The following is a 57671-nucleotide window of genomic DNA, read 5'->3' on the forward strand; positions in this document are numbered from 1 at the left end:
TTGGTTCTTTTGCTTTTACAATGAATACGTTTTTAAGTGGGTTATCTTGTTCAAATAACTCAAACGTTTTTCCACTATCACCTAAGCTTTTAATTAAGCGTTTTAGCTCTTCTTCTTTAGAAGAATATTTAATAGACTCTACTTTTGCAATCTTACTCATATCATCTTCTAATTTCTTTTGATCAGCTTCTTTTGCTGCTGGATCAATGTGTACACGAATTTCTACATCTTGCTCTACTTTCGTCGCAAAATGGTTCATATTCATAATCGCTGTTAAAAAGACACCTACAAGTAATAATGTAACTGTTACTGCGCTAACAGAAGCAAACGTCATCCATCCATTACGTGATAGATTCTTTACACCTTCTCGCAAATGTCGACTAAGGGTCTTAGCCTTCATATCCGTATCCTCCCTCAATCTCATCTCGAACAATTTTTCCGCCTTCAATCGCGATTACACGATGACGGATTGTATTTACGATATCTGAGTTATGTGTCGCCATAACAATCGTTGTACCACGCTCGTTAATACGCGTAAAGATCTTCATAATATCAAGAGCTGTTTCAATATCTAAGTTACCTGTTGGTTCATCGGCAATTACAACCTTTGGTCTATTAACAATTGCTCTCGCAATCGCAACACGTTGCTGCTCTCCGCCCGAAAGTTCACTTGGTAGTGCGTCTGCACGATCCTCAAGACCTACAAGACCTAAAACTTCTGTTACACGCTCACGAATGGCTTCTTTTTCTTCTTCAATTACTTCTAAGGCAAACGCAACATTCTCATATACCGTTAACTTAGGTAGTAATTTAAAATCTTGGAAAATTACGCCTAATTGACGACGGAAATATGGAACATCTCTTTCTGCTAATGTTTCAATAACAAGTCCATTTACATTAATTGATCCTGTAGATGGCTTCTCTTCACGATACATCATTTTAATAAATGTAGATTTCCCGGCTCCACTCGGTCCAACTACGTATACAAACTCACCTTGTTTAATGTTAACTGTGAGACCAGCAATGGCTTTCATACCATTCGGGTACTCCTTATAAACATTCGTCATTTTTATCATTATTTATCACCCAATACTTAATGATTTTTTTCGAAATACTTTTCTGTACATCTGAAAATAAAAGATAACCTTTTATTCTCGCTTAACCACTCTTGTTGAAGGTAGTCTACTTACAATCTTTTTATAAGCAATACTACTATGTAATATATTTCAGCAAAATTCTACAAACCTCATTGTAACATCAAACGGTTTCCAGTTCGGATACAATTTTGTTACAGTTATGTTACACTCAAAAAAAAGGAAACGAGTCGTCATAGTTCTTACCCAAAATCATTTTGGAATAAGATTATATAACCAACTCGTCCACTTTACCTTTTTTATTTATGTTCAGCTAACCACTCAGCTACTTTTTTCGCATCCTCACCTTGAATGATTCCTGGTGACATGGAACCGCGACCTTTTTCAATAATCTTTTCAATCTCTGCTGCATCATATTTCTGTCCCACTTTTCGTAAATCCGGCCCAGTTGCTCCCGATAAATCTTTCGCGTGACAGCCTATACAACTTTTTTGGTAAATTTGCTCTGCGCTATCTGTGCTTGCAGATTGTTTCGAAGGCTTACTCTCTTCTTTATTTCCACATGCTCCTAAAGCAAAAACGACTGATGTTCCTAACGCAATAGCCAACAATTTCTTTTTCACTTCTATCGCTCCTCATTGTTGATATTCTTTTCATTCCTAACACACTCATTTTCATTATAAGCATTATCTTTATATAGAAAAACTAAGGTATATTTTATATTTTTCAAAAATACAGTAAGAACCCTGATAATATAAAGCTTTCATAAGTTGTTTCAATTCTGTGAACAACGTAAAAACTTCTATAAAGAATTCTTGTTGAACAGAAAATCAGAAAAGTTCTGTTAAAGTCTTACTCTATTGCCGCTCTGTTTTACTATTCTCTACTTTTTACAATACAATATACAACATTGTATGCTACATATAATCCCATCAAAAAGAGAAGTTGTCGTTTCCAACTTCTCTTCCTCTTTACTTCGTCTATAGAAATAAAATCAAATTCTTTATATCCTCGACTATCCTCAGCATACGCCGACAACTTTGTTGGCTTTTTTTTGCTTATTAGATGCGAGAACGTAAGTAAGCATCAATAAATGGATCAATTTCTCCATCCATAACTGCTTGTACGTTACCAACCTCTGTATTTGTACGGTGGTCTTTCACAAGAGAATACGGGTGGAATACGTAAGAACGAATTTGGCTACCCCATCCGATTTCTTTTTGTTCACCGCGAATTTCATCTAACTCCGCTTGTTGCTCTTCTAATTTCTTTTGGTATAATTTCGCTTTTAACATTTTCATCGCGTGCTCACGGTTTTTAATTTGTGAACGCTCTGACTGACATGTTACAACTGTGTTTGTTGGTGTATGTGTAATACGAACTGCTGAGTCTGTCGTATTAATATGTTGTCCACCTGCACCACTTGCACGGTACGTATCAACTTTTAAGTCTTCTGAACGTATTTCGATTTCAACTTCATCATTGAACTCAGGTACAACTTCACAAGATACGAACGATGTATGACGACGGCCTGAAGAATCGAATGGCGAAATACGTACAAGACGATGTACACCTTTCTCTGCCTTTAAATAACCGTAAGCATTATGACCTTTAATTAATAAAGTAACACTCTTAATACCAGCTTCATCACCTGGTAAGTAGTCAACCGTTTCTACTTTAAACCCACGTTTTTCAGCCCAACGTGTGTACATACGTAATAACATAGAACCCCAGTCTTGTGACTCTGTTCCACCAGCACCTGGGTGTAATTCTAAAATAGCGTTATTTTTATCATAAGGATCGCTTAGTAGTAACTGAAGCTCATACTCATTCATTTCTTGAATTAAGCCTTTCACTTCAGATTCAAGTTCCTCATGTAAATCTTCATCATACTCTTCTTTTAAAAGCTCATGCGTGATTTCTAAATTTTCGAATGTCTCATCTAACTGACGGAACTTTCCAACCATCTCTTTCAGTGCATTAGCTTCGTTAATTACAGCTTGTGCGCCTTGTTGGTCATCCCAAAATCCTGCACCCATCATCGTCTCTTCTAACTCTGCAATTTGTTTCTCCTTAGTAGGAAGGTCAAAGAGACCCCCTAAAAGCCGCTAATCTCTTAGCCATTTTCTCTAATTCTTGTCTAATTTCTACTAATTCCATTTCCTTCACCTCTATGTAATTGCTGTTACTTTCTTATCAAAACAAGGGAAACTCTCTCCACTTATGACGGAGAGAGTTTAATCTTTCTTAATTATACATTTTTGATGTAAAATTTTGCAAAGCAATCTGGGCTACCGCCCTGTATTACTTCCCGATACCACAGCAGTTTTTATATTTTTTACCGCTACCACATTTACATACATCGTTGCGGCCTACTTGGTCTCCTTTTACAACTGGTTTTTTCTTTGCTTCTTCGCCATCACTAGATGGATGAACAGCTTCACCTTGAACAACTTCTTGACGCTCTAAGTTTTGTTCAATTTCAGCCTTCATAATGTAACGAGAAATTTCCTCTTCAATAGAAGCAATCATCGATTCGAACATTGCGAATCCTTCCATTTGATACTCACGAAGTGGATCAATTTGACCGTAGGCACGTAAATGAATACCTTCACGAAGGTGATCCATCGCATCAATATGCTCTGTCCATTTCGTATCTACAACTCGGAATACAACAACTTTTTCAAACTCACGCATTTGCTCTTCTGGCAGAAGCTTTTCTTTGTCGTTGTAACGCTCTATTAATTTCGCGATAATTGGCTCGCTCATTTCCTCTGGAGCAAGACGACGTAACTCTTCTTCCTTTATATCGTCTTCTTGCAGAAGGTTTGTATTTAAGTAGTCAACAAGACCTTTAATGTTCCAATCTTCTTCAATTTCCTCTTGTGTATGAAGCGCAACAGCACGTTCTACTGTAGATTTCATCATACCTTCAATAATACTGCGTAAGTTCTCAGAATCCATTACTTCTTGACGCTGTTTGTAAATAACTTCACGTTGCTGACGAAGTACATCATCGTACTGCAGTAACTGCTTACGTGCGTCATAGTTATTTCCTTCTACACGTTTTTGTGCAGATTCTACCGCACGAGATACCATTTTACTTTCAATTGGCTGTGAATCATCCATACCAAGACGATCCATCATCGCTTTCATATTGTCAGAACCGAAGCGGCGCATTAGTTCATCTTCCATAGACAAGTAGAACTGCGTTACACCAGGGTCCCCTTGACGACCAGCACGACCACGTAACTGATTATCAATACGACGGCTTTCGTGACGCTCTGTACCGATAACTGCTAGACCAACGTTTTTAATATCGTCTCCAAGCTTAATATCCGTACCACGACCAGCCATGTTCGTCGCAATCGTTACAGCACCTTTCATACCAGCTTCTGCAATGATATCTGCTTCACGCGCATGGTTTTTCGCGTTTAAAATGTTATGGCGTACACCTTTACGTGTTAACATTTTTGAAATAAGCTCTGACGTTTCAATTGCAACTGTACCAACAAGAATAGGTTGCCCTTGTTTATGACGATTTACAATATCCTCAACAACTGCATTGAATTTGCCTTCCATTGATTTGAAGATTAAATCAGCACGGTCATCACGAATAATATCTTTGTTCGTTGGAATTACGATAACATTCATATTGTAAATACTACGGAACTCTTCTTCTTCCGTTTTCGCTGTACCAGTCATACCAGATAACTTTTCATACATACGGAAATAGTTCTGGAACGTAATTGTTGCGAGTGTCATACTTTCATTTTGAATTTCTACGCCTTCTTTTGCTTCAATAGCTTGGTGTAAACCTTCGCTATAACGACGACCTTTCATAAGACGACCAGTGAATTGGTCTACAATTACGATTTCGCCTTCTTGTACAACATAATCTGTATCAAGATGCATAACAACGTGTGCACGAAGCGCCTGATTAATATGGTGAAGAAGTGCTACATGTTTTAAATCGAATAAGTTTTCAATATGGAAAGCTTTCTCAGCTTTCGTAATACCATCTTCTGTTAACATTACATTTTTCGTTTTCACATCAAATGAATATTCTTTTTCATTTTCTAATGTACGAACGAATGCATTTGCAAACATATATAGCTCTGTTGATTTTTGTGCTTGTCCTGAAATAATAAGCGGCGTACGCGCTTCATCGACTAAGATAGAATCGACTTCATCGATAATAGCAAAATGAAGTGGACGCTGAACGCACTGTTCTCTATATAAAACCATGTTGTCACGTAAGTAATCGAATCCAAGCTCATTATTTGTGCTATACGTAATATCAGCAGCATAAGCCTCTTGTTTCTCTTCGCGTGACATACTGTTTAAGTTAATTCCTACTGTTAAGCCAAGGAACTCATGGAGTTGTCCCATTTCGCTCGCATCACGTTGTGCTAAGTATTCATTGACTGTAACAACGTGAACACCTTTTCCTGTTAAGGCATTTAAATATACAGGTAATGTAGATGTTAACGTTTTACCTTCACCCGTTTTCATCTCAGAGATATTCCCTTCATGTAAGGCAATACCACCCATTAACTGCACGCCATACGGACGCATTCCAAGAACACGAGTCGCAGCTTCGCGAACAACTGCAAAAGCTTCAGGAAGTAGATCATCTACTGTCTCACCTTTTGTTAAACGTTCTTTAAATTCAAGCGTCTTTCCTTTTAATTGCTCATCTGTTAGTGGCTTAATAGATGATTCTAATGCATCAATTTGCTCAACTGTCTTCTGCATACGTTTAATTTGGCGTTGATTTACATCAAATACCTTTTTTAAAATACCGATCATAGGAAATACGCTCCTCTTTTTTATTAAAATAAAACTTCCGATTGTTTTTTCTTTTTCTATTACAATCAGTCGTTATAAAAATCAAATGTATGTTATGCCAATTTTTCTCCTAATTAAAAAAACTAAAATGTATATACCTAATGATAATTGTAACACTTGTCTTATAACTATGACAACAATCGGCGGAATGTCTCGTTCTAAATTAAGAAAACTTTTTTTCAAAATCTATTTTCAGCAAAAAAAGCGCAGCCATTTCGGCTGCGCTTTTGAATTATTATTTAGTTTCGATTAAACCATATTTCCCATCTTTACGGCCATATACAACATTAGTTTCATTTGTATCAGCATTTGTGAAGACGAAGAAATTATGTCCTAGCATATCCATTTGTAGGATCGCTTCTTCAACGTCCATCGGTTTTAAATCAAATCGTTTTGTACGTACAAGTTCTAATTCATCCTCTTCTACCGCATCCAAAACAGCTACTGCTTCTGGAAGGATAAAGTTCGTTTTCACAGAACCTTTCTCACGTAACTTACGATTTACCTTTGTTTTATGTTTACGAATTTGTCGCTCAAGTTTATCAACTACTAAATCGATAGCAGCGTACATATCGCTATTAGTTTCTTCTGCACGAAGTAATAAATCAGTAAATGGAATTGTTACCTCGACACGTTGCTTGTCAGAGTATACTTTTAAATTAACTTTAATCTCTGGGAATGTATCAAAATAACGCTCTAACTTACTTAGTTTTTTCTCTACATATTCCTTTAATGCTGGAGTTACTTCAATATTTTCACCACGAATGTTGAATTTCATAGATGAATTCCTCCTTTCAAGCCTATGTACTATAATTTCGACACTGGCTTAAAAACTCCTTCTAACTTTTTAAAAAAAATTAGTGGAATTGCGATTTTTTTATCGTTTTTTGTTGAAATGAAAAGATGCATCGTTTCTATCTTTATTTTATCCTATTAACATCGTGAATAACGAATATAACTGTGGACAATTCGTTACAGAAAAGAAACAACTTTTTGACAACTTGATTCATAACAAAAACCCCTTGCAAAAAACAAGAGGTTCTACCACATATATATAACGTTGCCACAAACGCAGCTTTCTCTTCCCAAAAACAATATCCCTACAGTTTTACAACATTAGCTGCTTGTGGTCCACGTGCTCCATCTACAATGTCAAACTTAACTTGTTGCCCTTCTTCTAATGACTTATATCCATCTTGTTGAATAGCAGAAAAATGCACAAATACATCATCACCATCTTCACGCTCAATAAACCCAAATCCCTTTTCTGCATTGAACCATTTCACTCTTCCTTGCATGTTCATTCCATTCCCTTCACTCTAAAAATCAGGGCATTCGCCCTATAATTTGACTATAACGAATGACAACTTACGAAGTCAAAGAAGACTTATCGTCTTTTTATTATCCCTTTCGACAGTTACAGATCAACTTCTACAGAGCGTCAAACTAGAAACTTCTCTTGCTCCTCTATCGTATAAAAGACTTCCAATTTGTCTAACTGTAATTCCTGTCGTATATACATCATCAATGAGTAAAATGTGTTGACCATGAAACATCTCTTCTCCCTGAAAATAAAAAGGATTACTTCCCGAAAGCCTTTCTTTACGTGTCTTCTTACTTTGTTTTTCTGTTTCCTTTCTTCTTAATGATGAATAGAAAGTTTTGACAGGCAAACAAGTTGCTAATAACTCTGCCTGATTAAAACCACGTTCATATTCCCGTTCCCTACTAAGTGGAACAGCAATAACACTTGAAACGTTCGTAAAATGTTTTTGAAATAGCTCCCGAAAGGATCGATGAAAAATATGAACTAACTCTGCATCCCCCCGAAACTTAAACTGCGCTAATATTTTTTTCATCTCATCATCGTACACGTGCAAAGAACGATTTTTAAAAGGACGATACTTCTCCTCATTTATCCACCTTACGCAATCCATACAAATATCATTTTCTTTATATTCGGAAGGAAAGTCCTCTAAAGGTCGCCCACACTCAATGCAAATCTCTCCTATAATATAGGAAAGTTTCCGCTCACATCTGTCACATATATATTTTTTATGAGGCTTTATAAAAAAGGTGTACCAACTAACTGTTTCCAACATATACTCATCACAAAGTAGACAATGCATTAATCGATTAACCCTTGTTCTTTTGCCTTTTTGTTCATACTTTGAATATGTTTTTTCGCGCGTACCATCGCCTCTGTCTTACCGTAATGAAAATAAATAACCTCACCATAAGGTTCTTCAAAACTACGACCTGCTCGACCTGCAATTTGTACGAGCGCGCTTTCTGAAAATATTTCTTCTTCTGCTCCTAACACCGCAACTTGTAAATTCTTCACCGTTACTCCTCTCTCTAAAATTGTCGTTGTAACTAATAACGGAATTTCTCCCTTTCTGAAAGCTGCTACTTTTTCTTTTCTCATCGGATCTTCTGCATGTACACCATCGATTCTATGATCCAACGTTTTCAATATCAGGCTCAATTCTTCTATATATCGCACATGAGGAACAAATAAAAAAATGGGATGTTTTTTGTTTACGTACATTTCTAACCATTGTAGTAAAACTCGAGGGATTTTTTTATGATGAAGGCTTTTCTTCCAATTTCCGCACCAGCAAAATAGAGGAACTGGTAACGGGTGACGATGGTATCGCCCTGAGACAATAATACCTTTTTGTTTCCCGCTTCTGAAATTACGCTTCCACTTTTCATCGGGAGTTGCCGTTAAATAAATACGCGCCGCTTTCTCTTTCATTGCTTGTTGCACTGCATACTGTAACATTTGATCCGCATGATACGGGAAGGCATCTATCTCATCTACAATCATGACATGAAACGCTCTATAGTAACGTAACAATTGATGAGTCGTTGCAACTACTAACGCTGCATCTTTGTCCCTATCTTCACTTCCTCCGTATAAGGAAGCTACATTTACATTTGGAAACACTTTTTGTAATCTCGGCGCTAATTCCAGTACAACGTCTGTTCTGGGCGTTGCGATACAAACTCTTTCTCCTTTTCGCAATGCCTCTTCCATACCGTAAAATAACATTTCTGTCTTTCCAGCCCCGCACACAGCCCAAATAAAAAAAGAGTCTTTCTGCTTAATAGCTTCTATAACACCTTGCGCCGCCAACTCCTGACCGGTAGACAAAGTCCCGTTCCACTGTAATGGATTTAAACTTTTTTCTCCTTTTCTTTCAGCAATCCAACGAACGAGTACAGCACATTCACTTACCCTCCCCATCGTTATACACTTCCGGCAATACGTACATACTTTACTGCACCTCTTACATAAAAATGACGCAAATAGTCGCTGCTCTATATTACCGCAGCGCTGACATATATATTTAGAAGCCTTCTTTATTACACCTTGTACACATACGACCTCCCTCTTCTTTTTCAACTCTTGTAATGTATCCCGTAAATCTGAAGAGAGTTCCTCTAATAGTAACTGTTTCCCTGCTAACATCAGCAACCACCTCCAGCACTACTATAAACCCTTCTCATAATCTCGTAAAAACTCAAAAAAGCCGATAACCTACTTATAAAATAGTAAGCTATCGACTTTATACACATGTTTTATTCTTTTATAAATCCTAGAATCGACCGTATCCTAAGAAATGTTTTTGGTTGTAGCTACTGCTTAAGCTAGCGTAAGCAATCCCTTTATCACCAGCATGAATCATTTGGCCATTCCCAACGTAAATACCGATGTGAGATGGACCTGGTTTATAAGTACCTTGGAAGAATACTAAATCTCCAGGTTGTGGGCTACTTACTTTAGAAACTGAATTCCAGTAACCTGCAACGTCTTGACGTCCTACACCGAAGATGTAAGAAATGAATCCACTACAGTCAAAACCACCGTTTGATGGAGATGCACTTCCCCAAACATATGGTAAACCTAAGTAGCTCTGCGCTTTACCAATTACACCACCCGCATTTGAAGCTGGTGCTGGCTCTGCTTGTTTCTTTTCTTGCTTAGGTGCTTCTGTTTTAGGTTCCTCTTTTTGAGCTTGTCCACCGTTGTTTGCTGGCGCAGCTTGCTGAGCAGGTGCAGCTTGTGCTGTAGGCGCTTGCGCATCTTTAGCAGCTTGTTCTGCTTGTTTTTGAGCAGCAGCTTCTTGTGCAGCTTTTTCTTGTGCTTCTTGTTCAGCAATACGTTGTAATTGCAATGCTTGTTTTTCAAGATCTTTCAATTGACTTTCCGTACTTGTCATTGAAGTTACAACTGTATCCATTTTGCCGCTTAAATCATTTACTGCTGTTGATTTTTTCGCTTTTTCAGCGTCAAGTTCTTTCTTAGCAGTTTCAATTTGAGCTTGTGCTTCTTTTAATTCTTTTTGCTTTGTTTTTACCGTTTCAACATCTTTTTTCACGTTCGCTTGATCTTCTTGTTGTGTTTTCATGATATCTTCGTCAGACTCAAGAATTTTAGAAACAGAAGCTAAACGATCAACTAGATCTGCAACGTTTTTAGAGTTTACAAGAACTTCTGTTACAACATTTGTATTTGGTTGTTCTTGAAGTGCAACTAAACGTTTTCTTAATAACTCTTCACGTTTTGCAATTTTCGTTTGTAGTTCTGCAATATCTTTATTTTTATTTTCAATTAATTGCTCAGTATCAGCAACTTTTTTAGTTGTTTCATCAAGCTTTGAAGCATTCTCTTGAACAGACTTATCCAAACCTTGAATTGTTTTATTTAAGTCATTCATTTGTTTTTGTAATTCGTCACGTTCTTGTTGTTGTTTATGTAAAGTGTCATTTTGTGTATTAATTTGTGATTTCACGTCAGAAATCTTATCTTCTGCAAATACATTTGGTGTTAGTCCTGAAAACATTAACCCTGCAACTAATGCGCAAGATGCCATTTTTAGCTTTTTCATTTTATTTTTTACACCGCTTTCTTTTGTCTTTTTTCCGTATATAACCTATAAAATTTATACCATAATTCGGGATTTTTTTTGCTAATGTTACGCTATTGTAAAACAAATGTAATATTATATGTAACTCTATCGCAAAATATGCATATTTTTGTATGTATGTGTAGAATTTCAAAAGATTTTTATAAGCAAAGAAAAAACGCAAGGTTTCCCTTACGTTTTGTTAAATACACTAATCCAAATGAAATCAAAACGTTATTTCATCCATTTCTCAGCCCAATTTTGGACTTCATCCATAACACTTTCTAACGCTTTCCCTTTGTCAGTTAAGCCGTACTCGATTCGAACTGGTACTTCTGGGTAAACATTACGAACTACAATGCCTTCGCTTTCCAATTCCTTTAAACGCTCTGACAACATACGATCGCTCATATTTGGTATAATATCTGCGATTTCTCTAAAACGTTTTGACTCTTCAAGCAAAGATTTAATAATTAAGCCAGTCCATTTTTTACTAAGCAAAGTAAAAGCTGACTCAAACTTTGGACATAAACAAGAATTATGCTCCATATCTTTCACCTCTCTTTCATTATAATATAGTTTCTTGTAAAAAGTAAGTTATAAAACTTTCCTCATTATTTTATTTTACCATTTCCAAATATTAACTTGTCAACTACAGGCAAAATACCCGTAAAAAAACCCTCTTCAAAAAGAGAGCTTTTGATATCTTTATTACTTCGTATACCATCCAAGACCTAATGCACCTTCACCCAAATGCGTACCAATTACAGCACCAAAATAACCTGTTCGGATTGTGACATGAGGATATTTTGCTTCTAATTCTGCCTTCCATTCATTCGCTTCCTCTTCACGTTGTGCATGAATGATAACTGCTTCCATAGGTAAACCTTGACTTGCTTGCTCATCAAAAATTTCAACAATTCGTTTTAACGCTTTTTTACGTGTACGAATCTTTTCAAATGGAATAATGATTTTATCTCTAAAATATAAAACGGGCTTCACTTGTAACAAACTACCAATGAAGGCTTGTGCACTATTTAATCGTCCGCCACGTTGTAAATGATGTAAATCATCCACTACAAAATAAGCGTCCATCGTTTGCTTCATTTCATCAAAACGGGCAACGATCTCTTTCGGATCTTTTCCTTCGCTTGCTAATTTTGCCCCTTCACGTACATAGAATCCTTGTACTTCACAACTAATTTCAGAGTCGTACGTATATACATCAATACCCTCTACCATTTGCCCGGCTGTCGTGGCCGTTTGATATGTACCACTAATCCCACTTGAAAGATGAATGCTAATAACCGCATCGTAATCCTTAGATAGTTCTTCAAATAACTCAACAAACTTTCCGATTGCTGGCTGAGAAGTTTTCGGAAGTTCTTCTTGCTCACGTACTTTTACATAGAAATCATCTACTGAAATTTCAGCTTCTTCTTGATAAGATTCCGTTCCAAACACAACGTTTAATGGAATCATATATATATTGAGTTCATCACGAATATGCTTCGGTATATATGCTGTACTATCAGTAACAATAGCTGTTTTCATTTGCGTACCTGCCTTATAAAAAAGTTTTTATTCCCTAAGTTTACACGAAAACTAAAAATGGTGCATCCATACATGAAAATGCCGATTTGGAATTATACTCACCATCTCGACAAATTACAACAAAAAGGGGAAATACTCACCAAAAATTTCAACTTATTTATAAAAAATGTTTGAATATAAAAACGCTCGCTTTTAAAATGTAAAGTACTAGTCATTTTGGTAGATAGGGGCGTATACGAGTGTTATTACAATATTTAACAATCAAAGACTACGGTGAGCATGAAATTGTCATTCAAAAATCAAGATTTATTTGTTATGTTAGCAGAGCTACAACCGAAGAAGAAGCTCAAGAGTTTATACAAAAAATAAAAAAACAAAATTGGAATGCCACACATAATTGTTCTGCGTATTTGATTGGCGAACAAGATCAAATCCAAAAAGCAAATGATGATGGAGAACCTAGCGGTACAGCTGGCGTACCTATGTTAGAGGTACTAAAAAAACGCGGTTTAAAAGATACCGTCGTTGTCGTTACACGCTATTTTGGTGGCATTAAACTTGGCGCAGGTGGATTAATTCGCGCATATGGAAAATGTACAAGTGAGGGTATTAATCATGTTGGTGTCGTTCAGCGAAAACTAATGCGTGTTATGCAGACCGAAATTGATTACACATTACTTGGCAAAATTGAAAATGAATTACGTAATTCGAAATATGCCATTAAAGATATACATTATCTCGAAAATGTCACATTTGATACGTATGTAGAAGAAGACGGAAAACAAGCATTCACAGATTGGATGATTGAGTTAACAAATGGGAAATGTACAATTACAGAAGGAGATATGTTGTACTTAGAACAAGATGTTATCTAAGAATAGCTATATTATCACCTTTAAAGATTAATGTAGTGAATTACTTTCCTACAAATGAACTAAGGAGATTATATATGGAAGAACGTTATTATCATCTCCAAAATAGCAGAATAAAAAAGAAACGAAGAAGAAAGTTTTTCTACTTCCTTATTTTCGTATTTTTATTTGGTGGTGTAGGACTTTATATATTAAATTCCTACTCTTCTCTCATGGGGATGTATAGTGGTTTTACTCGTCAAAAATCGGACTTGAGAACCGAAGATGTAGAAATTACAAAGGAGCCTTTTACACTCCTCATTATGGGTATAGAAGATTATGCAACGGACGGTCAAAACGGTCGTACAGATTCATTAATGTTTGCGACCGTCAATCCGAAAACTAAAAAGATTTCGCTTATGAGTATCCCTCGTGATAGTCGCGTTCCAATTGTTGGTAAGAACAAAGAGGACAAAATTAACGCTGCGCACGCTTACGGCGGAGAAGAAATGGCAATCAAAACGGTCGAAGGTTTTCTAAAAGTTCCTGTAGACCATTATATTAAAATTGATTTCCAAGGCTTTAAAGGTATTGTTGATGCTGTTGGCGGTGTTACTGTTGATGTCCCATTCGATTTTTGGGAGCGTTCGGACGTGGATTACTACAAAAAAATCGAATTTAAGCAAGGACAACAAGACTTAAATGGGGAAGAAGCACTCGCATACGTACGTATGCGAAAGCAGGATCCAAACGGCGATTATGGTCGGGCTGCTAGACAAAGACAATTACTAGCCGCTGTTGCTCAAAAACTAAATTCAGCCTCTACCGTATTTAAAATTAAAGATTTAACAGCAGTCGTTGGAAAATATATAAAAACTGACATTCCTATTTCTGACGGACTTGCACTTTACAATAAACTATCTGGGTTTGATCCTTCTACAATACAAACGCTCAAACTTGAAGGAGAAGACAAAAAAATAGGTGGTATTTATTACTTCCTTCCAGATCCAATCGGTGTAGAGACAGTACGTAACGAAATTAAAAAAGAATTAGGAGAAACAGCAAACACTCAAGAAAATCCAACTAAAAAAACCGAATCAAATCCTTCTTCCAATTCTAACTCTGACGAAAAAGCAAAGAAAGAAACGAATCAGAATCAGAACAAAACACCAACTGAGCCACCTCCTTCTACGAATGCTCATGCAGAGTGGATTATGAGAAATCAGCAATAACAAAAAGAGCCAAATCACATATGATTTGGCTCTTTTTCATTTACTTATTAAAGTGTTGTAAAATTGCTTCTACAATACGCTCTGATGCACGGCCATCACCGTAAGGATTAGATGCTTTTGACATCTTATCATGAGCTTCTTTATTTGATAACAACTCATCCGCAAGACCAAAGATTGTCTCTTCGTCTGTTCCTGCTAATTTCAATGTACCTGCTTCAATACCTTCTGGGCGCTCTGTTGTATCACGAAGAACAAGAACCGGTACACCTAGTGACGGCGCTTCCTCTTGTACACCACCAGAATCAGTTAACATTAAGTATGAACGAGCTGCAACATTGTGGAAATCAATTACATCTAGCGGCTCAATTAAATGAATGCGGCTATGATCGCCTAAAATATCATTCGCTGTTTCACGAACAACAGGGTTCATATGAACAGGATACACAACTTGTACGTCCTCATGCTTATCAACAAGACGTTTAATTGCTCGGAACATATTACGCATTGGCTCTCCTAAGTTTTCACGACGGTGAGCTGTCATAAGTACAAGACGATCATTTCCAAGTTTCTCTAGTACAGGATGACTATATGTTTCTTTTACAGTCGTTTTTAGTGCGTCAATCGCTGTATTTCCTGTTATGAAAATGCGTGACTCATCTTTATTTTCTTTTTGTAAGTTCGTTGCCGATTTTGCTGTAGGCGAGAAATGAAGATCTGCCATTACGCCTGTTAATTGGCGATTCATCTCTTCTGGGTATGGAGAATATTTATCCCATGTACGAAGTCCTGCTTCGACATGACCTACTGGAATTTGATTATAGAAAGCAGCTAAACTTGCAATAAATGTTGTCGTTGTATCACCATGTACAAGTACAATATCCGGCTTTGCTTCTTTCATTACTTTATCCAAACCTTCTAAACCACGCGTTGTAATATCAATTAAAGTTTGGCGATCTTTCATAATATTCAAATCGAAATCTGGTGTAATTCCAAAGATACTTAACACTTGGTCTAACATTTGACGATGTTGCGCTGTTACAGTCACAATTGATTCAATTTTGTCTGTATGCTTCTGCAACTCTAACACAAGAGGTGCCATTTTAATTGCTTCTGGACGTGTCCCGAAAATTGTCATTACTTTTAAACGTTCAGTCATTTCATTGCCTCTTTTCTTTCACTAGTTACAAATTCTATTATGACATATAAGAATATTCATGAATACATGCCTTTTTAACGAATAACGGAAAATTCCCTCTTACAAATACTTTCTCTTCCAACAGAATAATAATCTATTCCTTGCTTCTTGACATCCTCAATAGTATAACAATTTCTTCCATCAAATAAAATAGGCTCTCTCATAAGTTGTGCGTACTTTTCTAACGGATAAGTTCGAATAGATTCCCATTCTGTCATGATAAAAGCCGCACTCGCTCCTCTAATCGATTCATCTATACATTCGCTATATTGTATAGTCTCTCCAAAGATATTTTTCATATTTTGAATTGCCTTCGGGTCATATAGAACTACATCCGCACCTATATGAATTAATTCTTGTATCATAATAAGAGACGGTGCGTCTCTTATATCATCAGTATTCGGTTTAAATGCCGCTCCCAGCACCGCAACCCGCTTCTTGTTCATATTTAATACTTTCTTCGCTTTCTCAATCAATAACAACTGTTGTTTATTATTCACTTCAATGACTGCTTTTAACAAGCGAAAATCATGCGCCACATTCCCTGCAATTTGCACAAGGGCTTTCGTATCTTTTGGAAAACACGATCCCCCATAACCAATGCCCGCATTTAAAAAAGAAGCCCCGATTCTCTTATCCATTCCCATCCCTTGTGCAACGTCTAATACATCGGCTCCTACCTTCTCACATATATTTGAAATTTCATTGATAAAACTAATTTTTGTCGCTAAAAAAGCATTCGATGCATATTTAATCATCTCTGCACTTTTTATATCTGTAACATACGTTTTTAAGCGTAATTCACTATACAAATTCTCCACTTTTCGTGCCGCTTCCTCATTATCTGCTCCAATTACAATACGATCTCCCTGAAAAAAATCGTAAATCCCTGAACCTTCCCGTAAAAACTCTGGATTCGATACGATATGTAATTCATATCTATTTTGTAATTTCTTCTCAATCCATCCCCTCATAACATCATTTGTACCTACAGGAACCGTACTTTTCGTAACGACAATAATATCGTTCGTCGCATATGTCCCGATGTCGTCACAAGCACTTCGAATATATGTTAAATCCGCTGTCCCATCTAATAAAGATGGCGTTCCAACTGCAATAAATATAAATTCTGCATCGTAAAATGCTTTTACTCTACTTGTTGTAAAAGTTAAACGATCATTCTCACATGCATCATTTATTAATTCATATAAACCCGCTTCATAAATAGGTAGATCTCCTTGCTTTATCCGTTCAATTTTTTCATCATTTATATCAAAACATGTGACTGAATGGCCTAACATTGCCAACCCTACTCCTGTAATCAATCCAACGTATCCGGTACCTATTATCGTAATTTTCATTTCCTTTTCGCACAGGAATATACAATAGAAAATATACGAATACATAGAATTCTCCCTGTGCTTCCCCCTCTCACATTAAAAATGAGAAAACTCTTTTACTTCTTTATTATATGAATTACTTTTTCCATTCTTTTTTAAGTTTTTGTAAAATTACATGCAAGAATATAAAATGAAACTTTATTCAGTGAGGGGCATCCATCCTCCACTAATTATTAATTAAACCAATCGAGATTTTACAGGAATTAAGGTTCCCACATAACGTCTTCTCTCCAACTGATTTTTGAGGTAAAAGCCTTACTGCCCGTTCCTGTGGATGAATTCCCATATTTTAACACGGAACTTACTCATTTCTACGTGTAACACTTATAATACTGAAATAAAAGTATTCACTATCGAAGAAAAAGAGAAAATGTCATATTCCAAAGTCCAATACGATTAACCTTCTCAAATGATTCAACATTCTATATACAATTGTCATATATTCTATCTGCTTCCATTTACCGTAAACAGAAAAAAAGATTGAATTCTAATCTTTTTGTGATACCATATGTTATGAGCCTGTAAATAAACATCATAATTTTCAGATAAATACATTAAAAAAAATTACGTTAGACTATAAAAGGGTGGGGTATTAATGGACTCACAAGTGATTTATGCCATTTTGGCATCTTTCATCACTGTACTCATCGTTACTCCTTTAGTTATTAAGTTAGCTTTTAAAATAGGAGCAACAGATAAGCCAAACGCTCGTAAAGTACACCAAAAGATTATGCCTCGTCTTGGCGGATTAGCGATATTTATTGGTGTAGCTGTAGGATTTGTTGTCGGCGGCTTATATGAACAAAGAATGTTATCGATAACGCTAGGTGCGATTATCATTGTAATCATCGGTATTTTAGATGATATGTACGAGTTATCTGCGAAGGTAAAATTCGGTGGACAACTATTAGTTGCCATGATGATTGTAAAAAGTGGATTATTAGTGCAAGTATTATATATTCCAATCCTCGGGGATACTGAACTCGGATGGCTTGCTTATCCAATTACAGTATTTTGGATTGTAGGTATTACAAATGCAATCAACTTAATTGATGGCTTAGATGGGTTATCTGCTGGTATTTCATCTATCGTACTTGCAACGCTAGCATATATGGCCTTCACTAGCCCATGGGGCACTGGAGCCGCTATTATTTTACCACTAGCATTAATTACATTAGCAAGTACAATTGGATTTTTATTCTACAACTTCCATCCAGCAAAAATTTTCATGGGAGATACAGGTGCACTATTTTTAGGATACTGTATTTCTGTTATATCGTTACTCGGATTATACAAAAGTGTAACGTTATTCAGCTTTATCGTTCCAGTTATCATTTTAGGCGTACCCGTATTTGATACGACATTTGCAATTATCCGCCGTATCGTAAATAAAAAACCTATTTCAGCACCAGATAAATCGCATTTACATCACCGTTTACTTGCAATGGGCTTCTCTCATCGTAAAACGGTACTAATTATATACGCATTCGGTATTTTCTTTAGTGTAAATGCAATCATTTTCTCTAGTGCGACATTATGGTTATCCATTATTCTTCTTTTCGTTTTAATCTTCTTTACAGAAATTATTGCTGAAGTAATTGGGCTTGTACATGAACGTTACAAACCACTTATTTCCTTTTATAAAAAAGTGAAAAAACGCGAAGACTAATTGTAGTATAGCCTTTACAATTATGAAATATTCAAATAGCATCCTCTTTCTTATAAGAGGATGCTATTTTTTATTTTTTACTCCTCATTTCATATTTCCAAAATATAGTTTGTTTGAGAGTCCCACTATTGGAGAAAGATATACATAATAAGAAAAGGATTATATTTTCTTTTTTACATCTTGATTGTCAAACTGAGGGTGAATGTTATGATCAAGCGAGTATTTCAATACATTATTTTATTTTTAACGATTACTATGTACGCGTCATCTCATGCAGGAGCAACTACAATGATCCCTGCTGAACATCATTCAAATACTGAAACTACCTCTCCTATCCAAAAAATCGCGTACTTAACATTTGATGACGGACCAAACAAATATACTACGCAAATTTTAAACATCTTAAAAGAAAAGAACGGAAAAGCAACTTTCTTTGTTATTGGTGGAAAAGTGCCACATTATAAAAAAACAATGCAACGATTAATTAAAGAGGGGCATTATATCGGACTTCACAGTATGTCACACGATGTAAAACGCCTTTACACTGGTGATCCATCCACTTTAATTACAGAAATGGAACAAACACAAAATATTGTTCAGCAAGTTACAAAATTAAATACACATCTCGTTCGTGTCCCGTATGGTAGCATGCCTTACTTAAAAAAGAATTACCGTGATGCACTTGTATCCGCCCAGTATAAAATGTGGGATTGGACAATCGATACATATGACTGGAAAAGCTATGACAATCCTTCTGCCATACTAGAAAGAGTACGTAATCAGAGCGATGAACAAGTCGAAGTGATTTTAATGCATGATTCGAGTGTAACCGTACAAATATTGCCCAAAGTAATTGATTACTTACAGTCACAAGGATACAAACTTCTTCCCTATAATCCATCTTCTCACCTCGAAGTGAACTTTTGGAAAGACACAAGATTGTAACAGCTTTAGTGCCTATGTGCTAAAGCTGTTTTATTTTTCTCTTCCCACCCTTCCCATTTTTGTGTAAAATTTTAAATAGTGATGAAGTTTCGAGGTGAATAGAAATGAAACGAATAGATCTCATTTTTAACGCAATACAAGAAGGCAATTATATAGAAGGTGTAACCGCATCAGAACTCGCTACCCTGTTGCAACTAGATCGCGCTAATGTAAGTAGCGACTTAAACAAACTTGTAAAAGATAAACGTTTATTAAAAACAAATACGCGTCCTGTTCGTTTTTATATAGAAACGAACGCTTCGTTGGAAACGCATTCAAAGGAAATGACTTCATTAGATACATTTGCAATTGAAAATACAAGCCTTAAAATCGCAATCGAAAAAGCGAAAGCTTCGATTCTCTACCCTCCAAACGGCATGCATACTTTACTGCTAGGAGAAACAGGAGTCGGAAAATCTATGTTCGCTTCTTTAATGCACGAATATGCAATTGAAGTTGAACAGCTTCCTAAAAATGCACCATTTATCGTCTTTAACTGTGCTGATTACGCAAATAATCCACAGCTACTACTGGGGCAATTATTTGGGATTAAAAAAGGAGCTTATACAGGGGCAAGTGATCAAAAAGGGTTAATTGAAAAAGCACATGAAGGAATCCTTTTCTTAGATGAAGTACATCGCCTTCCTCCAGAGGGACAAGAAATGCTTTTCACCTTTATTGACCGCGGGGTATACCGCCGCCTTGGAGAAACAGAAAACGAGCGTAAAGCACACGTATTGATCATTACTGCAACAACAGAAGAACCAAATTCATTTTTATTAAAAACATTTACAAGACGTATACCGATGACTGTCACGCTGCCACCACTTCGTGAACGTACACATAAAGAACGATTTGCTTTACTGCAACTATTTTTCACAAATGAAGCAATCCGCCTGCGAAAAGAAATTCACGTTAGTCCGAATACAATGCGTGCTTTCGTCTTTTACAATTGTCCCAATAACATCGGTCAATTAAAAACGGATGTACAAATTGCCTGTGCGAAAGCCTATTCTGACTTCGTGACAAAGAAACGTGACTCTGTCTATGTTTCAAGTACAGATTTACCTTGGTATATGAAGGAAGGGTTATTCATTGAAAGAAAGAGCCGTCATCTATACCAAATACCAAATGAAACATTTGTATTTACAGGTGATGAAGGTTGGAGTAATCATAAAACAGAAAATGAAAAACAGTCTTCTATTTACGATTATATTGATTATAAATATGAAGAACTTCAAGCTCGCGGTATTGAAGAGGACGAATTAGAATTACTAATAGAAAATGATCTTCAAAGCTTTTTCGTACAATATTTTAACCAAATATCAAAAAAGACAAGTCATGAAAATGTTTTTAAAATTGTGGATCGTAATATCGTTTCCGTTTGTGAAAAAATTGCGGAACTTGCTGAAAAGCATTTATCCAAGACGTTTGATGAAAAAGTATTTCTCGCTTTAAGTTTACATGTACAGACAACTCTACAACGTTTGCAAGCAGGAAAACAAATTCATCACCCACAATTAAATCAAATTCGTACGAAATATAAAGAAGCTTTTTCCGTAGCTATGCAATGCATTCAACTACTGGAAGACGAATTACAAATAACAATGCCTATCGATGAAGCAGGCTTTTTAACAATGTTCTTCGTTGTTGATCCAATTCCTGCCTCACAAACAGAAGTAAAAGTATTAATATTAGCACACGGCAACGGCATCGCAACAGAAATGGCAAACGTCGCAAACGAGTTGCTCGGCATTGAGGAAGTAACCGGTATCGATATGCCGTTACATGAATCGCCGAAAGATTTCTTAGAGCGTGTGAAAGTGTATATGAAAACACTCCAAAATGTAAATGGACTTCTTTTACTCGTTGATATGGGCTCGCTCGCTTATATTGGTGATATATTAGAAACTGAGTTCAAAATTCCGGTACGTGTTCTTTCCATGACAAGCACTCCACATGCACTAGAAGCAGCTCGAAAAGCTCAGCTTGGCTACTCATTAGATGCATTATATGAAACAGTGAAGAACTTAACACCGTTTTACTTGAACGTACAAGAAGAAAAGAAAAAGCCACTATCACCAATGAAATCTGTTATTTTAACAGCTTGTTTAACTGGGGAAGGCAGTGCATTAGCTATTCAAAAAATGTTAGAAAACTATTTGCGATTTGACAAAGACTTAATTGAAATTATTCCGATTAGTATCGTCCATGAAAAAGATTTAACGAAAATGATTGAGAACATAAAAAAAGAGCGAAATATCATTTGTATCGTCACGAATTTCGATGTGCAAGTACCCTGCTTAACATATCATTTCCAAGACATTGTAAACTACACAGCGATTCAGCCAATTCAAGAACTAATTACGTATGAAGAAACATATGCAAAAATGGCTGATATTCTTGAACAACAGATGCAGCGAAACGACGGAGCATTACTTATTAAAACAATTCGTTACGCATTAAATACAATTCAAGAATTAATTTCCTTACAGCTAGCTCCTGACAGCTTAATGGGTGTGATTCTGCATATGAGCTGTATGGTTGACCGTCTTCAAAAAGGAGAAAGCCTCCTCCCTCATCCAGATAAAGAAAAACGAAGACAAGATGAATACTGGATGTATATGAAAGTGAAAAAAGCATTACAACCGATTGAAAATACATTTGAAATACAAATACCTGATGACGAAGTATTTTATGTCATGGACTTCTTCATTAAAAATCAGCCTGTAAAAAATTAATCGAGGCAGTTTTTTAATATATCGACCGTAACCCAGATTATATCAGCGATTTTTCAAATATATCGGCGTAACCTGGATTATATCAGCGATTTTCAAAATATATCGATACCGACAATAATCGCTAAAATTTGCACCTTATAGCAGAAAAGGCTGTTCCAAAATATGGACAGCCTTTTTTCTACTTCTTTACTTTTCTGATTCTCCCCCTAATTTCGCCCTTCTTATTGGATTTCGTATAAACATTTACATATACATTCGCCTGAATGATTTCTTGAAGTAAGTTATCAAACGCTCGCCCCTGTAAAGGCCCTTCAAAATCCTCCACATTGACTACACCGGTCACGACTCCTTCACTTACACTAATACCTTGCTTTAGCGGACCAAACAAATTTAAAACAACTGGACCAATTTGATCCACTTTCCCTAAATGAATTTGGCATGATGTAACTTTTTCGATATTTTTCAATATGATCCGATATTGTAATTTCTTTAAATCATCACTAAATATAAACTCTGTTACACCATAAGCTTCTGTATTTACAGGAGGTATTTCCCTCTTACCTGTTAACCTCGCAAAGAAATGTGTTGTCATACGGGCATTCTCCTTATATAAATTTCCCAGCACTACTTCTACTACTTTATGGTTTATACATAATCATTTATGACTTTTTCAAGTTTTAATTACGAAGAAAAGATTCACACAATCTTTACATTAGAATCGTTCCTTTTGCTTTACTACCTCTTGTATAATGCACATAGAAAAACATTCTAGGAGGTACTTTTGAAAAATAACAAATACACTTTTCACACATTATTAGAGATTTTTCTCGTCTCATTTAAATTAGGGCTTACTTCATTTGGTGGCCCTGTCGCCCATCTCAGCTATTTCCACCATGAATACATACAAAAAAGAAAATGGATGGATGAACGAAGCTATGGAGATTTAGTAGCACTATGCCAATTCCTTCCTGGCCCTGCTAGCAGTCAAGTCGGTATGGGGATTGGATTACTAAGAGGTGGTTTATTAGGAGCTATTGTTTCATGGATTGGATTCACGCTACCGTCTGTGCTTGTTTTGGTTTTCTTCGCCTCGTTCCTTAATCAGTTCGATCTTGGAAGTGCTGGCTGGATTCATGGACTAAAACTTGTAGCAGTCGCTATTGTTGCTCATGCCATATGGGGAATGGCACAAAAATTAACGCCAGACCGAAATCGTGCGACCATCGCAATTGTAACTGCCGCAATCGCTTTACTATGGCCAAACAGCTGGACACAAGTCATTCTCATTATAATATCTGGCTTTATCGGCTGGTTTTTATATCGCAATCAACCAATTAGCCAATCTCAACATATAAAAGTACCTATTTCAAAAAAGATAGCAGTTTCTTGTCTCATCTTATTCTTCGGACTATTACTGCTGCTACCAATATTAAGACCGTTCTCTTATTACATCGCTTTATTTGATAGTTTCTATCGCTCTGGCGCACTTGTATTTGGAGGAGGACACGTCGTGCTGCCCCTTCTTGAAGGTGAGTTCGTACAAAACGGCATGATGACGAAAGAACAGTTCCTAGCTGGATACGGATTAACACAAGCAGTACCAGGACCACTATTTACATTCGCCTCTTATATAGGAGCAGTGTTAAACGGGACGCTTGGGGCCATACTTGCAACAATTGCAATCTTTCTCCCTGCCTTCCTGCTCGTTATTGGTGTTTTACCGTTTTGGAACAGTGTGAGAAAAATATCTTACATACAAGGCGCACTACTTGGAGTCAATGCAGCCGTTGTCGGTATTTTACTAGCAGCTTTTTATGATCCTATTTGGACAAGCACAATTATGAACGCTGTAGATTTTGTTTTTGCATCTCTTCTATTTTGCTTGCTCGCTTTTTGGAAAACACCACCTTGGGTTATCGTTATAATCGGAGCCTTTGGCGGATATATTCTATCCATTTTGTAAATAAAAAACGACGGCATTATATAGCCGTCGTTTTTCTATTAAAACTTCACAAGCTCTATTCCTTCAGGCAACTCGCTTTCTGTTAAAATACGCAATTCTTTCACACGATCCATTACGTAAGAAGAACGCTTCACAAGCTCTGGATCAATATAAGCTGGATGAACCATAATTTCTACCGTTTGTTCACCTTGTACTCTTTCTTGTAACTTCACAAAGTAATCTTCCGTCACACCATCTGCGTAAAAGTCACTGTAGAACACGTCGGAAAATGGGCGTACTGCTCGCTCTTCCTCACAACGACGAATTGGAACATTATATTTTGCAGCTAATCTCTCAAGAACATCGTGCAAAATTGGCAATCCATGCACGTGATGATGACTATCTAAATGAGTTGGTGTTAATCCGTAAGATAAAAACTTCTCAATTTGAGCAGTCCATTCTCTCTCAACTTCTTCTGGATTTATATTCCCTTCCCTTACAACACTTTGTTTATGAAACGATCCGTCGCTACCTACAAGTGATGGTACGTCTCCAAGAAGTGGTTCTCCTGCCGTTAATACGAGATGTACACCTACTCCGAGTAGGTTATACTCTTTCGCTAAGCGTACCGCATGCTCTGTTCCTGGCATATTCATCATCATCGTCGTTGAATTTACAAGTCCATTTATATGTCCATCAATAATGCCGTAATTTGTACCTTCTGTAAGACCGAAATCATCTGCGTTTACAATTAACTTAATCATTCTAATACCTCCTAATAGAATAAAAAAAGCGGGCTAAATAGCGCCGCTTTATTTCTCTACCTTTTTGAAGAACTGCGGAAGATATTCTTTATGTGCTTCCAACATTTCATCTAAAATTTGTTTTGCAACTTTATCTGATGGTACAAGTGGATTAATTGTCATAGCAAGCAGCGCTTTATGATAATCCCCTGTAACAGCAGCTTCAATTGTTGTGCGCTCAAATGATTTAATTTGCTGTACTAAACCGCGAACTGGTACGGGAAGATCTCCAACTGCAATTGGTTTTGGGCCTTCTTTCGTAATAATACAGTTCACTTCAACAGCTGAATCATGTGGTAAGCTTGCAATTGTTCCGTTGTTTCGTGTATTAACAGGCTGGATATCACCTTTATTATTGTAAATAGACGTAATTAAGCTACACGCTGCGTCACTATAATAAGCTCCGCCACGTTTTTCTAATTGTGGTGGTTTAATATCTAAGTTCGGGTCTTTATATAACTCAAATAAATCATTTTCTAATTGTTTTACTACTTCTGCACGTGTACCTTTTTCAACAGAAGCTTCTTTTTCTTCTTCTAACATTTCACGTGTTTTGTAGTAGTAACGATGGTATGGACATGGAATTGCACGAAGTCCTCGAATAAAATCTGGCTCCCAGTTAAGCGCTGCGATATTTTCCATCGTAATTTGCTTTTCTGGATCTGTCACAAGCTCTAACACACGGTCCATTACACTTACGCCATCTAAATATACGTCTAGTCCGTATACCATATGATTTAAACCTGCGAAATCAACGTGGACACGACTTGCATCTACTTCAAGTAATCTCGCAAGGCCCATGCGGATTCCGATTGGAACGTTACATAGACCAACTACTCTTTGAATATTTGTATAACGAAGAACTGCCTCTGTTACCATACCAGCTGGATTTGCAAAGTTAATTAACCATGCATTTGGACAGAGCTCCTCCATATCTTTACAAATATCTAAAATAACAGGAATCGTTCTCAACGCTTTGAATAAACCACCAGGACCATTTGTTTCCTGACCGATTACATCATATTTTAATGGGATTGCTTCATCTTTTGCACGAGCTTCTAATAAACCTACGCGAAGCTGCGTTGTTACGAAGTCAGCATCCTTTAATGCCTCGCGGCGATCAAGTGTTAAATGTACCTCGATTGGTAAACCAGATTTTTTCACCATACGTTTCGCTAAGTTACCAACGATTTCTAACTTTTCTTTTCCTGCCTCAATATCTACTAACCAAATTTCACGAACAGGAAGCTCATCATAACGCTTAATAAATCCTTCAATTAACTCTGGTGTATAACTAGATCCACCGCCGATTGTAGCAATTTTAATTCCAGTCATGCTTTATTCCCCTTTCGCTTCTAACTTTTTATAAAGGTCAATAAATTCTGCTGCTAATTCTTTTACTGTAATCGCATTCATTAAATGATCTTGTGCATGAATTAAAAGAACACTAATCTCTGTTTTTTCTCCTCTTGCTTCTGATTGTATGAGCTCTGTTTGGAAATGATGCGCTTCATTAATCGCTTCTTTCGCCTTTACCATCGCTTCATCAGCTTCTGCCATTTTCCCCTGTTTGGCAAATTGAAGTGCCTCCATTGCAAAGCTTCGTGCATTACCACTATTTAAAATTAATTGAAATGGAATTTGTTCTGCTGTAGTCATCATAATTACCGCCCTCTCTATAAGGTTCAACCGATTTAAATACCCCTTCAGTTTGAACATGTCTATTAAAGTATGAATTTATTAATGATAGTTTAGTGTTCATATAGATGTTTTTCATCTTTTTGAACATGATATAAAGGTAATTATTCTGACGAGCTATAAGAACTCGCCAGAATAATATTTTTTAAAGTGATACTGAATTGTCGCTTCCTTTTGTTTCAGCTTTTGCAGCCTGTACATAAGTACGGTCACACATTAATACGAATGGATAGTAAATTACTACCGCGATTGCAAAGTTTACCACTTGTAGTGCTGCACCAGCGATGCTTCCGCCCGCTACAAGATAACCACTAAAGATTGGTGGCATTGTCCAAGGAACTAAAGCAACTGTTTTTGGTACCCACCCTAAAGAAATCGCTGTATAAGAAGTAATTACTAATACAACCGGTGTAAGTACGAATGGAATGATTAACGCTGGATTTAATACGATTGGTGTACCGAAAATAACTGGTTCGTTAATATTGAAGAAACCAGGACCGATAGATACGCGACCTACACCACGAAGTTGCGCACTTTTTGCAACAAGCATTACCGCTACTAAGAATGCTAATGTTGCACCTGATCCGCCGATGTATACGTATACATCAAAGAATGGCTTTGTGAAAATGTGCGGTACATCATATGCAGACATACCATCGTTAAATAATTTAATGTTCTTTTCTAGTGCTGGTAAATAAATTGGGTCGATAATACCACCGATAATATTAGGACCATGTAATCCGAAGAACCATAATACGTGAATAAGTAATGCGATAATAATTGCACTTGGTAACGTACCTGCTAAACCTTGTAATGGTAATTGAATTGTTTCAAATACGATTTTATGAATACTTGTTCCCGCTAATTTCACAGCTAACTGAATACTTGCTGTTACGATTAAAATAACGAATGCTGGAACTAATGCTGCGAATGATTTCATTACTGCTGGTGGAACACCATCTGGCATCTTAATTGTAATATCCCTTTGAACAAAGAACCTGAATACCTCGGTTACAAGAAGAGCTACAATGATAGAAACGAATAAACCTTGTGATCCTGTCCAAGCTAAATCAATACCGCCTTCTTTTGGCGTTGTCGGAGATATAATAATTAATGCACCGAATGTAATAATTGCTGCTGACAACGCGTCTACACCGTAAGATTTCGCTAAATTATAACTTATCCCAACTGCGGCTATGAGAGCTAATATTGCAAAGGACCCTGTCCACATACCACCGCCGATATCTTTCCAAACATCCCCAAATGCACCCTTCATAAGTTTTTGGAATGCATCAACTGGTAGATTATTTATAAGTACTGCAAACGATCCAACTAAAATAAGAGGCATAACTGCGATAAAACCATCACGGATTGCAACTAAATGACGCTGCGATCCGATTCTTCCTGCGACTGGAACTAAATATTTCTCCATAAATGCAATAAATTTTTGCATTTCGCTTCCCCCCTAATTATTTTTTAAGTGTCAATGCGTGATCTAAAACTGCTTCTCCATTCATCATGCCGTAGTGCATTGGATTAATAACATCGATTCCAACGTTTCTCTCATCAGCAAGCGTTTTCATTGAAGAAAGCATGTAACGAACTTGTGGTCCTAGTAATAATACATCTGCTTGATCGATATTCGTTTTTACTGCATCCCCAGATACAGCCCAAATCTTTCCTTCTAGACCGCGAGCTTTTGCAGCCGCTTCCATTTTTGTAACTAGTAAACTTGTAGACATCCCTGCTGAACAACATAATAAAATATTCATTTGAAAATCCCCCTTGTGTAGTATAAAAAATTTATGTTTATTTATTTTTCTTTACGCTATTTATTAATGCAATTAGCGTGCCAACTTTTTAAAACCACTAAAATCAGTGCTTTTTCGAGCATTTTCTTTGTGTGTTAACGCTTTCAATTAGTGTGTTACTCAAAAAACACACAGTGTGTTATAAAACAACACGCTTTTAACACATAACTGTATGAAAATAGATTAGTGTTTAGTTGTCTAGTTGTGTTTAAACTCAAAAAATACACTAAAAAATTTTTTAGTGAAAAATAATTTATTATTTTTACCCTTTATTTAATGAAATAAAAAAACCTTGCATACGCAAGGTTCATTCAGCTGCTGCCATCTTCCTATATAATTCTACAAATTCACTCGCTAATTCCTTTACCGTAATTGCATTCATTAAATGATCTTGCGCGTGCACCATCAGAAGAGTAACTTCGGTTTTCTCACCACCAGCTTCTTTCTGTATGAGATCCGTTTGTACACGGTGCGCCTCTTTTAATTCCTCTAACGCTTCTTGTAATTTCGCTTCTGCTTCTGTAAATTCTCCACGCTTTGCGCAATCAATCGCTTCCATTGAGCAACTTCTCGCATTTCCTCCATGCAAAATTAAATGAAAAGCCTTCGTTTCTATCGTATCCATTTTAGTTCTTTACTCCCCCTTTTCTTCCGCTACTTTTTGTTTATCCCATATTTTTAAGAACGGTAAATAAATGACAAACGCCAGTGCAAAGTTAATGAGTTGCAAAATAACACCTGAAATTTTGCCACCCGATCCTAAATATCCACTAAATAGAATTGGTGTCGTCCAAGGTACAGCAGCTCCACTCGGGCGAGCAACTAATCCCCATTCCATCGCAAAGTAAGAAACAATCGTTAACACAACCGGAACCAATATAAATGGAATTAATAAAATTGGGTTCATTACAATCGGCATACCAAAGGTTACCATCTCATTAATATTAAATATGCCAGGCGCAATTGACAATCTCCCTAAACTCTTTAATTGCTGACTTCGCGCAAATAGTAACATTCCTACAACTAAAGCAAGTGTTGCACCGGAACCGCCCATATAAATCCATAAATCAAAAAACTGTGCAGTAATCGTATTTGGTATATCTTGCCCTGCTTGGTAAGCAACTCGGTTTTGATCCATTAACGACAACCAAACCGGACTCATTACACCACCAACAATAGTAGCTCCATGAATTCCACATGACCAAAGAACATGAACGAGAATAACAGCTATTATTGCGCCCCAAAAACTAGCACCAAGTACACTAAGTGGTTCCTGTAAAATTTGCCCCACAATATTATGGATACTGCCAAAAGAAGTATTTTCTATAATTAAGCGTAAAATCCAAATAACCGTTACAACAATAAATCCTGGAACAAGCGCGGCAAATGAACGTGTGACAGCTGGTGGAACTGTCTCTGGCATCTTTATAATTATCTTTTTTTGTACAATAAACCGATAAAGTTCAGTAGATATAAGTGCAATAATCATTGCTACAAATAACCCTTGGCTCCCCATTAATGCAGCTGGTATAGCACCTTCTACAAGTACACTCTCTTTTGTACTTGGTATAATATATGCAACTTGAAATGGCGTCGCAAGTAAAAACGTCACAAGTGACAATGCCCCAGACGCTAAAGCATCGACTTTATAATATTCCCCCAACCTGTAAGCGATTCCAAAAACAGCTATTAAAGCCATTATATTAAAAGTTGCACTAACTGGATACCCCAAAGCCCTCTGCCAATTCTCCCCAAACAAACCTGCCATAAAATCATTATAACCTGGTATTGGTAAAGCACTAATGATGAGGAAAAATGATCCAATAATTAAGAAAGGCATCGTCAATACGAGTCCATCACGAATTGCTAGCAAATGCCTCTGCTCTGCAACTTTCCCTGCTACCGGCATTACATATTTCTCTAAAAACCGTATCATCTATCCCACTCTCCTCATGGTTTCATTGCCAAAGCTGCTTGCAAGATAGCTTCTCCATTACAGAGACCGTAATGGACGGATTGAATGACATCAACAGGTACTCCCTTCTCCTTACATAACTCTTTCATTTTCGGTAATAAATAACGTACTTGCGGTCCAAGTAAAAGCACATCAGCTTCATCTATGTGACTATTTACTTCAGAACCTGAGACTGCCCAAATCTTTACCTCTATCCCTCTTGCCTCTGCTGCTTTCTCCATTTTTGTAACAATCAAACTGGAAGACATTCCCGCTGCACAGCAAAGTAAAATATTCATCCCTTTTCCCTCCCCCTTTTTCCAAACCTAAGTTACGGTGCATCCTTTGCCACCACTAGGTTACAAATATATATGTCTAGATTTCCTACTGTATGCCGAGCTTAAAAACAAAAATTTCTCGGTTTTCACGCTATTCCATCTATCATTATTCTCCTAGTAAAGAGGACCCTAACTCGCTATAATAATTCAGTATGATTTTTTTTAATTGATAGGAGGATATATTTATGAAGGCATATCGCTTTCCACTTATTTTATTATCTTCTATCCTAATTGGTGGTTTCATTGGTTATTTCATGGGTGCCGATGCAGTTGCTTTAAAGCCGCTTGGTGACATTTTCTTAAACTTAATGTTTACGATTGTTGTACCTCTAGTGTTCTTTAGCATCGCGTCATCTATTGCTAATATGGATGGATTAAAACGTTTCGGTAAAATTATGTCTAGTATGGCTGGGACTTTCTTATTTACAAGTATTTTAGCTGCTATTTTTATGATTATTGTCGTGAAAGTATTCCCGCCAGCACAAGGTGTTGTATTAGAACTAACACAACCTGACAAAGCTGACAAAGCTGTTAGTGTTGCAGATCAAATCGTTGGTATTCTAACAGTATCTGACTTCTCGAAGTTACTATCTCGTGAAAATATGTTAGCTCTTATTTTCTTCTCTATTTTAATGGGAGTTGCAACTTCAGCAGTTGGTGAAAAAGGAAAGCCATTCGCTACATTCTTACAAGCTGGTGCAGAAATTTCAATGAAAGTTGTATCTTTCATTATGTACTACGCTCCAATCGGACTTGCTGCTTACTTCGCAGCATTAGTTGGTGAATTCGGACCACAACTTCTTGGAACTTACTTCCGAGCAGCAATGGTATACTACCCAGCGTCTCTAATTTACTTCTTTGTATTCTTCACGTTCTATGCATACCTTGCAGGTCGCAAACAAGGTGTACAAGTATTTTGGAAGAACATGGTCTCTCCTACAGTTACATCACTAGCAACTTGTAGTAGTGCTGCTAGTATTCCTGCGAACTTGGAAGCGACGAAGAAGATGGGTATCTCTTCTGACGTTCGTGAAACAGTTGTGCTACTTGGATCTACACTTCATAAAGACGGCTCTGTTTTAGGCGGCGTCTTAAAAATTGCTTTCTTATTCGGTATTTTCAACATGGAATTCGAAGGACCGAAAACATTAGCAATCGCACTTGTTGTTTCTCTATTAGTAGGAACAGTAATGGGCGCTATTCCAGGTGGCGGTATGATTGGTGAAATGTTAATCGTTTCTCTATACGGATTCCCGCCAGAAGCATTACCAATTATCGCAGCAATTAGTACAATCATTGATCCTCCTGCAACGATGTTAAACGTAACAGCAGATAACGCTTGTGCCGTAATGACAGCTCGCCTTGTAGAAGGTAAGAACTGGATCAAAAACAAATTTGCTTAATAAATAGAAAGAGGATGCTCCAACCGAGCATCCTCTTTTTTATTGTTAATCCATTCTGCCACAAATTTGTTATAATCTTCACAAATATTCCACATCCATTATCCATTCTCCGTACTATAATCATGTATGGAAAAGGAGATGGACATTATGACTCAAAGCGCACCAGAATTCAAAATTTTGCAAAGCATTGCATTCCTTGCTGTCGTTTTGCAAAGTTCCTTATTATATACAATGAATCAAGGAAATGTCTTACTTGAGCAATCCCTCATTATGGGCATGCTATTCAACCTTGCAAAATTTTCAGCACCTGCATTCATATTTATCGTTGGCTTTCACTTAATTCGGCAATATACGAAGCAACTAGCCTACACAGAATATATTTATGAAAAAGCCGCACATTTACTCATTCCTTATTTCTTCTGGTCTATTCTTTACTTATTAACAACAAACGATATGATTACACTACAAAGTGGAATAAAAAGTTTATTACTCGGAACAGCCGCACCTCATCTTTGGTACGTGATTATGATGTTCCAAATTCACTTATTGTTTCCTTTACTATGTACACTATTTTATTGGTTTCAAAAACGAACAGAAAATAAAAAAGACATATATAAATATATGACCATCTTTGCTTGTCTATATTTCCTCTTAATGTGGTATTCTTCTCACTACATTTTTAATGGAGAGAAATTGACTAGTTCAACCATTTTACATTATACAGATCGTTCCTTCTTCTTCTACTCATTCTATTTCGTCATGGGAGGAATCGCTGCTGTAGCGCTAAAAACTTGGCGTATATTTGTCATGAAACATATCCCGCTTATCACAATATTATTTTTTATCTTATTTTTATTCATCAATTATGAGTTATTTAGTTTTTACGGAGTAAACTCTATTCATTTAACCGTTTCAACTTATTTAAAACCGTCTATGTTTTTATATATCGTATGCGAAATTATCATACTTTACGTTCTATCTATTACAATCGTACAGCGACGCGGTTTCTTATATAAAACTTTACGCTTTATCGGGAATTACACGTATGGTGCTTATTTAGCTCACTTTTTCTTCTTGCAACTTTGTACAAAATTTCTTTCTTTATTCACACTGCAAGAAAACACAATATTCTATAGCCTATTATTATTTACAATAACGGCCACAATCTCAATTTCAGCAATGGTCATTTGCAGTACACTACCATTTCATACGTGGATTACAGGACCTTCTCCTACTACAAATGTGAAATGGGTTAAGATTGTACTTCGGAAAAATCACGAAAAGGTATTCAAACCATATCTTTGATATAATAGAATTCCATACAAGAAAAGAAAGTAGGACACACCTATGATTAATCAAATTGGACAAATCATGTTATATGTAAATAATCAAGATGAAGCCGTACAATTTTGGACTGAGACAGTAGGATTCCAAATTATTGCGGAAGAAAATAACGGACAAGGCTTTCGCTGGATTGAAATTGCGCCAACGAAAGAAGGAGGCACAAGCATCGTCCTTCACGATAAAGCGTTAATTGCGAAGATGCAGCCTGAATTAAACTTAAATACGCCCTCACTTATGTTCTTCTCTAATAACTTAGATCAACTGTATAAAGATCTTTCTAAGAAAAACGTTACAGTTGGACAAGTTGTAGATTTACCTACAGGTAGAGCGTTCAACTTTGCTGATAATGAAAATAATTACTTTGCGGTAATGGAGCGAAAATAAAGTGACACCTTAATCAGTGGGGCTGTTCATTTCCCACTGATTATTAACCCGCAAATAGCAGGATTAAAAAATGGTTCTCCTTTCATACATATAAATTGAAAGGAGAACCATTTTATATTTTCTCTATCGTTTTACGCTGCTTTCTTCTATATAAAGCGAATATAAATGCGCCTACAATGATTGCACCTGCTCCTATCATTCGTTTATCTACTCCAACAACTTCCTTAATCTCTTCTTTTTCTTTTTGATCATACGGAACACGGTGCCCTCGAACGAGCAACCTATGCGTGTTCACACCATATGGCGTACATGTAATTAACGTCACACAATCTTGATTTCCAGCAACTGTTAAATCATCCGTTTCTTCTGGCAGCACTACTTTAATTTGATCTACCTTATACGCCAATACTTTATCTAAAGAATGAATATAAAAAACATCCGACTCTTCTAATTTATCCAAATCTGTAAATAGTACAGCAGATGGTAATCCCCTATGTCCAGTCAAAATAGAATGTGTTCCATCTCCACCAACTGGCAAAGAGGAATTCTCTATATGACCTACTCCTCTACTTAAAACTTCCTCAGACGTTCCATGATATATAGGAAGCTTCACATTAATTTTAGGAATTTCTACATAACCCATTACTTCTCCTACATTCAGCATATCTACATAAGAACTAGAATTTCCACTTCCCTCTGAGCTAAATGGATCTGTAACAGTCTGTCTCTCATTTTGTAGTTTCTCATTGTATTCTTTCGCTTCTTTTTCTTTACGTTCAATCTCTTCACTTTGCAGCTCTTTCACCTTTTTGTCATATGTACTTACTTCAGAATAATGCGCTCTTGTCGCTAACCAATTACTCACCGTCGGGTATAAAAAAATACTAAGTCCCACTAAAAAGATGCATCCAAAAATAATATTACGTTTCATAATATACCCCTTTATTATGCATATGTGGTTTTATTTATCCCGCATTAACGAGCAGTAAGACCCTCACATCAAAATTCAGCGAAAGCAAAGAAGTTAGGTGGGGGATGAACTGCCCATAAATGCCCGATTGGTTCAACTAATAATCAGTGGGGGATGAACAACCCAAAACTCTAATTAAAGTTTCACTTTATCGCACTACTGCCCGTAAATAGCGAAAAGAGGAAGATATTCTTTCTTCCTCTTTTCCCCTATACTAATACGCTTATTGAGCTTTTCTTCTTAAGAACATAAACGCTGCACCCATTAATACAAGGCCAACTACCGTGAAGAAGATTGTCCCAATTCCACCTGTTGCAGGAAGAATCCAGCCACTCTTATTATTTTCTACAGTTAAATTTACTGTTTTATTATTTTCGTTAATTGTTACTTTAATAGCTTCTCTCAATTTTTGATAAGATTTCACTTCACCTTTATCGTTCTTATAAGTTGGAGCTTCAATTTCGACGATTTCATACTCACCGTAAGGAATTTCTCCCCAACGAATCATACCATCTTTATCAGATTCACCGACTACATCTACACCATTTACTTTTACAATGTTTCCATCTTTATCTTGCAGTTTAAATTTCGCACCTTGTAATGCTTGTTTCGTTTCACCGTCAATTTTCTTCAATGTGATTCCACCCGATGTTACTACAACTGTTACCGGAGGCGTTGTTGTTTTGTCCTCTGGTTCTGGTGTTACTTTATCGCCAGTTTCATAGTCAATAGTTGCTTTATTCTCGATTTTGTCTCCACCTTTAATGTCTGCATTTACTTTCGCTTTAATTTGCAAATGTAGTTCTTTTTTACCTTCTAAAGCTTTAAAATTCTCTACAATAACTGTTACTAATTGACCTGCAGGAGTCTTTTCACCTAATGTTACTTTTACTACATCAGAAGATACTTTTTCACCATCAATTGTAACAACTGGCGTACCAATAATTGTTAATCTTGGATCAACATTATCTGTTATTACGTATTTCTTATACGTATGAATATCACCTGGTAATGTCGTTTTAATGTCGTATGCAAATTCCTCATTTACGTTAATTGGTAAATTATTTGAATTCCCATTAATTTTCTTATCAATTGTCGGTTTTTTATAGTTTGTAATTTTATCTAGTTTTACAATTTCCCCATAACCTGCTTGACCATCTTTAGGGAATGCACCTGATTTTTCAACTTTGAATTCATATTTTTTAGGATCTAAAACATATCCTTCTAGTGCTTTTGACTCTTTGAAGTAATATTCACCATACAATAAACCGTCAACACGGATTTTACCATCCTTATCTGTCTTTAAACCCTTTAATTCTTTCTCCCCTTTATCTACTACTACTTTATCAGTCCCTTTATGATATAGCGTGAACTCTACATCTTTTAATGTCTTGCCTGTATCGTCTACTTTCGTTAATTCTACTGCTCCACGCTTAATCTCATTTTTCGGATAAATATGAACGTCATAGTTTAACTTTTTACCTTCTTTATCAGTCATCGGAATATCAATTGTATATGGTTCCGTATTTATATTTACGTTGTCTGGACCACTAATTTCTTTCACTAAGTAACGGCCGATTGGAAGGTCCTTAAAGGTTACTGTACCATCATCACCTGTTACGTCGCTAATAGGCGTTGCATTGTTAACTTTCTCAACAGCTTCTTTTACGATTTCTCCATTTCTTTCAATCACTTTAAAATTTGCAATTTTTACAACTTCATACTTTACTCCTTTTATAGGTGTTGCCCCTTCAGGAACTTTTTGGCCAGGTTCACCAGTTCCTTCTTCACCTTTTTGCCCATCTTTTTCATGCGCATATTTGTGAATTGTTAAAGATCCCTTCGTTTTAACCTCGTTCGCTGCAAATGCGCTTGGCAACGTTGAAAACATTAATATAAATGCTAAAACCATACTAAATACCTTTTTCATACTTGTATTGCCCCCTTTATATTTTATAAATTACTGTCCCCTTTTCGTAAATAGAGAAATAGCGTTAACACAATGAGTAATGTGCTAAATAAGTAAATGAGGTTTGTTCCAAGTCCTCCTGTATTCGGAATAACCCATTCACTCTTGTTGTTCTCTACTTTCAACTTTTGCAAAGGTGATGTAAGTTCTACCTGAATTGACTCCTTCAAAACCATGTAACCTGTCGGTGCTTTTATTTCTTTAATTTCATATTTACCGAATATTAGCGGTTCAGAAATTGCTTTCCCATTTTCGTCGGTTATTAAAGTTCCAACTACCTTGCCATCTTTATCAATAATTTGAAATTCTGCATTTTTCAGTTTCACTGTATGATCCTTTGCGTCTACTTTTTCAATTTCAATCTTCCCTGACGGAGGAGGTTCCACCGCTATTTCTACTGATGGTTTTTGGGGAGAAATATTATCTCCTGTTACTGTACCTACGTTCAGTATTTTCTTATCTTCATAACCATCTTTTATCTTCACTTGAAATACGATTGTATGCCATTCTGTGTCTTGAATATCTCCGAGTTTCCCTATTACTTTTCCAGCCTTATAATGACCGCTGTCAGTATCTTCGGCATCTGTTACTACCTTTCCATCTACTCGAATTGTTCCTGGTACATATTCCACACCTTCTGGCAATTGGTCTGCTACTAAAGTATTTTTTATGATGCTATCTTTGACCGTATTACGAACCTTGATCGTATATTCAATCGCATCCTTTACTTCATACTTCTTACCTTGTTGTAAGTTCTTTACTTCTTTCGCTGATTCTACTTTCGGATTCTTATAATCTACTTTCACTAGTTTTTCAGGTTCCTGCGGTGTAATGTTTTCTCCTGTTACCTTAGCTTTATTTACGATTTCTTTCCCTGCTTGGTCTGTCTTCACTTTCACATGGAACACTACTGTATGCCACTCTGTATCTCGAATGTCTCCGAGTTTCCCTATTACTTTTCCAACCTTATAATGACCGCTGTCAGTATCTTCGGCATCTGTTACCGCTTTGCCATCTACTCGAATTGTTCCTGGTACATATTCCATACCTTCTGGTAACGGATCCTCAATAATAGCGTTTTTTATCATGCTACTTGCCATGTTATTACGCATCTTTACTGTATATTCAATCATATCTCCGGCTTCATATACGCTCTTACCTTGCTGTAAATTCTTCGCTTCTTTTACCGTTTCTAACTTCGGATCTTTCGGTTCTATTACAATAGATTTTTCTGGTTCTTGCGGCGCAATATTCTCACCTGTTATTTTTCCTACGTTACGAATAGTCTTATCTAATTGATCTGATTTTACTTTCGCTTGGAAGGTAACTGTATGCCACCCTGTATCTGTAATATCGCCTAAATTCCCAATTACTTTCCCTGTCGTATAATGGCCGCTATCTTGGTCTACGGCATCCGTCACCGCTTTTCCATCTACCTTAATCGTTCCTGGTACATAATCTACTCCACTTGGTAATGGATCTTCTATTACAATCTTTTTCGCAATGCTATTTTCAATTTTGTTACGCATTTTAACTGTGTATTCAATTGTATCTCCGACTTCATACCTACTCTTACCTTGTACATTTTTCACTTCTTTAACTGACTCTATTTCAGGATTTCTTGCAATAACCTCGTTTACAACTTCATTGGAGTTTGTATATTCTTTTGAGCCCTTCAACAAGTTGCCATAATCTATCCTTGCCTTATTCGTAACTTGCTTTCCAATATAACTTGGTAAAGCCCTTACTTTAAATTGAACTGTAATTCCATTTGGATCCTCTTCCGTATTTTGTACGTCTCCTAATTTAACAGTAACCTTCTTATCCTTATAAAAGCCTGCATCATTATCTTCTGCATCTGTTATAGCCTTTTCGGTTCCATTGGCTTTTACTTTTATAGAACCAGGTACATATTCGGTTCCATTTGGAATCATGTCAGTGAACATCGCTTCTCCGGCAACATCTCCACCGTGATTTTTAACGTTCACCGTATACGTCAACTCATCCCCCGCATACACTTTCCCTTCTGGGCTTACAGATTTTGTTGCCGTAACACAAGGTTCTGTTCCAAGGAAAATATCATCTAGGAAATTTCCTACAGATAGAACATTTCCGTATGTTTTTACAGCCTCAAAACCAAATCGAGTTAACGTTTGACCTGCTGGAACTGTATACGTCCCGCTATAGCGGCCCCACGCTTTATTATCATCTTCCATCGTTTGAATAGTAGGTAAGGAACCAATATTCGCACTTGCTGATCCAATACGAACTCGCATCGTGTCTTTTCCATCTCGTCCTCTATGAGCTAATCGCCAATATATCGTTTGTCCCGGAGTCGTTTTCACATCTTGATATAACATACCCGGCTCCCTTGCATTTAGTTCGGCAAATTGCTCTCCTTCTGCTGGAAGTGGTGAAGGTAATGGTATTCTATCTCTCGTTCTCCAAATCTCTATTACTTTATAACTATCTGTTGTTCTCCATCCCTCTACTTTATCTTGATCAATAAAGAAGTCTTTCGTTATTTTTGGCTTTTCAAATCCACCATTTTTAAGTATCACTCTATTTTGCTGAACACATGTATTGTCCACCAAACTTGCTGGTGCAATATCCTTTATCCAAGAAGATGTCCCAATTCGTTCTTCTTTTACCTCCGCAGGAATATCCTTTGCTACATTTTTCCTATAAGGTGGACCCGGATCAAAATCTTTCACAGTTTCTGGATTAGGCAGCTCTTTTACAGAACCTATCTCTATATCTTTCGGCTGTTCTGTTATAGAGTCTATCCCTGTACCTTTCGGTTGTTCTGTTGTAGAATCTGCGCCTGTATCTTTCGGCATAGAATCTGTCTCCGCATGCATCGTCATGTTGCCAATAAAACTGATAGGTATATCCGCGAACACTAATAAAAGCATCAACAGTACTAAAAAGGATTTTTGTCTTCTTAGCTTCTTTTTTCGCCTCCATATGTTCATATACGATATCCCACTCCTCCCCAGATTTCTTGACTTATTACTACGGCATTTGCATTGTACTTTCCATTTCGAACAGGAAAATTAATTTACATCATTAAGAGTGAGGATTGGTAGTTTCCAAAGGAACGGTTCATCATTATACGTATAAGAAATTTACTGAATGATCATCCAGTCAAAAATCCAAACAAACCAACATATAAACTATGTATGTCTCCTCTTCCTACCTTAAAAACATTTGAATACCTTTCCTATCATGTAAAACAATGCCAACATTTAATTTGTACGTTCATTATATTTATTTCAAAAAAACTTTTCCATAATTTTCTAACAATTGGCATACTTAAATTTTAGAATATTCAAACTTCTTAAAGTGCACATATATAGAAAAAACCATCAAAGAATCGCACCATAAAAATGGTATATAAAAATAAAACTAGATGCTTTTTGCTAAAGAAAAAACAAAAAGAAGTTATCCAACAAAATCGGATAACTTCTTTTTATTTTAAGAAACTCGTTCTGTATTCGTTTCTCTATGCTGTATATGACTCGTAATCCAAGCAATTCCGCCGGCAACAACGAGATAGCATAACAATATTAAAATTTGCATTTGTAATTGCGACCAATCTCCTAAAGAGATCACATCTTGTAACCCTCTAAGAGAATGGGACATTGGGAGAAACTGTCCAATTTTGCTAAGAACAGCTATATTTAATTCTCCTGGGAAAGTCCCCCCGCTCGTCGCTAATTGCAAGACGAGAAGCGTTACTGCTAAGAATTTTCCAACAAGACCAAATACCGTTACTAACATAAGAATAAACGTCATGAACGTAAAGGAAATAACAATACTTGATAAAACAAAGAGTGGCACACTTGCAACTTCTAATTTCATAACTCCTAGCACAACCACATCCACAAGTAATGCTTGAATAAGTCCAATTAAATATACTAATCCTAGTTTATTAATAAAATGTACCGTTCCGCTTACCTTCATATTCTGTCTACGGCCAAGCGGTAAAATATTTGAAGCCATAATTCCGCCAACATAAAATGCAAGTGATAAGAAGTATGGTGCAATACCTGAACCATAGTTAGGCACGTCAGAAACTGTTGACTTTACTAATTGAACCGGTTCTGAGAACATCGTATTGCGTGCATCATCATTGCGAACATCCGCTATCTTCTCTGCGCCCTCTCCTAATTTGGTAGAAAGTTCTTTCGCACCATCGTCAAGTTTAACAAGTCCGTTCGTTAACTGATCAGCCCCGTGATTCAACTCTGTTCCGCCACTTGCAAGATGATTTACACCTTCTTGCAGGGATGTAAATCCATTTCCCCACTTCGTAAATCCATCTGCTAAATTCGAAGCACCATCTGCTATCTTTTTCGTTCCTTCAGTAGCTTCATTTAACTTAACTCCGAATGTATTCATGCCTTCTTCAACCTTATATTGACCGTCAGCGAGCTTCTTCGCTCCTTGTGTCAATTGTTGTTGGCTATTATTTAAAGTATTTGTTGCTTTAGCTAATCCATTAGAAGTAGCAATGATCTTTTGAAAAGCAGGATCTTGCTGCGCCTCTGGATGACTTTTCACGTACGCTTCTAATTGTTGTTTTACACTATTTGCTGCATCGTCCGCTTTCACTTGCCCTTCAGCAAGTTTCTCACTTCCGCTCACCCATTCATTTGTACCAGCACTTAATTCATTAACTCCTGATTGTAAAGTTTTTTCACCTTGTGCTAATAACTCCATACCACTATGAAGTGATGTTGCCCCTTGACTCAGCTCATTTGCTCCCCCCGTTAAGGCAGATTGGCTGGATGCAAGCTTGTCACTTCCCTCTTTCAATTTCGATGTCCCGTCACTTAAACGATGAATACCATCTGCAAGCTCATTTGTCCCATTTCTTGCATCTGTCGTTCCTTCATGTAACTTCTTAGCGCCATCACTTGCATCACCCAATCCTTGTGCTAAGTCTTGGAACTTTGAAAAGACACCTTCTGTATAAGATTTCGTAATACTATTTGAGATTTTTGTTTTCATATTTTCCACAGCTGTCGTTCCAATTTGAGCTGCTACAAAGTTTTTACCTGGATTTACTTTGTACTGCAATTGTGCCGGCTCTGGTTTCTCATCCATAAGCGTACTTACCTTTTTAGAGAAATCCTCTGGAATCGTAACAACCATATAATACTTATCTTCTTTTAACCCTTCATCAGCATTTTTTTCTGATACGAAATGAAAAGCTAATTCCTTGTTCTCTTTTAAATTTTTAACAAAATCGTCTCCTGCATGAATTGTTTTTTCATCCATCGCAGCGCCCTTATCTAAATTCACAACTGCAACCGGTAATTTATCTAATCGTCCGTATGGATCCCAATATCCCGCTAAAAAGAATCCTGAATAAATTAAAGGAACGATTAACAAAAAAATTAAAGCGATACGTCCATGTTTATGGTGCCACATCGCTTTCCAATCTTTAAATATAAGTTGAATTCCTTTCATGAAACATACTCCTTCTCCTAATTTAACACCATTAGAATGGTTTAACAGATTTACTATACACGTCACTTTCCATACTGTATAATACATCTTTAATTATCAATTCATTCCTTTTGGTCTATAGAAAGGAGAGTCAAAATGGAACTTCTTCAATTAAAATACTTTCAGACAGTCGCACGATTAGAGCATATGACAAAAGCTGCTGAAGAATTGCATATCGCGCAACCTTCGCTCAGCAAAACAATCGCTAGATTAGAAAAGGACTTAGGCGTCCCTTTATTTGACCGCCAAGGTCGACAGATCACATTAAACTCTTTTGGGAAAGTATTTTTAAAACGAGTAGAGCGTATTTTTCATGAATTAAGTGAAGGCGAACGAGAAATTAAAGACTTAGCCGAATTACAACAAAGTTCTATTACACTGGCAGTTTCTATCCCGAGAATATTACCAGAACTACTCGGTTCTTTTTTACTAGAACATCCTAACGTTCGATTCCAGCAGTTTCTCGCATCTACTCCTTCTATGAAACGCCAACTAGATAATATAGAAATCGACTTTTGCATTTCTTCTGTGCCAATTGAAGGCGAGGAGATTATTTGGGAACCACTTATTACAGAAGAAATTTTCTTAGTTGTCCCTTCAGGTCATCGTTTATCAGGACGTGAAAGTATCTATCTACATGAAGTAAAAGACGAACCGTTTATTAGTATGAACACTGGTTATGGATTTCGGCACTTAACAGATGAATTTTGTAAAGAAGCTGGCTTCACTCCACATATTGCTTTTGAAGTAGATGAACCAACCGTGATTAGCGACCTTATTAAGCAAGGTCTCGGCATCGCGTTTGTCCCAAGTTTAACTTTATTAAAAAACTCTACTTTAGCATTAAATAAGTTACGTATTATTGAACCAAATTGTGAGCGAACTATCGGCTTAAGTTGGTCGAAAAAGCGCTATTTATCGAAAACTGCTCAGCAATTTCGTGAATTTGTGATGGACTACTTCTCTAACATTAGGCCATGAATTTATATCGACGTTTCGACAAGGAATATCGATTTATCAACAAATAACGACACAAATAGAAGGCGCCACCCCAAAAGGGGATAGCACCTTCTATTTCTTACTCTTCTCCAATTCCATTTCCGCTAAAAGCGGCAATACGTTATCGAAAATATGTGTATTATTATTTTCGCCTGTTACGTATCCACCGTAATATCTACTAAATACGTTGTCATTTCGGAATGTAGCCATATGATCATATAATTGCTTTGCAAACTTTGTATCACCTGTTTGTAGCACGTACAAGATTGTTAGTCCGTAAGCGGCTGGCGATTCATAATTCACAGTTTGTTTTCCCGTTTCTAAATTGTAACGACCGTATAGCTTTCCATCCTCCTGGAATTTCTTCTTTATAAATTCCAAATAAGCATCTGATGAAAGGCCACCTAAACTTCGATGATACGCAACGTATGATTGGTCAATAAGATTCACTTCTTTATCGTACGTAAATGTACCATCTTCTTTATACTCTTTTGGGAATGCCCAGCCATGCCTTGGATAATTCGCTAAAAATTGAACGACTTCCTGATATTGCTGAGCAGAAACTTTTCCGTACTTTTTCATATACGAGAATGCGTGTGGATTTATGTATGATGTAGTTACAAAATTATTTTGTTTCCCTGCATCTGCATCATAATAATCAACGTAATAATTATCTTTCTTATTATAACGAATTACAGCGTCACTCAATTGATCTGCCAAGTTTTTATAACGCTCTTCCTTGTACATTTCATAAGCGCGATATAATTGTTCTATAATACGAAGATCATCTATAAGTGCATTTGTAGCTGACTGCATTTCTCCCTTTTCAGAGATTTTCCATATAACAATGTGATCCTTATGTACAAAGCTATTTTGAATAACCTTAACTTGTTCATCGAATAACGCTTGATCGTCTTTATCCAATGTATATTGTAGCCATAGCCCTGCTGATTCCGATAAAGCTTCACGGCCTTTCGCTTCACCCGTACCTGCCTTTGTATCCGCTAAACGATACGTGGCAAGCGTCCCATTTTCATTCGCCATATGTCTTAAAATAAAATGTTCTGTACGGTTTCCTTGTATAGCTGACCAAAATACAATGCCACCTAAAGCGATTAAGAGAATAACTCCAATGCCTATATATAAACGTTTCCGCAATCTTTTCACCTCCCTAATAAGGCTAGCCTTAATTTTACCAGAACATACGTAAAATGAAAAAAGACAATCTATATTAGATTGTCTCCCGTGCCTCTATCCCTCACAAGCCTCTTTAGAAGGTCTATATAGCGATGCCACAAGTCGATCATATTCACGACGCGTAATCTCTTTATTATATAACTTCAATAATAAATCTCTATGCTCTTTTGAAAATGCCATCTTTTTAATGACTTCAGGATACATAAAACATCCTCTCCATTTCACATAAACTTCTTCACCCCGAAAAACAGAACTTATGTTCGCATAAAAGATTATAAAATATTCCTTACTAAAAAACAAACAAAATATCATTAAACATTAACTTCTTTTTCTTTAGAATATTCAAACATTATATTACCATATCCACTTTTTAAATACATATATATTTTTGGTAGTTTTTTTGAATAAATCTTCCAATTCAATCAGAAAATAATGGCAAAAAAGAAGAGGAGTTTACATATGGATACGGTAACATTAGCAAGAGCGTTTTTTGGTTCTTCATTAGCATTCCACATTATCTTTGCAACACTTGGTGTCGGGCTTTCATTAATGATTTTTATAAGTGAAATACTCTATCACTGGAAGAAAGATTCCGATTACGCCATTATGGCGAAAAGATGGACGAAGGCGTTTGCCATCCTTCTCGGTGTAGCAATTCCAACTGGAACAATTGTTGGTGTGCAAATCTCACTTCTTTGGCCTGGTTTTGCCAAAATTGTTGGGCAGGTTATTTCTGTTCCCTTTCAAATTGAGATTTTCGCCTTCTTTTTAGAGGCTTTGTTCATGTCCATTTATGTATATGCAGCTGACAAACTCCCTCCATTCATGAGATTAATCTCGCTATTCTTCGTCATGATTGGTGCCACGGCATCTGCCGTGCTTATTACATCAGCAAATACATGGATGAATACACCCGCAGGCTTTTCAATGGGGCCAGATGGGTCAGTTTTTAACGTTGATCCGTGGAAAGCTTTCTTTAATCCGAGTTTTGGCACAAGTGCATTCCACGTCGTGATTACAGCCTATACAACTGGAGCTGCCGTCATTGCCTCTATCGCTGGATTTAAATTATTAAAGAAGAATTTAAGTAAACGTGAAGTGGCATATCATAAAAAGGGACTACTGTTAGGACTCGTCGTGACATTTATTACAGGTGCTACGATGTGGCTTTCGGGACACGAATCGGCAATCGCCTTACATAAGCATTCCCCTGAAAAACTGGCATCTGCTGAAGCTTTATTTGAAACGACATCACATGCACCGTTATCAATTGGTGGAGTTGTGGATCCTAACACACTTGAACTAAACTATGCACTAGAAATTCCGAACATGCTTAGCCTACTAGTGGGACTAGACCCTAGCACCGTCGTAAAAGGACTAAATGAATTCCCACAAGAAACATGGCCACCATTTTACACACATACACTATTCAATTTAATGGTCGGCACCGCTGCCTTCACCTTTGCAGTTGCAGCAATCGCTCTCTTATATTGGTACTTTGTTTACCGAAAAAAAGGAGCAGAATTACCGAAGTGGCTTCTTTGGGGAGCTGCTGCATGTGGACCAATTATGATGCTCGGTATTGAATTCGGTTGGATTTTCAGCTGTAGTGGTCGTCAGCCATGGACCATTTATGGTATGCAACGTACAGTCGACGCTTCTACACGCGCTGATTTTGTCGGTCCTTTATTTATTCTATTCATCATTTTATATATTGGACTCGGCATTTTAACGGTTTTTGTACTACGGACATTCTTTAAGAAACATCCGCTTGCAAATGATTTACATCACGAAGGAGGCGATTCTCGTGCATGAGGAAAGTATTGCAATCATTATCTTATGGGCTCTTATTTTCGTATACAGCATATTAGGGTCCATCGATTTTGGAGCAGGTTTTTGGGGCATGGTGTACGCAAAACATCCAACGATTGCTGCTAAACTTGCCAATCGATACTTATCACCAACTTGGGAAGTAACAAATACATTTCTCGTCTTTGTCGTTGTCGCTTTTCTCGGTTTTTTTCCGAAAGCCGCTTTCACCCTTGCGACAGTAATGTTCGTACCAGTTATGTTAATTTTAATACTCATTGCAATTCGCAGTACATTCATGGTATTTGCTTACTCTTTGCCAAAATATCAGTACCTTCTTCGGGTTATTTCAGGCATTACTGGGCTCTTAATTCCAGCCTTATTAATTACTGTTTTACCCGTAACAGAGGGGGCTTATATTACAATGTCTGAAGGAAAAGAAGTACTCCTGTATGGAAAACTTCTTTCTAGCCCGGTTATCTACTGTTATATGCTCTTCGGGCTAACTTCGGAGCTATTTCTCTCCTCTCTCTTTCTTGCTGATTTTGCGAGAGAGCAAGGTTCAGAAGATTCGTATAGAATTTATAGAAGAAACGCCATCATCCTTGGTCCTGCAACACTCGTTACGGCGATTATCGCCCTCGTTGTAATGGACCCGGAAACACACTGGCTTATGCAAGGACTAATAAAGCAATTCCCATGGTTTACAGTTTCTATCGTTTTATTCATTATCGGGTACTCTTCTCTTTGGTGGACAAACAAGAAGTATGGCACGCTAGGATACCCTCGCATTGCCGTGTTAGCAGTCGTCGCTCAATATGCATTTGCAAGTTACGCTTACGGCGTCGCGCATTTACCGTATATTATTTATCCTGATGTAACTGTATTTACGAGCTTTACAACGCCAGAAACGTTCTATGCATTGCTTATTCTATACGCAATTGGAATTGCAATTTTACTACCAGGATTTATTTTCTTCTGGAATTTATTCTTGAAGGATCGAACTTTTTTGAAGGAAAAATAATATAGTGGGGAGTCTGTTCCAAACGGCATTTTGGGATGGACTCCTTTTGTCATGTTTTGTCGATAAGTCGATATATTTTCAAAACCGCTGATATATTTTGAGTTGCGCCGATATATTTCAATAATCGCTCATATAAATGTCATTTTCTATCTTACCGCCCCCACAATTTATAGACTCCTCTCACAATAGTTATTTCACTATTCGTGACACTTGTCCTTTAGCTTGAAAAACACATATTCACTTTATTCCATCATACGTCTAGTTCTTCCTATTTTTTGCTGAATATACTACCAATACAGACCTTGAGACAAGCTACATTGGTTTAAGGAAAAGTAGAAAGGTAGGTAAAATATGAGCATTGAAATATGGATTACTATTATTGTATTCTTCTTAACGATGATTGTTATCTTTTGGCGACCTCGTGGTTTAAATGAGGCGTGGCCGGCAGCAATTGGCGCTGGCATTATCCTGATTACTGGACTTGTATCAAAACCAGACGTCATGGACATTATCAGTAAAATCGGCGGTGCCTCGATAACAATATTAGCGACTATCGTTATGGCGGTTATATTAGAAAGCTTCGGCTTCTTTCACTGGTCTGCAGCGAAACTTGCAAACCTAGCAAAAGGATCCGGCCGCCGTTTGTACTGGTATATTCAATTATTATGTTTTCTTATGACTCTTTTATTTAATAACGACGGTAGTATTTTAATTACGACTCCAATTTTAATTCTTCTCCTAAAAAATCTTCAATTAAAACCTCATCAACAAATCCCTTATTTATTAAGCGGCGCTTTAATCGCCACTGCATCTAGTGCACCAATTGGTGTAAGTAATATCGTAAACTTAATCGCATTAAATATCGTTCATATGACTCTTTATATGCACACAGCGATGATGTTTGTACCTGCAACATTAGGACTATTGTTTATGTCATGGCTTATGTACACAGTTTTAAAGAAAAAACTACCAGAAAGATTACCTGTTTCTTCATATGATATCGAAGAAATATTCTTCACGAAAAACTTCCATCCGTTAAAAGGAAAAAATTCTGTTGATACGAAACAAAAACGTACGAAATTCATGCTAAGAGTATTAGGCTTCGTCTTCCTTATGCGCTGTCTTCTATTCGTTGCATCCTTCTTATCCATCCCAATCGAAATTGTTGCTGTACTCGGTTCACTCGTTCTTCTCATCTGGAGATGGTACTACTTACGAACGAATCCTATCGATATTTTGAAAAAGACACCGTGGCACATTTTAATTTTCGCTTTCTCTATGTATGTCATTATTTACGGGCTTCATAACGCAGGATTAACAGCGGTGCTTGTCAATTGGCTTGAACCACTTGTAAGCCAACATCTGCTCTATGCTAGCTTTGCAATGGGCGGGCTCGTCTCCCTCCTCTCTAACGTCTTCAATAACCATCCTGCACTTATGATTGGTACAATCACATTAACAGAAATGGGACTAGACCCAGTCACATTAAAAACTATCTATCTCGCAAACATTATTGGTAGTGACATCGGTTCACTATTATTACCAATCGGTACGCTAGCTTCCCTCATTTGGATGTATATCCTGAAACAAAACAAAATTAAAGTAAAATGGAAAGACTATTTAAGTGTATCCCTTATCGTTATTCCTCTCACAACAGTCGTCACATTATTCCTCTTATACTACTGGGTACACCTCTTCTTCGCCTTATAAACGACAAAAGCCCGCTTTGCTACCGTCTTAGCAAAGCGGGCTTCTTCTATATTTAAGTTAGGTACTACAGTGTGATCAATCAAGTAAAGAGGTGTAACGTGTTATTGGTATAAATGACTACCAGTGTCTTTAAATTCTTTCGCTTTCTCTTTCATCCCTTTTTCAATTGCTTCTGTCGTTTCTAAATCATTTTCTTTCGCATATTCACGAATATCATGTGAAATTCTCATACTACAAAACTTCGGCCCACACATGGAGCAGAAATGAGCTGTTTTCGCACCTTCTGCTGGCAATGTTTCATCGTGATATTCCATCGCACGTTCAGGATCTAAAGATAAATTAAATTGATCGCGCCAACGGAATTCAAAGCGAGCTTTTGAAAGTGCATCATCACGCTGATGAGCCGTTTTGTGCCCTTTCGCAAGATCAGCCGCATGCGCAGCGATTTTGTACGTAATAACTCCCTCACGAACATCATCTTTATTCGGTAAACCTAAATGTTCTTTCGGCGTTACATAACAAAGCATCGCCGTTCCAAACCAGCCAATCATTGCAGCCCCAATTGCGGATGTAATATGGTCATAACCTGGTGCAATATCTGTCGTTAACGGTCCAAGTGTATAGAACGGTGCGCCCTGACAAATATCAAGCTCTTTCTCCATATTCTCTTTAATTAAATGCATCGGTACATGCCCAGGTCCTTCAATCATCACTTGCACATCATGTTTCCAAGCAATCTTCGTTAATTCCCCAAGTGTTTCAAGCTCAGAAAACTGTGCTTCGTCATTTGCATCTGCAATCGAACCTGGACGTAATCCATCTCCAAGAGAGAACGAAACGTCGTACTGCTTCATAATTTCACATATCTCTTCAAAATGAGTGTATAAGAAGTTTTCTTTATGATGGAATAAACACCACTGTGCCATAATTGAACCACCACGTGAAACGATACCTGTCGTACGCTTTGCAGTAATCGGAATGTAACGAAGTAATACGCCCGCGTGAATCGTAAAGTAATCAACACCTTGCTCCGCTTGTTCAATTAACGTATCACGATACACTTCCCACGTTAAATCTTCTGCAATTCCGTTTACTTTTTCCAGCGCTTGATAGATCGGTACAGTCCCAACTGGTACAGGCGCGTTACGAATAATCCACTCACGCGTCGTATGAATATTTTTACCTGTAGATAAATCCATAATCGTATCCGCACCCCAGCGCGTTGCCCACGTCATCTTCTCTACTTCTTCTGCAATAGAAGAAGATACAGCAGAGTTTCCGATATTTGCATTGACCTTCACGTGGAAGTTACGCCCGATAATCATCGGCTCTGCTTCCGGATGGTTAATATTTGCTGGTAAAATGGCACGGCCTTCCGCGATTTCCTTACGAACAAACTCAGGCTCTACTCCTTCACGAATCGCAACATATTCCATCTCAGACGTAATGATGCCATTGCGCGCATAATGCATTTGTGTAACGTTTGCCCCTTGCTTCGCTCTAAGCGGCTGGCGATCCATTTGCGGAAAAACAGGTGTATGTTTCGAAGCCACTTTCACACCGTCATCCTCTGGTTTCACTTCGCGCCCTTCGTATGCTTCTACATCTCCGCGCTCCAGGATCCAAGAGTGGCGCGGCGCCTGCAACCCCTTTTCCAGCTCCACTTTATGCGCAGGATCTGTATAAGGACCGCTCGTATCGTATACACGAATTGGCGGATTCGGAATGCCGTTCGTTTCACTTTGTTCAATCTCGCGCATCGGCACTTTCATACCCGCGCGCGGTCCATCCACATACACTTTCTTACTTCCTGGTAAACTCGATTTCAATTCAATTTGCTCAGCTGAAACAGACTGTTTCATAACCTTTGTTGCCCCCCTGTACGTGACAAGGACGAGATATGGCCAGCGCATGCCAAAATAAAAAGAGCCAGGTCCATAAAAAAATAAGGACCTGGCTCATAAAAGACATCATTATGTAAAGCCGTTAACTTCCCTACGCTGGTACGAGCCAGATCAGGTCCAAAGGGTTAAGAAGATCAAGCGCTTCTCTCTCAGCCTACGCATACGTTAGGCACCCCTAGTTTATCACTGATTTAATTTTCAATACTTTCCCATCATACACGATAATCTGAAAAATGCAAAGTTTATTTCTTTTGTTGCTTATGGAATCATCCACGTTAAATAATATGCCTGCACATACGTCATAATACCAACAATAATGACGAAGAATAAACTATGCTTCACTGTAAAGCGGAATAAATCTGATTCTTTTCCAGCCAGTCCAACTGCCGCACAAGCAATCGCAATCGATTGCGGAGAAATCATTTTTCCTGTTACACCGCCCGTTGTATTTGCTGCAACGAGAAGTACTTCAGATACACCGACTTGCTGCGCTGTAATCGCTTGTAAATTCGAGAACAGTGCATTCGCTGACGTATCAGATCCTGTTAAGAATACCCCAATCCAGCCTAGAAATGGTGAGAAGAACGGGAATAGCCCGCCAGTTCCTGCAAGTGCTAACGCTAATGTAGAAGATAAACCAGAATAATTTGCGATAAACGCGAATCCTAATACGAATCCAATAGATAGAATTGGCATCTTCAGTTCGTTTAATGTTTCTTTAAATGTTACTACTGCATCTTTTGCACTCATTTTCAAAATAAAGATAGAAATGATACAAGCAATTAAAATTGCTGTTCCCGTCGCTGATAAAATATCTAATTTCAGGATTGCTTCATAAGGCGTCGGTTTATTTACAATTGGCTCTGCTTTCATTACTAGATTGTGTAAGCCTGGAACTTCAAACTTAAACACAAGGCTTTCCAATGCACCACCTGGAGCAAATAACGCTTTAAAGAAACTTTGGCTCCAAATGACTACCATTACAGTTAAAATAATGAATGGAGACCACGCTTTTACGACCTTTCCTACCGTTAGTTTCGGCATAGATGTTGCCGTCGTTGCCGCAGCTACTTCACTATTTGCTTCTTTAGACTGATAGATTTCTTTCGGCTGCCAAACTTTTAAGAATAGCGATAAACTCACTAAACTTACAAGTGCTGACGTAATATCCGGAAGTTCTGGTCCTAAGAACGTCGCTGTAATGAACTGCGTAATTGCAAATGAGCTACCCGCTACAAATAGAGCTGGCCATGTTTGTCTTACTCCTTTAAATCCATCCATTAAAAATACGATAAAGAACGGAACAAATAATGATAGAAACGGTAATTGATGTCCAGCCATTTGTCCAATTTTATGTGGATCAATACCAGTTACTTGTCCAGCAACTGTAATCGGAATTCCCATCGCTCCGAACGCTACCGGTGCCGTATTTGCGATTAAACAAAGACCCGCTGCATATAAAGGATTTAACCCAAGACCCGCAAGAAGTGCTGCCGTAATCGCTACTGGTGCACCAAATCCTGCTGCCCCTTCCAAAAATGCTCCAAATGAAAAACCGATTAAAATAACGAGTAAACGATGGTCATTTGTAATGGATAATACAGATGCACGAATGACATCGAATTGACCTGTTTTTACAGATATTTTATATAAAAATACCGACATAATGATAATCCAAGCAATCGGCCATAGTCCGTATAAGAAACCATATCCGGTCGCTGCCATCGCCATCGTGAACGGCATCTTATAAGCGAATAATGCCACTAAAATTGTAAGTACAACTGTAATAAATCCTGCCACATACCCCTTCATGCGGAAAACTGCTAAAGCTAAGAAAAAAAAGATAATCGGAATAAGTGCGACCGCTGCCGAAATCCAAATGTTTCCGAACGGATCATAAACTTGTGTCCATGTGTTCATTGTTCTCTCCCCCTAAAGAATCCCCTTTTAAATAGAATAACCTCATCAATAGACTATCAGGTCATCATACCTTTAAGCCTAAAAATAAAAAACGTTTAAGAAAACGTTTTCAATAACTTTCATTTATACTGTACCATAACAATTTCTATTACAAAAGATTTTTTTGAAAATTATATTATTTAATATAAAAATCTTACAAAATCGTCACGTTGCTGTAATGTTCATCGATAGTAAGCTTGCCAAAACTATTGCATAATAATAGTATAGCAATGGACATTATTTATGAGGTGATATATATGAACGGAAACAAAATATTAGCAGCTTTATCTTACTTTAGCGTACTCTTTGCCCCTATCTTATTCCCTATTATCGTTTGGCTTGTAGGGGATGCTGAAACAAAACCACATGCAAAACGTGCTCTGTGGACACACATTATCCCAAGTATCGCTACATTCATTGGCTTGGTTATTCTAGGAGTTATGGGTCTTGGATCTGATCAGCCTGATGTAACACTTGGAATTGGAACAATGATTGTCTTATGTATTTGCGGAATCATCAGCTTATACTACTTCATTTGGAACATTGTGAAGGGCATTAAAGTATTGAAAGCTTAATTTCCTTTTTAAACAAACGTTTGATTAAAAAGAAAAACCGTCCCAAAAATATCTTTTGGGACGGTTTTTTTATCTTCTGCGTTTCTTCTTTTTTCTCATCATCTTCTTGCGGCGCGTATTCACTTTATCCGCTATAATGTGAAGCGTACTCGCCACAACAATTCCCATTACGAACGTTGTAATTTCAACCTCATGTTCCTTCGCAATTCCTATTAAATTCCCGTCAAGCGCGATTACATTTAATAGGAATAAAAACGGGGAAAACACAATTAACATGTATGCAATACGAATCACATCACCAAGTATAATTGTATGTGTAAAGAAGGAGCGATGCGGCATTACCTTCTTATACGGATACCAAAATATACGTAAGAATCCCCATTTATTATACGCATTACTATACGTATCTAAATCCGGCGTTAAAAATGTAGTACCTACTAAAAAGCCAATTGCAAAAGTTAATAAAAAATCAAAGTTTGTTAATCCATACGAAAAGAGCATAAACAAAACAACCGGAAGGGATATTAAGTTTATTTTCGTATGTGTTCTTCCTGATGGCATAATGCACTTCCTCGCTTACGTTCGCCCTGTCACCATATGACAGTTCTCACCTATTGATCTAATTTCTGATCGATAAAGGATGTGTCTATATCCGAACCAAACCATTCTGCCAACTTCACTCGTGCCTTATCTTTCACATCTTCATTGACGTATATCGACGCTTGTAATAGCGCAGCCATTAACGCCCCTAAATCATCCGTATAACCAATTCCAGCAACGAAATCCGGAATCGCATCAATCGGTGCAATAAAATAAGCAAGTGCTCCAATTACAATAATTTTCACTCGTTTTGGAACATCCGGTTTCTGCAAAACGTAAAACAATAATAAACTTGCATAAATGACCGATTGCCCTGCTTGTTTTGCAACATGTTTTCCTTTCTTCCAAAACGCTTCAACTGAAAATTTTTGTTCCATATGAAAGCCTCCCTATTTTTAAAAAGAAATAAGCTACAACATGTTATTAGTAAAAGTTCATCAAAATTACACATAATCTATCAATGAACTTTTATTGTAACAAACAAACCAAAAAAGAACAAGTGTTCGTTAATTTTTACATACTTCCCATCATATAATAGGTTTCTATATAACCACTTACCCATTGTCATTTCTTATTTATCAACCTAGAAAATTTTCACTTTCACTTAACATCCCGTTCTATCTTTGTTATATTTTCTAGTTGACGGACATATAAACGAGTGTTAAAGTTTTCTCTGGTAGTGACAAATCTCATACAAAAAATGTAAAATGTTATAGTGTTTCTCAGAAATGAATTTTGTTGTATAATACAGAAATGACGTTATGCTTATGAGCAACACAAGAAACCAAAAGGGTATGCATAGTTATAGTCGTATATGGGTGAATATAGAACCTCTAATTATGGCCAAGAAAACTATGTATTTTTTATTTTAGCATTTTTCGCTCCAAAATCGACCAAGCCTGATAGAGAAAGGGTGGAAATGAATGAAAGAAACCTTGAAATCACAATTTCAAAATGTGCGTTTCACTGTATTCGTAGCTTTAGCCGTATGGTTGAAGACATATCTTATTACTCGCACAAGCTTTGATTTAAAACTTGAATCTTTCATGCAAGAATTCATTTTATTCCTTAGCCCATTAGCAGCATCATTACTGCTTGTTGGTCTTGCATTATTTGCAAAAGGGAAAAAACGTAACTATATAGCACTTGGAATTAATTTTGTCTTAACAATCATTCTTGTTGGTAATGTAATGTTCTACGGATTCTATAATGACTTCGTTACTTTACCTGTACTAGGACAAACATCTAACTTTGGGAGTTTAGGTTCTAGTGTGAAAGAATTGTTTAACTACAAAATCATCCTTGCATTTGCTGATATTATCGTATTCTTCATTTTATTGAAGAAGAAGAAAAGCTTTGCACCGACAGAGCGTGTAGCACGCCCAATGCGTTCCCTATACTTCGTGTCAACAGTTGCTATTTTCTTCGTAAACTTAGGACTGGCAGAAGCCGAGCGTCCTGAACTATTAACACGTTCATTCGACCGCGTTATGCTTGTTAAAAACTTAGGTTTATATGTACACCAAGTATACGATCTTGGCTTACAAGCAAAATCAAGTTCACAAAAAGCATTTGCTGACGGTAGTAAATTGCAAGAAACAGAAAACTACGTAAAAACAACACAAAGCAAACCAGATCCAAATATGTTTGGTACTGCAAAAGGGAAAAACGTAATTGTTGTCTCTCTTGAGTCATTACAAACATTCTTAATTGGTGCAACAGTTAACGGACAAGAAGTTACACCATTCTTAAACCAATTTACGAAAGAAAGTTATTACTTTGATAACTTCTTCCATCAAACTGGGCAAGGAAAAACATCAGATGCTGAATTCTTAGTAGATACTTCCATGTATCCGCTAGACCGTGGTGCTGTATTCTTCACACACGGTAATAACGAATATACAGCAACTCCAGAAATTTTACGTGAGCAAGGATACCACACATCAGTATTCCACGCGAACAACGCAACATTCTGGAACCGTAACATTATGTATCCGGCACTTGGTTATGATCGTTACTACAACGAACTTGACTACAAGATTACGCCAGAAACGAAATTAAATTGGGGATTAAAAGATATCGAATACTTCGATCAATCTATCGATATGTTAAAAGAAGTGAAGCAACCGTTCTACACTCGCTTCCTTACTTTAACAAACCATTACCCATTCACTTATGATGAAAATACGAAATTAATCGATGAATATAATTCTGGTGATGGTGTGTTCGACCGTTACATGGTAACTGCTCGCTATTTAGACGAAGCAATGAAACACTTTATTGAGCGTCTAAAAGCTGAAGGTATTTACGACAACTCAGTTATCGTATTCTACGGTGATCACTACGGTATTTCTGAAAACCATAACCGTGCAATGGCACAGTTCTTAGGAAAAGAAGAAATCACTGCATTTGACCATATGAACTTACAAAAAACACCGATGTTTATTCACGTTCCAGGTCAAAAAGAAGGTAAAACAATTTCAAAACCAACTGGTGAAATTGACATTAAACCAACAATTCTAAACTTACTTGGTGTAGATTCTACGAATCAAATTCAATTTGGTCATGATGTATTCTCACCTGATAATAAAGGATTCGTTGTTCTTCGTGACGGTAGCTTCATTACAGATAAGTACATGTACACGAACAGTACATTCTACGACCGTAACACTGGTGAGGTTGTACAACTACCAAAAGAAGAATCTCAACCACTCATTGATCGTGCCCAAAATGAATTGAACATGTCTGACAAAATCATTGAAGGTGACTTACTTCGCTTCTCTGAAAGTAATAAGACCAAAACTGGTGAAGTAAAGACAGCAATTAAAGAAGAAAAAAAGAGCGCTGAGTAATCTCAGCCTCTTTTTTTATATTTCTCCATACAATCACTTATATTCATTAACTTTAACATTACATAACCTTTACCAAATATTCACATAGGATTAATGAAACATCCCTATAATAAAATATGTAAGCGCGGTTCTATATATTTCTTATCTCTCATCTGTAATAAGATCCCTTAAAGAAATATGTGAATCGTTTATTTCTACTTTCTTATAATTGTCTTTCAATGTGTTTTGTTTCCATACACAAAACATTCAATAAGACGATGTCCCTATGAAAGATAGCTACCCTCCTTGTGCAGCATTCTATAAGAATGTTGCTTTTTTTATTTAAAAGCAGGATTTTTATTTCTTATTTTCGAATTTGTATATACAAAATGCTCTAAATCACCACTATTTCTCTATGATTTACAAATACATATACGTCATAT

48 protein-coding genes and 1 riboswitch (1 of these 49 only partly in view) are annotated in these 57671 nt (G+C 37.0%); of the genes, 15 read left to right on the forward strand and 33 right to left on the reverse strand.

Translation table 11 applies throughout. The features are described 5' to 3' along the window. From ftsX to KVT31_RS14050, 12 genes are all read right to left on the reverse strand, one after another. Nucleotides 1-400: the beginning of a permease-like cell division protein FtsX gene (gene ftsX, locus KVT31_RS13995; RefSeq protein WP_088098400.1), read on the reverse strand. Its footprint begins 494 nt before the window's first position; only the first 400 of its 894 coding nucleotides appear in the window; its start codon is at nt 398-400; its stop codon lies beyond the left edge, outside the window. Continuing rightward, entirely contained in the window at nt 390-1076 is a 687-nt protein-coding gene (gene ftsE / locus KVT31_RS14000) for a cell division ATP-binding protein FtsE (protein WP_000594325.1), read from the reverse strand. Before ftsE ends, ftsX begins: the two co-directional genes overlap by 11 nt. A 317-nt stretch (nt 1077-1393) precedes the next feature. Then, nucleotides 1394-1717: a cytochrome c551 gene (gene cccB / locus KVT31_RS14005; RefSeq protein WP_000727965.1), complete on the reverse strand. Its 324-nt coding sequence runs from the start codon at nt 1715-1717 to the stop codon at nt 1394-1396. A 438-nt stretch (nt 1718-2155) separates the two neighbouring features. Further along, a protein-coding gene (gene prfB, locus KVT31_RS14010) for a peptide chain release factor 2 (protein ID WP_096001656.1) occupies nt 2156-3254 on the reverse strand; the annotation gives its coding sequence in 2 pieces (ribosomal slippage) (nt 2156-3181 and nt 3183-3254; 1098 coding nt in all). A gap of 144 nt (nt 3255-3398) precedes the next feature. Next, complete coding sequence (gene secA / locus KVT31_RS14015) at nt 3399-5906, reverse strand: preprotein translocase subunit SecA (protein ID WP_088098402.1); 2508 nt, start codon at nt 5904-5906, stop codon at nt 3399-3401. Between the two features lie 274 nt (nt 5907-6180). Then, nucleotides 6181-6723, reverse strand: a complete 543-nt coding sequence (gene hpf / locus KVT31_RS14020; protein ID WP_000671193.1) for a ribosome hibernation-promoting factor, HPF/YfiA family — start codon at nt 6721-6723, stop codon at nt 6181-6183. A 322-nt stretch (nt 6724-7045) separates the two neighbouring features. Next, nucleotides 7046-7243: a cold shock protein CspC gene (gene cspC / locus KVT31_RS14025; protein WP_044439520.1), complete on the reverse strand. Its 198-nt coding sequence runs from the start codon at nt 7241-7243 to the stop codon at nt 7046-7048. Between the two features lie 126 nt (nt 7244-7369). Next, nucleotides 7370-8074 carry a ComFC family protein gene (locus tag KVT31_RS14030; RefSeq protein ID WP_088098405.1) on the reverse strand — a complete coding sequence of 235 codons (705 nt, stop codon included), beginning with the start codon at nt 8072-8074 and terminating at the stop codon, nt 7370-7372. Further along, nucleotides 8074-9423: an ATP-dependent helicase ComFA gene (comFA, locus tag KVT31_RS14035; protein ID WP_088098406.1), complete on the reverse strand. Its 1350-nt coding sequence runs from the start codon at nt 9421-9423 to the stop codon at nt 8074-8076. Before comFA ends, KVT31_RS14030 begins: the two co-directional genes overlap by 1 nt. A gap of 127 nt (nt 9424-9550) precedes the next feature. Then, the gene (locus tag KVT31_RS14040) at nt 9551-10843 is read right to left on the reverse strand and encodes a C40 family peptidase (RefSeq protein ID WP_088098407.1); all 1293 of its coding nucleotides are present in this window, start codon (nt 10841-10843) and stop codon (nt 9551-9553) included. A gap of 252 nt (nt 10844-11095) precedes the next feature. Then, nucleotides 11096-11410, reverse strand: coding sequence for a winged helix-turn-helix transcriptional regulator (locus KVT31_RS14045; protein WP_000400857.1), 315 nt, complete (start codon nt 11408-11410; stop codon nt 11096-11098). 162 nt (nt 11411-11572) lie between these two features. Then, nucleotides 11573-12415, reverse strand: a complete 843-nt coding sequence (locus KVT31_RS14050; RefSeq protein ID WP_088098409.1) for a DegV family protein — start codon at nt 12413-12415, stop codon at nt 11573-11575. Nucleotides 12416-12654: 239 nt separating this feature from the next. Between KVT31_RS14050 and KVT31_RS14055 the strand changes: the two genes are divergently transcribed. Further along, nucleotides 12655-13290, forward strand: coding sequence for a YigZ family protein (locus KVT31_RS14055; RefSeq protein WP_061679333.1), 636 nt, complete (start codon nt 12655-12657; stop codon nt 13288-13290). Nucleotides 13291-13364: 74 nt separating this feature from the next. After that, a complete protein-coding gene (locus tag KVT31_RS14060) occupies nt 13365-14498 on the forward strand; it encodes an LCP family protein (RefSeq protein WP_088098410.1) in 1134 nt (377 codons plus the stop codon). Nucleotides 14499-14538: 40 nt separating this feature from the next. Here KVT31_RS14060 and wecB read toward each other — a convergent pair whose 3' ends face one another. Both wecB and KVT31_RS14070 read right to left on the reverse strand, forming a co-directional pair. Then, a complete protein-coding gene (wecB, locus tag KVT31_RS14065; protein ID WP_088098411.1) occupies nt 14539-15654 on the reverse strand; it encodes a non-hydrolyzing UDP-N-acetylglucosamine 2-epimerase in 1116 nt (371 codons plus the stop codon). Nucleotides 15655-15728: 74 nt separating this feature from the next. Continuing rightward, nucleotides 15729-17099 carry a UDP-glucose dehydrogenase family protein gene (locus KVT31_RS14070; RefSeq protein ID WP_098343398.1) on the reverse strand — a complete coding sequence of 457 codons (1371 nt, stop codon included), beginning with the start codon at nt 17097-17099 and terminating at the stop codon, nt 15729-15731. Nucleotides 17100-17688: 589 nt separating this feature from the next. Here KVT31_RS14070 and KVT31_RS14075 point away from each other — a divergent pair. The 3 genes from KVT31_RS14075 to KVT31_RS14085 all read left to right on the forward strand — a co-directional run bounded on the left by KVT31_RS14075 (nt 17689) and on the right by KVT31_RS14085 (nt 22487). Continuing rightward, nucleotides 17689-18762: a glycosyltransferase family 4 protein gene (locus KVT31_RS14075; protein WP_076541576.1), complete on the forward strand. Its 1074-nt coding sequence runs from the start codon at nt 17689-17691 to the stop codon at nt 18760-18762. A 207-nt stretch (nt 18763-18969) separates the two neighbouring features. Beyond that, nucleotides 18970-19707, forward strand: a complete 738-nt coding sequence (locus KVT31_RS14080) for a polysaccharide deacetylase family protein (protein ID WP_088098412.1) — start codon at nt 18970-18972, stop codon at nt 19705-19707. Nucleotides 19708-19811: 104 nt separating this feature from the next. After that, complete coding sequence (locus tag KVT31_RS14085) at nt 19812-22487, forward strand: sigma-54-dependent transcriptional regulator (protein ID WP_088098413.1); 2676 nt, start codon at nt 19812-19814, stop codon at nt 22485-22487. 178 nt (nt 22488-22665) lie between these two features. Here the strand turns inward: KVT31_RS14085 and exsM are convergent, their stop codons facing one another. Then, the gene (gene exsM, locus KVT31_RS14090) at nt 22666-23079 is read right to left on the reverse strand and encodes an exosporium regulatory protein ExsM (RefSeq protein ID WP_088098414.1); all 414 of its coding nucleotides are present in this window, start codon (nt 23077-23079) and stop codon (nt 22666-22668) included. Nucleotides 23080-23268: 189 nt separating this feature from the next. Here exsM and KVT31_RS14095 point away from each other — a divergent pair, with 189 nt between their 5' ends. Next, nucleotides 23269-24450 carry a chromate transporter gene (locus KVT31_RS14095; protein ID WP_088098415.1) on the forward strand — a complete coding sequence of 394 codons (1182 nt, stop codon included), beginning with the start codon at nt 23269-23271 and terminating at the stop codon, nt 24448-24450. Between the two features lie 38 nt (nt 24451-24488). Here the strand turns inward: KVT31_RS14095 and chbG are convergent, their stop codons facing one another. The 8 genes from chbG to KVT31_RS14135 form a co-directional block, all read right to left on the reverse strand. Beyond that, on the reverse strand, nt 24489-25193 hold the full coding sequence (gene chbG, locus KVT31_RS14100; RefSeq protein WP_088098416.1) for a chitin disaccharide deacetylase: 705 nt from the start codon (nt 25191-25193) through the stop codon (nt 24489-24491). Nucleotides 25194-25241: 48 nt separating this feature from the next. After that, on the reverse strand, nt 25242-26567 hold the full coding sequence (celF, locus tag KVT31_RS14105) for a 6-phospho-beta-glucosidase (RefSeq protein ID WP_000145762.1): 1326 nt from the start codon (nt 26565-26567) through the stop codon (nt 25242-25244). Nucleotides 26568-26570: 3 nt separating this feature from the next. Further along, a complete protein-coding gene (locus KVT31_RS14110; protein WP_000989050.1) occupies nt 26571-26894 on the reverse strand; it encodes a PTS lactose/cellobiose transporter subunit IIA in 324 nt (107 codons plus the stop codon). A 181-nt stretch (nt 26895-27075) separates the two neighbouring features. Continuing rightward, nucleotides 27076-28383 (reverse strand): PTS cellobiose transporter subunit IIC, encoded by a 1308-nt coding sequence (celB, locus tag KVT31_RS14115; RefSeq protein WP_001168854.1) that lies wholly within the window; start codon nt 28381-28383, stop codon nt 27076-27078. Between the two features lie 16 nt (nt 28384-28399). Then, nucleotides 28400-28702, reverse strand: coding sequence for a PTS sugar transporter subunit IIB (locus KVT31_RS14120; RefSeq protein ID WP_001023569.1), 303 nt, complete (start codon nt 28700-28702; stop codon nt 28400-28402). Nucleotides 28703-29048: 346 nt separating this feature from the next. Further along, complete coding sequence (locus KVT31_RS14125; RefSeq protein ID WP_088098417.1) at nt 29049-29366, reverse strand: PTS sugar transporter subunit IIA; 318 nt, start codon at nt 29364-29366, stop codon at nt 29049-29051. Nucleotides 29367-29375: 9 nt separating this feature from the next. Next, nucleotides 29376-30677, reverse strand: a complete 1302-nt coding sequence (gene celB / locus KVT31_RS14130; RefSeq protein WP_088098418.1) for a PTS cellobiose transporter subunit IIC — start codon at nt 30675-30677, stop codon at nt 29376-29378. Nucleotides 30678-30691: 14 nt separating this feature from the next. Further along, complete coding sequence (locus KVT31_RS14135) at nt 30692-30994, reverse strand: PTS sugar transporter subunit IIB (protein WP_088098419.1); 303 nt, start codon at nt 30992-30994, stop codon at nt 30692-30694. Nucleotides 30995-31218: 224 nt separating this feature from the next. Here KVT31_RS14135 and KVT31_RS14140 point away from each other — a divergent pair, with 224 nt between their 5' ends. From KVT31_RS14140 to KVT31_RS14150, 3 genes are all read left to right on the forward strand, one after another. Beyond that, nucleotides 31219-32436: a dicarboxylate/amino acid:cation symporter gene (locus tag KVT31_RS14140; protein WP_029441009.1), complete on the forward strand. Its 1218-nt coding sequence runs from the start codon at nt 31219-31221 to the stop codon at nt 32434-32436. Between the two features lie 147 nt (nt 32437-32583). Beyond that, nucleotides 32584-33741 (forward strand): acyltransferase family protein, encoded by a 1158-nt coding sequence (locus KVT31_RS14145; protein WP_088098420.1) that lies wholly within the window; start codon nt 32584-32586, stop codon nt 33739-33741. A gap of 42 nt (nt 33742-33783) precedes the next feature. Next, the gene (locus KVT31_RS14150) at nt 33784-34164 is read left to right on the forward strand and encodes a VOC family protein (protein ID WP_088098421.1); all 381 of its coding nucleotides are present in this window, start codon (nt 33784-33786) and stop codon (nt 34162-34164) included. 112 nt (nt 34165-34276) lie between these two features. On the opposite strand, the gene KVT31_RS14155 is transcribed toward KVT31_RS14150, so the two are convergent. The 4 genes from KVT31_RS14155 to KVT31_RS14170 form a co-directional block, all read right to left on the reverse strand. Further along, nucleotides 34277-35095, reverse strand: a complete 819-nt coding sequence (locus tag KVT31_RS14155) for a class C sortase (RefSeq protein ID WP_088098422.1) — start codon at nt 35093-35095, stop codon at nt 34277-34279. A 262-nt stretch (nt 35096-35357) separates the two neighbouring features. Beyond that, nucleotides 35358-37064: a SpaH/EbpB family LPXTG-anchored major pilin gene (locus tag KVT31_RS14160; protein ID WP_088098423.1), complete on the reverse strand. Its 1707-nt coding sequence runs from the start codon at nt 37062-37064 to the stop codon at nt 35358-35360. 23 nt (nt 37065-37087) lie between these two features. Continuing rightward, entirely contained in the window at nt 37088-40078 is a 2991-nt protein-coding gene (locus KVT31_RS14165; RefSeq protein WP_088098424.1) for an isopeptide-forming domain-containing fimbrial protein, read from the reverse strand. Between the two features lie 502 nt (nt 40079-40580). Further along, the gene (locus KVT31_RS14170) at nt 40581-42581 is read right to left on the reverse strand and encodes a YhgE/Pip family protein (protein WP_088098425.1); all 2001 of its coding nucleotides are present in this window, start codon (nt 42579-42581) and stop codon (nt 40581-40583) included. Nucleotides 42582-42716: 135 nt separating this feature from the next. Here KVT31_RS14170 and KVT31_RS14175 point away from each other — a divergent pair, with 135 nt between their 5' ends. Further along, entirely contained in the window at nt 42717-43601 is an 885-nt protein-coding gene (locus KVT31_RS14175; RefSeq protein WP_088098426.1) for a LysR family transcriptional regulator, read from the forward strand. A 90-nt stretch (nt 43602-43691) separates the two neighbouring features. On the opposite strand, the gene KVT31_RS14180 is transcribed toward KVT31_RS14175, so the two are convergent. Both KVT31_RS14180 and KVT31_RS14185 read right to left on the reverse strand, forming a co-directional pair. After that, a complete protein-coding gene (locus KVT31_RS14180) occupies nt 43692-44777 on the reverse strand; it encodes a transcriptional regulator (protein WP_140392603.1) in 1086 nt (361 codons plus the stop codon). Nucleotides 44778-44870: 93 nt separating this feature from the next. After that, a complete protein-coding gene (locus KVT31_RS14185) occupies nt 44871-45020 on the reverse strand; it encodes a hypothetical protein (RefSeq protein WP_000283173.1) in 150 nt (49 codons plus the stop codon). 255 nt (nt 45021-45275) lie between these two features. Between KVT31_RS14185 and cydA the strand changes: the two genes are divergently transcribed. The 3 genes from cydA (at nt 45276) to KVT31_RS14200 (ending at nt 49359) form a co-directional block, all read left to right on the forward strand. Next, on the forward strand, nt 45276-46631 hold the full coding sequence (gene cydA, locus KVT31_RS14190; RefSeq protein ID WP_088098428.1) for a cytochrome ubiquinol oxidase subunit I: 1356 nt from the start codon (nt 45276-45278) through the stop codon (nt 46629-46631). Next, the gene (locus KVT31_RS14195) at nt 46624-47649 is read left to right on the forward strand and encodes a cytochrome d ubiquinol oxidase subunit II (RefSeq protein WP_088098429.1); all 1026 of its coding nucleotides are present in this window, start codon (nt 46624-46626) and stop codon (nt 47647-47649) included. Before cydA ends, KVT31_RS14195 begins: the two co-directional genes overlap by 8 nt. Before the next feature lie 351 nt (nt 47650-48000). Continuing rightward, complete coding sequence (locus KVT31_RS14200; protein ID WP_088098430.1) at nt 48001-49359, forward strand: arsenic transporter; 1359 nt, start codon at nt 48001-48003, stop codon at nt 49357-49359. A gap of 101 nt (nt 49360-49460) precedes the next feature. On the opposite strand, the gene thiC is transcribed toward KVT31_RS14200, so the two are convergent. Together thiC and lldP are read right to left on the reverse strand one after the other, a co-directional pair. Further along, a complete protein-coding gene (thiC, locus tag KVT31_RS14205) occupies nt 49461-51221 on the reverse strand; it encodes a phosphomethylpyrimidine synthase ThiC (protein ID WP_088098431.1) in 1761 nt (586 codons plus the stop codon). A gap of 113 nt (nt 51222-51334) precedes the next feature. Continuing rightward, nucleotides 51335-51450: riboswitch (TPP riboswitch) on the reverse strand. Between the two features lie 71 nt (nt 51451-51521). Further along, nucleotides 51522-53183, reverse strand: coding sequence for an L-lactate permease (lldP, locus tag KVT31_RS14210; protein WP_001099312.1), 1662 nt, complete (start codon nt 53181-53183; stop codon nt 51522-51524). A 296-nt stretch (nt 53184-53479) separates the two neighbouring features. Between lldP and KVT31_RS14215 the strand changes: the two genes are divergently transcribed. After that, a complete protein-coding gene (locus KVT31_RS14215; protein WP_088098432.1) occupies nt 53480-53797 on the forward strand; it encodes a magnetosome magnetite crystal formation protein family in 318 nt (105 codons plus the stop codon). A 69-nt stretch (nt 53798-53866) separates the two neighbouring features. Here KVT31_RS14215 and KVT31_RS14220 read toward each other — a convergent pair whose 3' ends face one another. Both KVT31_RS14220 and KVT31_RS14225 read right to left on the reverse strand, forming a co-directional pair. Next, nucleotides 53867-54358, reverse strand: coding sequence for a metal-binding protein (locus tag KVT31_RS14220; RefSeq protein ID WP_088098433.1), 492 nt, complete (start codon nt 54356-54358; stop codon nt 53867-53869). A gap of 50 nt (nt 54359-54408) precedes the next feature. Continuing rightward, nucleotides 54409-54774 carry a YkvA family protein gene (locus KVT31_RS14225; RefSeq protein WP_088098434.1) on the reverse strand — a complete coding sequence of 122 codons (366 nt, stop codon included), beginning with the start codon at nt 54772-54774 and terminating at the stop codon, nt 54409-54411. A 546-nt stretch (nt 54775-55320) separates the two neighbouring features. Here KVT31_RS14225 and KVT31_RS14230 point away from each other — a divergent pair. After that, entirely contained in the window at nt 55321-57249 is a 1929-nt protein-coding gene (locus KVT31_RS14230; RefSeq protein ID WP_088098435.1) for an LTA synthase family protein, read from the forward strand. Nucleotides 57250-57671 lie beyond the last annotated feature (422 nt).

The organism is Bacillus sp. GbtcB14, assembly GCF_019091205.1.
Lineage (GTDB): Bacteria > Bacillota > Bacilli > Bacillales > Bacillaceae_G > Bacillus_A > Bacillus_A cereus_AG.

Coding starts and splice junctions, on each gene's coding strand:
- ftsE (WP_000594325.1), bottom strand. CDS start 1,076: ATGATAAAAATGACGAATGTTTATAAGGAGTACCCGAATGGTATGAAA.
- secA (WP_088098402.1), bottom strand. CDS start 5,906: ATGATCGGTATTTTAAAAAAGGTATTTGATGTAAATCAACGCCAAATT.
- hpf (WP_000671193.1), bottom strand. CDS start 6,723: ATGAAATTCAACATTCGTGGTGAAAATATTGAAGTAACTCCAGCATTA.
- cspC (WP_044439520.1), bottom strand. CDS start 7,243: ATGCAAGGAAGAGTGAAATGGTTCAATGCAGAAAAGGGATTTGGGTTT.
- KVT31_RS14030 (WP_088098405.1), bottom strand. CDS start 8,074: ATGCATTGTCTACTTTGTGATGAGTATATGTTGGAAACAGTTAGTTGG.
- comFA (WP_088098406.1), bottom strand. CDS start 9,423: ATGTTAGCAGGGAAACAGTTACTATTAGAGGAACTCTCTTCAGATTTA.
- KVT31_RS14040 (WP_088098407.1), bottom strand. CDS start 10,843: ATGAAAAAGCTAAAAATGGCATCTTGCGCATTAGTTGCAGGGTTAATG.
- KVT31_RS14045 (WP_000400857.1), bottom strand. CDS start 11,410: ATGGAGCATAATTCTTGTTTATGTCCAAAGTTTGAGTCAGCTTTTACT.
- KVT31_RS14050 (WP_088098409.1), bottom strand. CDS start 12,415: ATGAAAACAGCTATTGTTACTGATAGTACAGCATATATACCGAAGCAT.
- KVT31_RS14060 (WP_088098410.1), top strand. CDS start 13,365: ATGGAAGAACGTTATTATCATCTCCAAAATAGCAGAATAAAAAAGAAA.
- wecB (WP_088098411.1), bottom strand. CDS start 15,654: ATGACTGAACGTTTAAAAGTAATGACAATTTTCGGGACACGTCCAGAA.
- KVT31_RS14070 (WP_098343398.1), bottom strand. CDS start 17,099: ATGTATTCGTATATTTTCTATTGTATATTCCTGTGCGAAAAGGAAATG.
- KVT31_RS14075 (WP_076541576.1), top strand. CDS start 17,689: ATGGACTCACAAGTGATTTATGCCATTTTGGCATCTTTCATCACTGTA.
- KVT31_RS14080 (WP_088098412.1), top strand. CDS start 18,970: ATGATCAAGCGAGTATTTCAATACATTATTTTATTTTTAACGATTACT.
- KVT31_RS14085 (WP_088098413.1), top strand. CDS start 19,812: ATGAAACGAATAGATCTCATTTTTAACGCAATACAAGAAGGCAATTAT.
- exsM (WP_088098414.1), bottom strand. CDS start 23,079: ATGACAACACATTTCTTTGCGAGGTTAACAGGTAAGAGGGAAATACCT.
- chbG (WP_088098416.1), bottom strand. CDS start 25,193: ATGATTAAGTTAATTGTAAACGCAGATGATTTCGGTCTTACAGAAGGT.
- celF (WP_000145762.1), bottom strand. CDS start 26,567: ATGACTGGAATTAAAATTGCTACAATCGGCGGTGGATCTAGTTATACA.
- KVT31_RS14110 (WP_000989050.1), bottom strand. CDS start 26,894: ATGATGACTACAGCAGAACAAATTCCATTTCAATTAATTTTAAATAGT.
- celB (WP_001168854.1), bottom strand. CDS start 28,383: ATGCAAAAATTTATTGCATTTATGGAGAAATATTTAGTTCCAGTCGCA.
- KVT31_RS14120 (WP_001023569.1), bottom strand. CDS start 28,702: ATGAATATTTTATTATGTTGTTCAGCAGGGATGTCTACAAGTTTACTA.
- KVT31_RS14125 (WP_088098417.1), bottom strand. CDS start 29,366: ATGGATACGATAGAAACGAAGGCTTTTCATTTAATTTTGCATGGAGGA.
- celB (WP_088098418.1), bottom strand. CDS start 30,677: ATGATACGGTTTTTAGAGAAATATGTAATGCCGGTAGCAGGGAAAGTT.
- KVT31_RS14135 (WP_088098419.1), bottom strand. CDS start 30,994: ATGAATATTTTACTTTGCTGTGCAGCGGGAATGTCTTCCAGTTTGATT.
- KVT31_RS14140 (WP_029441009.1), top strand. CDS start 31,219: ATGAAGGCATATCGCTTTCCACTTATTTTATTATCTTCTATCCTAATT.
- KVT31_RS14145 (WP_088098420.1), top strand. CDS start 32,584: ATGACTCAAAGCGCACCAGAATTCAAAATTTTGCAAAGCATTGCATTC.
- KVT31_RS14150 (WP_088098421.1), top strand. CDS start 33,784: ATGATTAATCAAATTGGACAAATCATGTTATATGTAAATAATCAAGAT.
- KVT31_RS14155 (WP_088098422.1), bottom strand. CDS start 35,095: ATGAAACGTAATATTATTTTTGGATGCATCTTTTTAGTGGGACTTAGT.
- KVT31_RS14160 (WP_088098423.1), bottom strand. CDS start 37,064: ATGAAAAAGGTATTTAGTATGGTTTTAGCATTTATATTAATGTTTTCA.
- KVT31_RS14165 (WP_088098424.1), bottom strand. CDS start 40,078: ATGAACATATGGAGGCGAAAAAAGAAGCTAAGAAGACAAAAATCCTTT.
- KVT31_RS14170 (WP_088098425.1), bottom strand. CDS start 42,581: ATGAAAGGAATTCAACTTATATTTAAAGATTGGAAAGCGATGTGGCAC.
- KVT31_RS14175 (WP_088098426.1), top strand. CDS start 42,717: ATGGAACTTCTTCAATTAAAATACTTTCAGACAGTCGCACGATTAGAG.
- KVT31_RS14185 (WP_000283173.1), bottom strand. CDS start 45,020: ATGTATCCTGAAGTCATTAAAAAGATGGCATTTTCAAAAGAGCATAGA.
- cydA (WP_088098428.1), top strand. CDS start 45,276: ATGGATACGGTAACATTAGCAAGAGCGTTTTTTGGTTCTTCATTAGCA.
- KVT31_RS14200 (WP_088098430.1), top strand. CDS start 48,001: ATGAGCATTGAAATATGGATTACTATTATTGTATTCTTCTTAACGATG.
- thiC (WP_088098431.1), bottom strand. CDS start 51,221: ATGAAACAGTCTGTTTCAGCTGAGCAAATTGAATTGAAATCGAGTTTA.
- lldP (WP_001099312.1), bottom strand. CDS start 53,183: ATGAACACATGGACACAAGTTTATGATCCGTTCGGAAACATTTGGATT.
- KVT31_RS14215 (WP_088098432.1), top strand. CDS start 53,480: ATGAACGGAAACAAAATATTAGCAGCTTTATCTTACTTTAGCGTACTC.
- KVT31_RS14220 (WP_088098433.1), bottom strand. CDS start 54,358: ATGCCATCAGGAAGAACACATACGAAAATAAACTTAATATCCCTTCCG.
- KVT31_RS14225 (WP_088098434.1), bottom strand. CDS start 54,774: ATGGAACAAAAATTTTCAGTTGAAGCGTTTTGGAAGAAAGGAAAACAT.
- KVT31_RS14230 (WP_088098435.1), top strand. CDS start 55,321: ATGAAAGAAACCTTGAAATCACAATTTCAAAATGTGCGTTTCACTGTA.